The sequence below is a fragment of the Lactococcus sp. KTH0-1S genome (genome assembly GCF_052544945.1).
Window position 1 is genome coordinate 173,015 of the sequence record NZ_CP195165.1, and the last position, 57,671, is coordinate 230,685.

Below are 57,671 nucleotides of genomic sequence, written 5' to 3' on the forward strand. Positions count from 1 at the left end.
ATTAACCAGAGCGATTAAAGCAAAGACTGGACCACCGATATAAGGAAGGAATAACCAGCAAAGATTTCCTAAGTGGAAATTAAAGAAAACAATTAAAAAGACATATAGGGCGATTCCTAGAAGAAATAAAAGATAAATAGGTAATGCTTTATTTGCAATTTCTGCTCGACTGCCAGCACTAGTAGATATTTTTGAAAAAAGGAGTAGCGTTGGTAAAATCAAAATGCCATAAATCATTGAAACTAGGGCAAAAATTCTACGGAAAGTTGAACTTTGAGCAAGAGTAGGTAACTTACGTGCTGTAAGTTGTGGACTACGTTCTTGAATGGCGGCAATGAATTTTTCTCTTTGAGTCCAACCCGTGTAAAATAATGCGAAAGCGAGTGTACCAAAAATAAACCATTCGTAGAGAATTGTCAGAGGGTTGGTTTGTTGTGAAGATAAACTACCCGAACTGGCCATGATTGCCATGAAATCATTCATGGCATGTACCACAATCGCAAAAATCAAATTGCTTGTTTTCATGTAAACCACAGCTGCGAAAAGTCCAAAAGCCATAACTCCAAGAACTTGAATGATAGTATTTTCTAAAGGTTGATTACGAATATTGACCAAATGCATGAGTCCAAATAGTATACTTGAAATAAATAAAGGAACAATAATCTTATCCTTAGAATTTTTAACTAAAATACCAAAAATCAAACCTCTAAAAGAGAGTTCTTCAGCAAAACCAATTAATAAAGTGGCTCCAATGGCTAGAAAAATATACGAAGCAGGGGCATGTTTTCCTATTGCAAGAACTAAACCTGCCAAAAACATGACTAAAGGAAGAATGAGCATTCCTAATGCTTTTTTCCAGTTATATCCTTTAAATAGCAATTTTTGATGCCAGAAAAAATGATTGAGTAGCAGTAAGATGATGATAATTGGAATTTCTTGAATAATAATAGAGGTTAGTGAAGCAAAATGTCCGAGGCTGCGTAACCAATTGATAAGACCAAGAGCCTTGAGAATAGGATTGAGTGCCAGTAAGTAGGCAAGCCAGACCAAGAAAACACTAAAGACGCTGATGTATTTTTTCATAGAAGACCTTTCTTGAGTTCAAAAATAGTTGTCAGTGAGCCTTTGTGAAAAAACTTTGACAGATTTTGCATAATGTTTCAGTTATATTTTGATTATAGTTATAAATTTTCTTCTTGTCAATTATAAACAAAGGGTAATTGGCAGGTAAATCAAGATTATTAAGTGAAAAGTACTGACAAAATTATAGGTATTCTAAAACATTCAAAATAAGCTTAAAAAAAATACTGACAGACTTGCTATGGTAGTAAATTTAACCATAATAAGTCTGTCAGTAACTTTTTTAATTACAACAATCATGTTTAACATCTGTTTTTTTAGTTGAATGAGATTCAGCTGAAACAGGTAGAGCCGCCGCTCCCTTGACCGGACAAGTGTTAACGTTGCAGTCTTCGCAAGCCCCTTTGCTACGAACAGTTTTAAAAATGGCAAATCCAGTAATAATGAGGATGACAGCCAAAATGACAATACTAGCTAAGTTCATAAGTAAGACCTTTCCCTTTTCTGAAAATGAAATATAAACCAACCGACAATACAATTAATGCTAATAAACTAAAAACATCAAAGTTTTGTGAGCTAAACAAACTACCCAATTGATAAATAATGAAACTCATGCTATAAGCAACTAAAGTTTGAAAACCAACCGCTCGTAAAGTCCAACGAACATCGCCCATTTCCTTATAAATTGTTGAAATTGCAGCAACACATGGTGCGCAAAGCAGATTGAAAACAAGGAGAGAATAAGCGGAAAGAGGAGTATAGGTAGCTTGGACAGCGGACCAGAGTTGGTGACTGTCAGAAGAATTATGAGCAAAAAGGACACCCATTGTTCCGACGATCGTTTCTTTGGCAATTAGTCCAGTAATTGTAGCGACTGTTGCCCGCCATTCCCCAAAACCAAGAGGAGCAAAGATAATAGCAACAACTTTACCAACATCAGCAAGAATAGATTGACTCGCATCAACATGGGCCAAGGTCCAATTATAATTTGAAGTGAACCAAATCAGAACATTCATAGCGAAAATGATCGTACCAGCCCGCTTGACGAAAGAAAACGCACGGTCGAAAGCATATTTTAAAACAGTCATCGCATAAGGTAAATGATAGGCAGGAAGTTCCATGATGAAAGCCGAAGTATCACCAGAAAACATCCTTGTTTTTTTCAAAATAATACCAGAGAGAATAATCATGGACATTCCCAAAAAGTAAGCACTAGGAGCAACCCAAGAAGCATGAGGGAAAAAAGCACCAGAAACTAATGCGATAATAGGGAGTTTGGCAGAACAAGGCATAAAAGTTGTGACCATAATTGTAATTTTTCGGTCACGCTCTTGCTCAATCGTTCTCGTCGCCATAATTCCAGGTACGCCACAGCCAGAAGCAATAAGCATGGGGATAAAAGACTTGCCAGAAAGGCCAAATCGTCTAAAAATTCGGTCCATGACAAAGGCTACCCGAGCCATATATCCAGAATCTTCCAGAATTCCTAAAAGTAAAAAGAGAACAAAAATCTGTGGAACAAAACCTAAAATTGCTCCGATTCCAGCAACGACACCATTTAAAACTAAATCTTGAACCCAAGGGGTAACCGCTAAAGCATTCATTCCATTGGCAATTAAATCAGGAAGCCATTGACCAAAGAAGACATCATTGAGCCAATCGGTCGCTGCTGTTCCGACCGTTTGAATAGAAATAAAATAGACCAACCACATGATAAAAACAAAAATAGGAAGTCCCAACCATTTATGGGTAATAATCTGGTCGATTCGATCTGTCAGATTAATTTTACCAGTTTCAGTCTGAGTAACGCAAAGTTGAACAATATGACCAATTAAATCATAACGTTCATTAACGATAATTGATTCACGGTCATCTGCCATTAATTTTTCGGTGATAGAAACAATTTCCTCAATTTCAGCCAGCTGTTTTGCTGATAAGTCAGCTTGAGAATTGTCAGTATGAAGTTGCTGGTTTAGCGCTTTATCTGTTTCTCCAGCTAATAAAAGTTTGTCGCCTTCGAAAACTTTTATTTGTTCAAAACGATTGGTAAAACCAGTTACTTTACCAATTTCTGAGAGCGCCCCTTCAAGTCGATGGTCATAATCTAAAGGCTGACTTTCATGACTTTTTAGTGCTGCTTTAACAACCTCATCTAAACCTTTATTTTTAATGGCCGAGGTTGTAACAACAGGAATTCCAAGGCTATAAGAAAGTTTTTCAATGTCGATTTTTTTCCCTTGACCAGCCAAAAGGTCGCTCATATTAAGCGCTAAAACCATAGGGATTCCAAGTTCCATCAGCTGTAAAGTCAAATAAAGTGAACGCTCTAAATTCGTTGAATCCACAATATTAATGAGGGCATCCGGTGGTGTTTTTGTCAAAAAATCTCTGGCAACTTGCTCATCAAGTGAATAAGGAGAAAGAGAGTAAAGACCAGGTAAATCTTGGATACAAATACTTTTATCTTTTCGATAAAATCCAGATTTCTTTTCGACCGTAACACCTGGCCAATTACCAACTTGCTGATTTGAACCGGTTAGTTGATTAAAAATACTCGTTTTTCCACTATTGGGGTTTCCGAGTAGTGCAATTATTTTCATATTATTAAAATTTCTTCTTAAATTTCGTTAGACTTTGTTAAGTATTCTAGGACAATTTCTTTACAAAAATAACGATAAAAATAGGTCAACAATTTTGCTTACTATCGTTCAAGAACGACTTTAATTTTTTCAGCATCGGTCTTTCTCAAAGAGAGAGAATAGCCTCGAAGCCTAAGTTCAAGAGGGTCGCCAAGTGGGGCTAATTTTTGCAGATGAACACTTGTTCCTCGCGTAATGCCCATGTCCATCAAGCGGCGCCTGATATCAGACGTTGCGTCGATCATGCGAACGACACCAGTTTGGCCAACTTGCAAGTGAGCTAAACCAATGATATCCTCGCTAGAACGTTCTTCTTTTACAAAAATTTGCTCCAAAAATTCAGAACTTAAAGCAAGGCGAGTTTCATCAATTTTGACAATTGCATTCTCGCCGTCAGTAGAAATTAATGTTATTTTTTTATCGGAAATCATACCTAAATCACGCAGTTTAGCTTGATTCTTCCCAATAATTTTATGAATATAATAAATTTGCCCAATATGGGTATCGTTAAGAGTTTTCATTTTACCTCCCGAAATCAAATGATTACAGAAAATGTCAAGTACGTTTTACATTTATGATTATATCAAAATTTAAAGTACGATACAAGAATTTTCTGAAAAATAACAGTAACTTTTAATGTTTAAGAAATGGAGCTCCTAAAATCTTTAAGTGCTTTCAATGGAAATCAATAGGGATTTTTGATAGGATGAATCATATCAGATGAGGACTTGTTTTTGACAAAAAAAGCTTGTGGACAGCCTAATGTAAAGGGATCAAGCCCTTTGTCAACCAAGTTTACACTAGTGTCAAAAAGGTTGACAGTCAATGGACACATGTAGGAAAGGAAAATTGCTGATGGAAAAAGAAGAACTTAAGAAGAAATTAAGCCCACTTGCTTATCGTGTTACCCAAGAAAATGGGACAGAGGCCCCTTTTGCTAATGAGTTTGATGATTTCTTTGAAAAAGGATTGTATGTTGATGTTGTGAGTGGTGAAGCCCTATTTACAAGTTTAGATAAATATCAATCAGGCTGCGGTTGGCCAGCCTTTACACAACCGATTGATAAAGGAGTTGTCAAAGAAAAACGAGATAAATCTCTATTTATGGAACGTACAGAAGTTCGTTCTAGTAATGCTGACAGTCATTTGGGTCATGTTTTTACTGACGGCCCCTTAGATAAGGGAGGTTTGCGTTATTGTATTAATTCTGCCGCTTTGCGTTTCGTTCCTTTTGACCAATTAGAAGCAGAAGGTTATGGAGAGTACATCAAATACTTTTCATAATTCTATACACTCAATAAAAAAGTTACTGACAGAAATTTTAATCAATGAAAAATGCTTCTGTCAGTAACTTTTTATAAAGCAAAAGAAAAATTCTGATGTTTAACATCAGAATTTTTTTATTTCTATATTTTACTCAACTGAGAAGAGATATGGATAAACCGGTTGTTTTCCTTCGTGGATTTCAACTTCAATTTCAGGATATTTTTTCTCAAGTTCTTTAGCAATTTTGTCAGCGTTGGCTTTTTTTCCTTCTTCACCGATATAAATCGCTACAATCTCACTATCTTCATCAATCATTTGGTCAAAGACAGCAAAGATAGCATCATTCATTTTTCGTGTTGAAACAACAATTTTGTTATTCAACATTCCAAGTGTATCTTTTTTATGAATGTCGATACCATCGACATTTGTATCACGAATGGCCGTTGTTACTGAACCAGATTTAACGTCAAGAAGTGCATCAGTCATAGCGGCCTTATTTTCTTCAATTGAACGTGTAGGGTCAAAGCTCAAGAGTGCTGTAAATCCTTGAGGAACAGTGGCAGATTCAATCACTTCAACAGGAATTTCAGCTACTTCAGCAGCAGATTTTGCAGCCATAAAGATATTCTTGTTATTAGGTAAGATAATTACTTTTTCTGCGTTAACAGCTTCAATAGCAGTCAAAATATCTTCTGTCGAAGGATTCATTGTTTGCCCACCAGAAACAACATGATTAACACCCATTTCACGGAAAATATCAGCTAAACCTTCACCAGCAGCAATAGCAATTAAGCCCCAGTCTTTTTTAGAAGTAGAAGTTGAAACATTTGTTGATTTTGCTTCTTTTTCAGCCACACCTTCATTTTGCAAGCGCATATTGTCAACTTTAACTTTTACAAGACGTCCATATTTAAGTCCTTCTTGCATAACTAAACCAGGATCTTCTGTATGAACGTGGACTTTAACGACTTCCTCATCATCAACAACAAGAAGTGAATTCCCAATTCCTGCAAGATAAGCTTGGAAGTTATCGTGGTCGTAACTTTCACGAGAAGTTGGACCTTTACCAAGTTCAACCATGATTTCTGTACAATAACCAAATTTGATGTCCGCTGTTGAAGCATTGGCAACACTTTCGTGTTCAACATTAACCATACGGTCCATTGCGCCAAGTTCGGCCACAGGTGTTTCTGGTACGAATTCACCATTAAGCGCCATTAAAAAGCCTTCATAGATATAAACCAAACCTTGACCACCAGAGTCAACAACTCCAACTTCTTTAAGAACTGGGAGCATATCAGGAGTCATGGCAAGTGCTTTTTTAGCTCCTTCAAGTGCTGCTTCCATAATTTCAACAGCATCATCAGTTTCGTCAGTTTTGCGTTTTGCTAACTCAGCAGCACCACGAGAAACAGTTAAAATTGTTCCCTCAACAGGTTTCATAACTGCCTTATAGGCTACTTCGACCCCATTTTGAAGTGCAGCTGCAAGATGGATTCCATCAATTTCTTCGTAATCTTTAACATATTGAGCGAAACCACGGAAAAGTTGGCTTAAAATAACACCAGAATTTCCGCGAGCCCCCATAAGAAGACCTTTTGAAAGAATTTGAGCCACTTGACCAACAGTATCAGCTGGTTTAGAAGCAACATCTTTTGCCCCATTTGTAATGGTCATGCCCATGTTTGTTCCTGTATCTCCATCGGGAACAGGGAAAACATTAAGCGAGTTAACATATTCGGCTTGTTCGTTCAAACGGCTTGCCGCTGCTTGAACCATTTCTTGAAATTTACTTGCATTAATATTTGACACTAATCTTCAACCACCTTCACATTTTGTACATATACGTTTACGCTACTGGCTGTGATGCCAAGTTGATTTTCGAGATTGAAACGAACACGTTCTTGAATATTTTTTGCAACTTCGCTAATTTTTACACCATAAGAAATGACAACATAAACATCGATAGAAGTTTCGTTGTCAGCAGTTGTAACGACAACTCCTTTAGAATAGTTTTCTTGACGCAAAACACTGCGAACATTATCTTTAACAGCAGATTTACTGGTCATGCCGACTACGCCGAAAATTTCAGTTGTAGATGCACCCACAACCGTTGCAATGACTTCGGTAGCAATATCGACATTCCCGTGTTGGTTGTTGATAGTAACACTCATTTTCATAGCTGTACCGTCGTCAATAATTTACAAATTTTTGTAAATAAAGAAAAATTGACTGACAAACGGCACTTTCCTCCATATTATTTAAATATCATTACTCATTTTATCATACTTTTATAAAATAAAACAGCTCTTTTGAACTGCTTTTTGAAATTTACCGTCTGTCAGCACTAACAGAGCTGTCTGTAAATAAAAAAACCCCGTCAGATGACAGGATATTTTTGTGTTTTGCAAAAAACAAAAATTATACGCGTTCTACGCCTGCTGGCAATTTCTTCAAAGCTTTAGCTGAAGCCCATACAGTTTTGAGTTCACCGTTTTCAAGAATAGTAACTTTTTGAAGATTTGGTTTAACTACACGTTTAGTTTGATTCATCGCGTGTGAACGGTTGTTACTTGAAACAGTCTTACGACCAGTAAAATAACATTCTTTAGACATGATATTTACCTCCCATTAGATTTTTATGTGCTTAAAAACAACATACTTGTTGATTATAACATTTTTCAAATAAAAAAATCAAGCTTTTGACTATTTTTGGCTGTTTTTTTTCACGCTTTCTGATAAAATGAGATTATGGAAAATTTAATCGAAGAACTTACTGCTAAAAATAAAGAATACATTCATTCGGTAACGAAACAATTGATTTTAGTTGGGAAATCAGATGAAGAAGTTAAAGAAATATTGAATGACATTCTTCCGCAAATTATTGAAGGTCAAAAATCAGGAATTATTGCTCGTAAATTATTGGGAGCGCCAACTGAATTTGTTTCTCAATATCAACCAAAACTTGTTGACAGACCTGTCAGTGAAAAAAATGAAAATCCAGTTTTGATGTGGCTTGATAGTAGCCTGCTCTTTTTAGGATTTATTTCTCTTTTAAATGGAGTAACCGCGCTTATCACTTCTAAGGCCCCAGTTTATGGCTTGATTACAACAATCTTGTCAGCGGCAGTTGCTGGTTTGGTAATGTATATGATGTATCGTTACTTTTACCGTCCTAAAGCGGATAACAGTCGTAGAACTTGGAATTGGAAAGGTTTTGCAGCAACTACTCTGTCAGTTCTCCTTTGGATTGCGGTAACTATCTTCTCTGGCCTTTTGCCAACATCAGTTAATTTGCAACTTCCTGCAATTGCTTTAGTTATTGTTGGTCTTGTAGCCTTTGGAGTTCGTTGGCTCTTGAAACGTCAATTTAATATTCAATCTGCTTTGGTGGCTCAACCAAGAAGATAAAAAAGGAAGTCTCTAATTTTAGAGATTTTTTTACTTATATAGGTAGAATCTTTTCATTAGCATTTTAAAATAGTATCAGAAATGCCTATTTATCAACCTTTTATCCTCAAAATGACCACAGAGGGTTGTGTATTGATAAAAATTTTGTGTTATAATGTATATTGATTAATTATGATTATGGAGGTCCTTTGATGAAAGGGATTATTTTAGCAGGAGGGTCTGGAACACGACTTTACCCACTCACACGTGCTGCATCAAAACAATTGATGCCTATTTACGATAAACCAATGATTTATTACCCATTGTCAACTTTGATGTTGGCTGGGATTAAAGACATTTTGATTATCTCGACACCAACAGATACCCCACGTTTTAAAGAGTTACTTCAAGACGGTTCTGAGTTTGGGATTAATCTGCAATATGCGGTACAACCATCACCAGATGGATTGGCTCAAGCTTTTATTATTGGTGAAGAATTTATTGGTGATGATTCAGTTGCGCTTATTTTGGGTGACAACATTTATCACGGGCCTGGGATGTCTAAAATGCTTCAAAATGCAGCTGCAAAAGAAAAAGGAGCCACTGTTTTTGGTTATCATGTTCCTGATCCAGAACGATTTGGTGTCGTTGAATTTGATGAAAACATGAATGCTGTTTCTATTGAAGAAAAACCAGAAGAACCTAAATCAAATTATGCAGTAACTGGTTTATACTTCTACGATAATGATGTTATTGAAATTGCCAAAAACATTGAACCTTCACCTCGTGGAGAGCTTGAAATTACTGACGTAAATAAAGCTTATCTTGAACGTGGCGATTTGTCAGTTGAATTAATGGGCCGTGGCTTTGCTTGGTTAGATACAGGAACACATGAATCTCTCCTTGAAGCTGCACAATATATTGAAACAGTTCAACGGATGCAAAATATGCAAGTGGCAAACTTGGAAGAAATTGCTTACCGTATGGGTTATATTACAGCTGACGATGTTCTTAAATTGGCCCAACCACTTAAGAAAAATGAGTATGGTCAATACTTGCTTCGTTTGATTGGAAAAGACTAAAAAGTCATTATTAAAGTAAAGTTGTCAAAGTACAAGAAGGACAATCAATGCTAAAAAATATTTGGGAATGGTTTTTGTGGTTTACTGGTGTGACTGACGCAGGTTGGTCAGCGTGGTGGGGCGGATTTTTCAGCTGTTTGCCACTTTTTGGTGTCTTTGCTGTTGTTTGGCGAAGACTAAAATGTCATGCACCAGGTTGTCATCGAATTGGACTTCATCGCACAGCTGATGGACTTTATGTTCTTTGTCGAAAACATCATCCAGATGTACCTAATAACCTAACGCTCGAACACATTCAAAAATCACACGTCAATGCAAAAGCGAAAAAAGATAAGTGACTGAATGAAGTTAGCGTTGTTCTTGAATAAACTTTGAAAATAGTGATTAGAAAGAAAAATATGACTGATAATTTTTTTGAAAAAACATTGGCTGCACGAGAAATCAGCCAAATTCCTGGAATGTTAGAATTTGATATTCCAGTTCATGGTGATAATCGTGGCTGGTTTAAAGAAAATTTCCAAAAAGAAAAAATGATGCCACTTGGCTTTCCAGAAAGCTTTTTTGCCGAAGAAAAATTACAAAACAATGTAAGTTTTTCTCGTAAAAATGTTTTGCGTGGGCTTCATGCTGAACCTTGGGATAAGTATATTTCTGTCGCTGATGGCGGAAGTGTTTTAGGCGCATGGGTTGATTTACGTGAAGGAGAAAATTTCGGTCATGTTTATCAAACTGTGATTGATGCAAGTAAAGGAATTTTTGTTCCACGTGGTGTGGCTAATGGATTCCAAGTTTTGTCTGACACAGTTTCTTATAGCTATTTAGTTAATGATTACTGGGCACTTGAACTTAAACCTAAATACGCTTTTGTGAATTATGCTGACCCAACTTTGGGAATTAAGTGGGAAGATGTTGAAAATGCTGAAGTTTCTGAAGCTGATAAAAATCATCCATTATTAAAAGATGTAAAAGCTTTGAAGGCTGATGAACTCTAATGTTTGCTTTACATTTACGAACTAAAAAACGGTTAGAATTTTGGCAAGTTGAAAAAAATACTGACAGACCGAGCTGGTCCAATCAAGCATTTACTGACGGGGGCTTTTCTTGGAACGATAAATCGCTGTCAGTAAAAAATGTCGGTGGTTTACTCAAAATGACAGTTCCTATTGGCGATTATTTGGTCTTCAATGGAAAATATTTAAAAGCTGTGCCAAAGGCAAAATTTGTCAGAGAATATCGAGTAATAGAAGATTGAAACTTTATCGACGAGTTCGTCAGTAAAGCTGTGAGTGGCCAGATTATGTAATAGTCCTTGATTGTAAGTTTTTAGTTCAAAAATAAAGGATGATAACGGGTGGATATGAAATGGTTAAAATAAAGGAAGCTGTAAAAATTGCAACTTCGATGGCAACTATTGTTGGAACTGTAGTTACAGCAGCGCAACCAGCAAAAGAAGCTCTTGATGAACGAAACGAAAAACGCAAAGATTACGTTGAAATTCCTACTTTTTATGGTAAAGATTTTTCTGTAAGCTTAGATAAAGCGCAAGTAATGCTTGAAAAAATTGGCTTAGTCTCAGTTTCTGCTGAAATAACAAAACCAAGCATGAAGTATAAAGATGAAAAAAAATTAGTGGTCATAAAAACTATTCCCCACGCTAAAAAGAAAGTTGCTCCAGGTTCAACTGTGACAATCAGCTATCTAACCGAATCAGTTATCAAGGAGAGCCAAAAACTTTTTGATGAGCAAGAGAAACAAAAACATATAAAGGAACAGAATCGATTGGAAAAATCAGCTAAAAGTAAAGAAAAACGGGCTGAATCATTTTCAACTATTCATGAAAAATTTAGTAACACAACTAAAACTATTTCCAATAAAACCAAAGTTATCTCTTCAAAAATTCTCAAGAAGGATAAAATTACAAAGAATTAAAAAATTTTCTGCCAACTCTATCAGCAAGAATATAAATAATATTTTATAAAAAAGGAAAAAACATGACTGAATTTAAAAATATCGTTGTGACAGGTGGAGCAGGATTTATCGGCTCAAACTTTGTACACTATGTTTATAACAATCATCCAGACGTGCATATCACAGTTTTGGATAAATTAACTTATGCAGGAAATGTTAATAACATTAACATGTTATTTGACAGTGGACGTGTCGAACTTGTTGTTGGCGACATTGCAGACCCTGAAATTGTTGATCAAGTAGCTTCTAAAGCAGACGCAATTGTTCACTATGCAGCTGAAAGCCATAATGATAATTCATTGAAATCTCAAGATGAATTTATCCAAACAAACTTTATCGGAACTTATACCTTGATTCAAGCGGCTCGTAAATATGATTTACGTTTCCACCATGTTTCTACTGATGAAGTTTATGGTGATTTGCCTTATCGTGAAGATTTGCCAGGTCATGGCGAAGGTGAAGGTGAAAAATTTACTGACAAAACACCTTACAATCCATCAAGCCCTTACTCTTCAACTAAAGCGGCTTCTGATTTGATTGTTCGTGCTTGGGTACGTTCATTTGGGCTTAAAGCAACAATTTCAAACTGCTCAAATAACTACGGACCTTTCCAACACATCGAAAAATTTATTCCTCGTCAAATTACTAATATTCTTTCAGGAATCAAACCAAAACTTTACGGTGATGGTAAAAACGTTCGAGACTGGATTCATACAGAAGACCATTCATCAGGCGTTTGGACAATTTTGACTAAAGGTCGTATGGGTGAAACTTACCTTATCGGTGCAGACGGTGAAAAAAATAACAAAGAAGTTCTTGAAGATATTTTGACTCGTATGGGCAAAGATAAAGACGATTATGACCGTGTAACTGACCGTGCTGGCCATGACCTTCGGTACGCAATTGATAATAGTAAATTACGTACAGAACTTGGTTGGGCTCCAAAACATACTGACTTTGAATCTGGTTTGCAAGCGACCATCGACTGGTATCGTGAAAACGAAAACTGGTGGAAAGCTGAAAAAGAAGCTGTTGAAGCAAAATATGCTGAAACACAAAAAGTTTTGGAAAAATAAATTTTCTGTCGGTAAATAAGTGCGGGGAAGTGTGTAAATATGATTAATCATATTGGTGGTTTTGCTGTTAAAGACATTGAACGTTCAATTCGATTTTATGAAGCTGTGCTTGCTCCTTTGAGTTATAAACTTCATCATCGCTCCGAAAAATCAGCAAATTTTTCGGACAGCATTTCATCCGATCCCTTTGGTGATTTTGCAATTTATGAAGGACAACCTTTCTCTTTCCATTTGGCTTTCCAAGCCAAAAGTAATCAAGAAGTAGATGATTTTAACGAAGCAGCCATAAAGCTTGGAGCTAAAGGATATGGCAGACCTGGCTATCACAAACATTTTCACGAAAATTATTATGCGGCTTTTATTTATGACCCTGATGGTTATGCTATAGAAGCAGTTTGCCATAATAATCAACCGCACTAGGATTTAACATTTTTACTGACAAATCTGTCAGTAAAAAATTAAAGATTGGAGAACAAATGATTTTAATAACAGGTGGAAATGGGCAACTCGGAACAGAGTTGCGTCATTTACTTGATGAACGTGGCATGGCTTATACAGCAACAGATGCTAAAGAACTCGATATTACTGACAAAGCAGCTGTTGATAAATTCTTTGATGAAAATAAACCTGAACTTGTCTATCATTGTGCGGCTTATACAGCTGTTGATAAAGCTGAAGACGAAGGTCGTGAACTTGATGAAAAAATCAATGTTGATGGAACTAAAAATGTAGCCGAAGCGGCAGCACGTGTTGGGGCAACACTTGTTTATATTTCAACTGACTATGTTTTTGGCGGAACTTTGCCAATTGGCCAAGAGTGGCCGGTTGATGCACCAAAAGCTCCTGAATCTGAATATGGACGGACGAAACATCTTGGTGAAGAAGCAGTTGTGGCTTCGGGTGTAAAACATTACATCATCCGTACAGCTTGGGTTTTTGGTTCTTATGGACCAAACTTTGTCTTCACAATGCAAAACTTGGCGACACGTTTTCCAGAATTAACCGTTGTTAATGATCAACACGGCAGACCAACTTGGACACGTACACTTGCTGAATTTATGGTTTATTTGGTTAATGAAAAAGCTGATTTTGGTTTTTATCATCTAACAAACGATGCTGCGCCTGGTGAAGATGTGACTTGGTTTGATTTTGCCAAAGAAATCTTGAAAGACACAGATGTGCTTGTTAAACCTGTGGATTCAAGCAAATTCCCAGCAAAAGCAAAACGTCCATTTAATTCAACAATGAGTCTTGAAAAAGCAAAAGCGACAGGTTTTGTCATTCCAACATGGCAAGAAGCTTTAGCAAGTATGCTTGAAAAAGGCGATTTGCGTGAAAATAAAGATGGCGTAAAAGGCGAAATTAACAAAAAATAATGACTCTGTCATTAAAATAAACTAATTGAAAATTCTGTCAGCGACCTGCAAAAGCTCGTCAGTACTGACAGAATTCTCATTTTGAGAGGCTGAAATACTCACTAAATAAATTTTAGTGAGTAAAAGGAACAACATGAAAAAACACGTTTTTATCATTGGTAGCCGTGGCTTACCAGCGAAATATGGAGGGTTTGAAACATTTGTTGAAGAACTCGTCAAACATCAAAATAATAAAAATATAAAATATCATGTAGCTTGTCAAAGTGAGAATTCAGACATGGCACTACCTGGAGAACATTTTGAATATCTTGGAGCAGATTGTTTTGTAATTAAGTTACCCAAAATTGGTTCAGCACGTGTGATTGCTTATGATATTTTAGCCATTAATGCGGCACTTAAATATTGTAAAAAAGAAGAAATCAAAGCGCCTATTTTTTATATTCTTGGGAATACAGCAGGTGGATTTATTGGCCATTATGCTAATAAAATCCATAAACTTGGTGGAAAATTATTTGTCAATCCTGATGGATTGGAATGGAAAAGAACCAAGTGGGCAGCACCAATTCGTTCTTATTTGAAATTTGCTGAGAAAAAAATGGTGCGATATGCTGATTTGATTATTTCAGATAACGCAGGAATTAAAGAATATTTAACAAGTGAGTATGGACAAGTTGAATCAGAAGTGATTGCTTATGGAACAGAAAAGTTCAAGTCCGATTTGACAGAATCAGAAACTCTGGTAAAATATAAAGTTAATGATTATTATTTGATTGTAGGGCGTTTTGTGCCTGAAAACAATTATGAAACGCTAATTAGAGCCTTCATGAAAAGTTCAACAAAACGAGACCTTGTGATTATTACTAATCATGAAGGCAATGCTTACTTCAAAGAATTGCGCGAAAAAACGCAATTCGACAAGGATTCACGAATTAAATTTGTTGGAACAGTCTATAATCAAAACGAATTGAGATATATTCGTGAACATGCCTTTGCCTATTTACATGGTCATGAGGTTGGGGGGACAAATCCTGGATTGCTTGAGGCCATGTGGTCAACAGCGGTCAATGTTGTTTTAGGAGTCAATTTCAACCGGACGACAGCAGGCGATTCCGTCATTTATTTTGACAAGGAAAATTTACTGACAACTTTGTCAGAAGTTGAAAATTTGACCCCGGATGAAGGTCAAAGATTACACGAAAAAGCTCAGGCAATTATCGAAGAAAAATATACTTGGGAGCATATTTGTGCTCAATATGAGGGCCTTTTCGCTCCAAAGTTTACTGATGAGTCTGAGCCTTTAAGAAAAATGGAGAACCTAGCCAGAGGCGGAGATGAGAGTTAATATTTTAATGTCAACCTACAACGGCGAGAAATTCGTCGCTGATCAGATTGAGAGTATTCAAAAACAAACTTATACTGACTGGAATTTAATCATTCGTGACGATGGTTCAAGTGATAGAACCTGCGAAATTGTTGATGATTTTGTCAGTAAAGACAACAGAATTAAATTAATTCGAGCTGAAAATGTTGGGGTGATTAAATCCTTTCATGAGCTTGTGACAGATAATAACAATGCTGACTTCTATTTTTTTGCTGACCAAGATGACTATTGGTTGCCAGAAAAGCTGTCAGTAATGTTAGAAGAAACTAAAAAACATGATAATAGTAAACCGGTCATGTATTATACAGATTTGAAAGTTACTGACAGAAACCTTAATGTGACTTCGGAATCTATGATACGCAGTCAGTCTGAGCATGCAAATACAAAACTTGTTCAAGAATTGACCGAAAATACGGTCACAGGTGGAGCGAGTATGATTAATCATGAGCTTGCACAACTTTGGCAAAGCACAAATAATATTATTATGCATGATTGGTATTTGGCAATTGTAGCAGCTGCACTCGGTGAGTTGGTTTATATTGACCAACCTACTCATCTTTATCGTCAGCACGATTCTAATGTTTTGGGAGCAAGAACCCTCTCAAAACGGATAAAAAAATGGATACACCCAAACTTATGGTTTGAAAAATATTGGTGGCTCATTACAGCCAGTCAAAAACAAGCTCAAAAATTACTGACAGAAAATTTGTCACTAATGTCGGAAGCTGATAGAGCACTTGTCAGTGATTATGTCAATATTTTAAAACAACCCAAAGCAGAGCGTCGAAAAATTCTTGACCGATATAATTTGCGTAAAAACAAAAATTATCATACAAGTATTTTTCGCACACTTATCATCACAAAATTTGCATATAAAGGAAAAAAATAAATGAATTTCTTCAGCCGTAGAAATCAAATTCTACTTAAAGAGCTTGTTAAAACTGACTTTAAATTAAGGTATCAAGGATCTGTTATTGGATACTTATGGTCAGTTTTGAAACCTATTTTACTCTTTGTAATTATGTACTTAGTATTTGTACGTTTTATGAGATTTGGAGCGAGTACCCCTCACTTTGCTGTAGCACTTTTACTAGGGATTACGGTGTGGAATTTCTTTGGTGAAGCGACAAATGTTGGAATGTTATCCATTGTCAGTAGAGTGGATTTATTAAGAAAAGTCAATTTTTCGAAACCTGTTATTATCTTCTCGGTAGTTATAAATGCTTTGATTAATCTTATTATTTCTCTTATTGTTGTTTTGGGATTTGCAATTATCAATGGTGTTTCTTTTAGTTGGAATATCATTTTTGTTGTTCCTCTACTTATTGAATTGATTCTGTTTACTACTGGATTAGCTTTCATCCTATCAACTCTATTTGTATATTTTCGGGATTTAGGTCCAATTTGGGAAGTGATAATGCAAGCAGGTTTTTATGGGACACCAATTATTTATCCAATTACACAAATTTCTACCCACCATTTATTTGTTGCAAAAATTCTCATGCTCAATCCAATGGCTCAAATTATTCAGGATTTGCGTTATATCTTGACTTTTAGTAACAATACAAATCCAACACTTTGGCAACTTTGGGATCATTCTTGGGTTATTATACTTCCATATCTTATACCAATTTTTGTTTTTGTTTTTGGATATTGGTTTTTCATGAAGCATGCAAATAAGTTTGCTGAAATTATTTAATAAGGAGTTAAAAAATGTCTGAAATTGCAGTAAAAATAGATCATGTCAGTAAATATTTTCGACTCCCTACCGAAAGTTCAACAAGTCTTCGTACTACCTTAATCAATAGGCTCCGTGGAGTCAAGGGATATAAAGAACAACACGTATTAAAAGATATAAACTTTGAAGTAGAAAAAGGTGATTTTTTTGGTATCGTAGGTCGAAACGGTTCCGGAAAATCAACACTTTTAAAAATTATTTCACAAATATATACGCCAGAAAAAGGAAATGTGACTGTTAATGGGAAACTGGTCAGTTTTATTGAACTTGGTGTAGGATTTAATCCAGAACTTACTGGTCGTGAAAATGTATTTCTCAACGGAGCTATGCTAGGCTTTTCTCCAGAAGAAATTGGTGAAATGTACGATGAAATTGTTGAATTTGCTGAACTTAGTGAATTTATGAATCAAAAATTAAAAAATTATTCCAGTGGAATGCAAGTTCGACTGGCATTTTCTGTTGCCATAAAAGCAAAAGGAGATATTCTTGTTCTCGACGAGGTCTTGGCTGTTGGGGATGAAGCTTTTCAACGCAAATGTAATGAATTTTTTGTTGAAACCAAAAAAGATAAGTCGAAAACAGTTATTTTAGTGACGCATGATATGAGCGCTGTTCAACGTTATTGTAATAAAGCAGTTTATATTTCGGATGGCTTTGCAGCTGAAAATACAGATGTTCAACATGTAACAAATTTGTACTCCGCTGATAATTTGAAAGTAACTCAGCATGCTGAACATGATGCTCTAGCTGATAGAGTTTGGTTAACTACTGATTCTAAGACTTTATTAACAAAAACAAGCGATAAGCTATCTTTTACTGTACATTTTGAAGCAAACTCAGAGCAAACCAAAGCAGAAAAAAGACTTTATCTATCATATTTTCTTTATGATGCTACAAGAGGAGGGGCAGCTTATGAATCTCCAGCACAAGAAGTAAAAATTGGTGAGAGTATTTCTGCAGAAATTCCGATGGAAAATTTTCATAATACAGAATTTCAGTTAGGGGCGACGCTTCGTAAAGATCCATCCGATTGGGAAAATGATAACCCATTATCTCAAACTGAGGTTATAGCAGTGACTCAACCTGGTGAGGACATTCGATTTATCTATCGTAACCCTGAAGATAAAGAGGCAGCCAGTCTTCTGAGAACGCTCTGAAACAATAAAAGGAAAGGAGGTAGAAACAGTGCCAACAAATCTTGAACGAATGAAATATGTTCTAACTAAAAATCCGAAGCTATTAGTTAAAGCGCCAGGCAAAATCTTGCGAAAGACTCGGAAACATTTTCATCCATTGAAAAGTTTACAGCTGCAAATAAATAAAAATAAACGTAAAAAGACTCGTCGATTTAATAATTATGAAAATCCTAAACGAGTATTAATTTATGTAATTTATGAAAATCAACCTCAACTACAATCCTACAAGTTGTTTTTCTTAAAAGCTCTCGCAGACCTTTCTGATAAAGTTTTAATTGTTTTAAATAGCACTCTTGCTGACACTGATGTTAAAAAGTTAGAAAAGTTTGGTCAAGTAATCAGTAGAGAGAATACAGGCTATGATACAGCTGCCTTTCGCCATGGAATCTTACTTTTAAAAGATGAATTATCGAACTTTGATGAACTCCTTTTGGTTAATGATACCAATGTTGGCCCAATGACGGATCTATCAGCAGTTTTTCAAAAAATGTCTACTCAAAAATTAGATTTTTGGGGGATATCTTATGGTGAAAAGCAAGCAGATTTCACAGGTTTTAATCCTTATGGTGCCATCCATGAGCATCTGCAATCCTATTTTTTAGTTATTGAAAAGAATATGTTCCAAACTCCCGAATTTTTAAAGTATTGGGAAAATTTATCTGATACAAATTCTCGGAATAAAGCAATTGGAAAACACGAAACGGTCTTTACCAAATATTTTTCAGATTTAGGTTTTATTCATGGTGCCGTTGCTGGAAATAACGAAGATTCTGCTATGTATATTCATCCATTAACAATGCTCAAAAAATTTGATGTTCCGCTAGTTAAGTACACAGCGTTCTCAAATGATACAGATGATAAGTTTGCATGGCAAGGGTTAGAAAGAAAAACAGAAGTACCTGATTTAATTAATTATATTAAAAATGAAACAGAGTTTCCAAAAGAAATTCTTGATGAAGTAATTAACACCATTAAACATACTCCTCATCCTAAACATATTTTAATAATAGATGGAGTTGAAAATCAAATCCCGCAATGTACTAGGTATCGTGTCATTAATAAAGCAGAGCAGCTTCGAAGTTTCAGTCATGAGGTTTGGACTGTTAATGCAAGTGATTTTCAAATGGGCTACGCAGAATATGCGAGTCAGATTATCATTTATCGTACCCCTTATAGTGAACAATTTAAGCAATTGATTGAACTAGCTCATAAATATAACAAACCTGTTTTCTATGATATTGATGACTTGGTCTATGATACTAGTTATACAGATCAGCTAGACTACGTAAAAACATTAGGTAAACAAGAAAAAGAAGCCTACGACTCGGGTGTAAGAAGTTATGGTAAATTAATGGAGTTATGTGATGCTTTTATTACCTCAACAACTGATTTAAAAAATGAGTTATTAAAATTAGGAAAACCAGTTTATCTTAACCGTAATTTAGCAAGCGAAGAGCTTATATCGATCAGCGAACAAGTCATCGCTAAAACTATCAAAGATAAGAAAAAAATAAAAATTGGATATTTTTCAGGTTCAATTACACATAATGAAAACTTTGATTTAATTAGGTCTGCTATTCTAAAGATTCTAAAAGCGTTCCCTCAAACAGAACTACATTTAGTAGGCCATTTGACAATTCCTGATGAAATGAAAAATTACAAAAAACAGCTTATCGTTCATGATTTCCTAGATTGGACTCTTTTACCTTCTTTGGTTGCAGAGATGGATATTAATCTTGCACCACTAGTTGATAACGTGTTTAATCGCGCAAAATCTGAAATTAAATGGCTAGAAGCAGCTTTAGTAGGTGTTACCACAGTAGCAAGTGATATAGGAAGTTTTTCTGAAATCATAACTAATGAAACCACAGGAGTTCTAGTAGCTGATGGAATGTGGTATGAACAGTTGAAGGATTTAATTGATAATAAAACTAAATTGGAATTTTTAGGTAATAATGCTAAAAGAAAAGTGATTAGTACTTATAAAACAACGAAACATAAGGATGAATTTATAGAGGCAATTCATGGCTAAGTTAAAAAATATCAAAATTACTACTCTTTTTGTCAGTTTTTCATTATTTTTTGGTTTGATAGCAGCTATAATTATGCCGGTTGCTTCCGTACCTGATGAAACTTATCATTTTAATATAAGTTTTAATGAGTTTCTTAGCAATAAAGAGATGGAGAAAAATGTTGTAAATACCCCATCTAAGCAGCGACTTTTAGGGGCTGAAGACTTATTTGCTATTCGAGATACATCAGTCGCTGGTAGTGCAGATGATTTATTTAAACTTAGCTTTACACGTAAAGTGGAAGTTTTAGAACAGTCCCATTTTCGAATTAAATTTAATAAAGAGAGTCTACTACATCTTCCCCAAGCTTTGGGAGTTTTACTTGGATACCTGATCTACCCAAGTTATGGTTTAATGTTTTTTTTAGGAAGAGTATTTAACTTACTTTTTTATATAGGATTGATTTATATTGCAATTAAAAAAGCGGCTTTCGGGAAACTCCCTATAAGCGTAATTGCTCTCTTTCCGATTACTATTCAGCAAGCAGCCTCACTCTCTTATGATACAACACTTTTTGTAACTGTATTTCTTGTATTTTCATTAATGACAACAATTTGGTCAGGCCAACATAAAATTTCTTGGAAATGGGTAATCTACTTTCCTTTAATTTTATTAGGGCTTTATTTGACGAAAAAATCTGCATTAATTTTATTATCCCTACTGTTGACACTCCCCACAACATTCTTTAATAATAAAAAAATTCAGACATTGAGTCATCGTTTTTGGGATTTTTGGAATAAACACAAATGGTTAGTTCTACTTGTGTTAGTTCTTGGAAGTTTTGTAGTATTCCGTTTTCTCTTTCAATCTCACGGAGGTTTTGTGAGATGGGCGCACATTATGTTTAATACTTATTTTGCGACGTGGATAAACGGGAATTTAGACCCTATAATTGTCTCAGGTATGGTAGGAGCCTTTAGTGCGTTCAGTTATCGTTTACCAGAATGGCTCATTATCCTGACTTTTGTTATTTTGTCATGGCTGATGCTAAGTGATAAAAAAGTAAAAATAGATAATCGAGTAGTTTTCATCAGTAGTTGTATTTTTATTTTTAATATACTTATTACTGGAACTATGATGTATCTTGGCTGGACTGGCGGTAAAGGAAATGTGAGTATCGGTGAGCAAGGACGATATTACACGCCATTCTTAATTTATTTACTTCCGCTTTTCATGAAAATTTCTGAGAAAGTAAAAGTAGAAATAACTGGAACTTATCGAAAATTAATGGCTTTTGGATTATGTTTTGTAAATTTATCCCTATTCATTATATTGACGATTGTATTCTGGTTTTCAAAAGGTTAATTTATGAAAAACATTTTATTTGTTTCCCCAACAGGTACACTGGATAATGGGGCAGAAATTTCAATATTTGAGTTGCAAAAGCAGCTTAAATCAAAAGGTTTTAACGTTGTAAACGTGACTCAAGCCTCAGGAGATAAGCCCTATATCGAAGCTTTTGAGAAGGCTGGTATTAAAAATTATATGTTAAATGCGGTAAAGTGGTGGTGGGAAGATGCACCAGGTCCTATCCAAGGAACTGAAAGGGAACTTTATCACTATTATCGCGAACATCTTAATAAAATTCAAAAAATTGTTGATGATGAAAAAATTGATTTAATAGTGACAAATTCTGTAAACATGTTCCAAGGAGCTTTAGTCGCAGCAATAAAAAAAATTCCACATTTTTGGATTATTCACGAATTTCCAGAAGGTGAATTTTCGTATTATTTAGACAAACTGGATTTTATTAATGAATACTCAACAGAAATTTTTGCTGTTCAAGGACGACTTCAAGAAAAACTACAAAATTTAATCCCCAATCGTAAAATCTATGGTTTTTATCCTTATACCCAAACCACAAATGAAAATTTACGAAAAGGAAATAAAACTCGTCTTGTATCGGTAGGGAGATTAACAGAACGTAAAAATCAACTGGAATTAATTGAAGCTTTTCATAGATTAGATGATCCAGAAGTTGAATTAGTACTGATTGGAAACTTTGATAAAGATTATAAAGAAAAAGTTGTCAATTTTATTAAAGAAAATAGAATTAAAAATATAACTCTTGCTGGACCTAAAGCTCAACCATGGTCAATGGTAACAGACAAAGATATTTTCATTGGCCCATCAAAGATGGAAACCTTTGGATTAGTTTATGTAGAGGCTTTACTACATGGAGTTCCCAGCATTGTTTCAAGCAACCCAGGTCATCTGTCAGCATATGATATTTTTGGGTTCGGACAATTCTATGATAGTGGCGACGTGACTCAACTAACAAAATTAATCTCAAATACTTTGAATGATTTTGATTTAGAAAAACAAAAGTCTTTATCAGTTTTGAAGGATATTAAAGCTATTTATTCAGTAGAAAATGCTTATCAAGAAGTTATAAAACTTTTAGAAGTTAATTACGATTTAAATAATCAGAGTATTAGACATTTGGAAAAAATATTAACTACTAATGATAATAACTCTGAAAGTTTTATAGCGAAAGTTAAATATATGATTAAAAATGCGCTCATTAAGATGAGGATATTACGATGAAGTTGACAATCTGTCTAGTTGCATATAGTACAAAATTTACTGAAACTGTTAGTTACAAGCAACTAAATAATATGAAAAGTTCTATTAAAGAATCTCTAAATGTTATTATTTTTGATAATGGCTCAATTGATTTTTCAAGTGAAAAAAAGCCAAGTGACTTTTCGTCTATTGTATATTATTATAATCGAGATAATGAAGAACGTGGGACACGAATAGCCTACCAATATGCTTTACGAGAAACAAAAGATGAGTGGTTTATGCTGTTAGACGATGATACAAGGATAACGGAAACCTATATATGCAAAGTATTTGAAGAGTTAGGTCACTTATCAGTTAGTGCTATTTGTCCACAAATTTTTGATAAAGAAATCCAAATATCTCCTACATCTAGTGAAACAATAATGAATTTGAAGTATCCTAAAAAAGCTGGCAATTATGATGAAGATATTACTGGTATTTCTAGTGGGCTTGTCTTATCAAAATTATTCATGAAAAAAATAGGAGGATTTACTAACGAATTTCCTCTTGACTATCTAGACCATTGGATTTTTTGGCAATTAAGAAAACATCATCAAATTATTAAAGTGATTGATGAAAAGATTTATCATCAACTTTCAGTACAACGTTTAGAAGAATTATCAAAATCAAGATTTGTAAAAATTTTTACAGCAGAATACTACTACTATAAAAACTATCAGCCCGAGCATCTCTACTCAATTAGAAAGAAATATGTTAGAATGATAGTTAAAGGTTGGCTTAAGGGGGATATTTTCCCTGCAAAAGCACTCATAAAAATAATACTAGGAAAGAAATAAAATGGTAGAACCAAAAATATTATTAATTATACCAGCTTATAATGAATCCGAGGGAATTACGCAAGTTGTTCAGAAGGTTGAACAATATCGCATAAAATCAAAATATATGATTGATTATATTGTTATCAATGATGGTTCTACGGACAATGAAGAAGAGATACTTAGAAAAAATGAAATTAATCATGTTGAATTGATTCAAAATCTAGGTATTGGAGGAGCAGTTCAGACAGGATACAAGTATGCATTGGAAAAGGGCTATGACATTGCTATCCAGTATGATGGAGATGGACAACATGATATTGAAAGCCTTCCCTGTCTGATTGAACCATTGTTGAGCGGAGTAGCAGATTTCACAGTGGGTTCACGTTTCCTAGAAGATAGTAATTCAGAATTTCAGTCCTCAACTACAAGACAGGTAGGAATTAGAATATTATCTGCTTTAATATTCATGACTTCAAAAATAAGAATAAAAGACGTTACAAGTGGATATAGAGCAGCAAATAAGAAAGTCATTTCACAGTTTGTGGGTCGCTATCCGAGTCAATATCCTGAACCTGAGAGTTATATGCATTTATTTGCAAAAAACATTCGTGTAAAAGAGGTGGGAGTGCGTATGTTTGAAAGAGAAACCGGGACATCTAGCATTAATTTATTTAAAGGAATGAGCTATATGATAAGTGTATCTCTTGCTATACTTTTTTCTGCAATTATGGGAGGTAAGAGATCATGATGCCATTACCATTAAGGATTTTAGCCATTATATTGGCCGTTCTTTTTTTCATCTATACCATCCGACTTATTCGCAAAAATCTTGCTGAAGTTCGTCACATGTTGAAATGGTTTATTCTTGCACTGGTTATATTATTTGGTGCAATTTTTTCAGAATTTGCAGCAAAAATCGCTTACACACTAGGAGTGAAAACTTTAACTTCTTTTGCACTGTTCGTACTAGTTGGTATGCTTCTTGTTATTTCAATACGTTACCAAATCTCTCTGATTGCGGCTGAGAAACAGATTAAAACGTTGATACAAGAGGTTTCATTATTACGTAAAGAGGTGAAAGATACCGATTTAGATAATAGAGAAAGCCAAGAGTCAAAATTAAATCATACAACTAAAAATTTGGAGTAAAATAATCAAGTGAGTAAAATTTTAACAGTAACAATCCCTTCGTATAATACAGAAAAATATATCGATGAATGTTTGCCATATCTTATTGATGAACGAATCATCTCAGACATTGAAATTTTGATCGTTAGTGATGGATCAAAAGATAATACTGTATCCGTCGCACAAAAATGGGCAGATAAATATCCTGACTCAATTCGTGTAATTGATAAAGAAAACGGAGGACACGGTTCAACTATAAATCGTGGGATCTTAGAAGCAACTGGTAAATATTTTAAAGTAGTAGACGGAGACGATTGGGTTGTAACAGAAAATTTTGTCAAGCTGGTTGAATTCCTTAAAAAATCTGATGTAGATCTTATTAATAATCCCTATTTTGAACATGATGAGGTAACAGCAGAAAAAAAACTTATGATGGAATTAAAAATTCCGGCAAATCATATTATGGATCATGAGGAGATTATCGGAGAAATCAAAATTCCGCCCATGCATACAATTACATATAGAACTTCAATTTTGAAAGATAATGATATAAAAATTGATGAAAAAATGTTTTATGTTGACGTTGAGTATATTTGTTATCCATTACCTTTTGTAAAGAAATCAGTTTATTTGGATTATCCAGTTTATGTCTACCGTACAAACTCAGGGACACAATCCATGGCAATTGGTAACATGGTAAAAAATAGAACTATGCATTTAAAAATGACAAAACATATTTGGAATTTCATAAAAAATCTTCCTGAAAATATTTCTGAATCAGTGAAAAAAGTTTTGATTCAACGATTCTCAGAGCTAATCATTGCACAATACGTTATTAATTTATCCATTACACAAAAAATGGATAGAAAACAAGAAACAGAAAAATTTACGAAGTATTTAATATCAGAACAAATTTTAGATGTTCCAGAGGTTTTAAAACTGTCTAAGAGCTTGATTCAGTCTAATGGAAAGAATATTGTTTTAGCGGTAAAGATAAGAAATATTTTGCAAAACAATAAACTTTGGAGAAAAGTAGAACGTCATTTATTAAATAGTATTAAGAAAATGAGGAAATAGATGGTTGTTATAAATATTTTACTCTCTACCTACAACGGAGAAAGATATTTGTCAGAGCAAATTGATAGCATCATTAATCAGACTTATCCAAATTGGAAGTTATTAATCAGAGATGATGGCTCGACGGATAAAACGATAACTATAATTAATGAATATGTGGGTAAAGATAACCGAATAGAGTATATCAACCCACTTCAAGTTGAGAATGTAGGTGTTCACAAATCTTTTAAACGTTTAGCAGCATATAAGAAAGCAGACTATTACTTTTTTTGTGACCAGGATGACTTTTGGATGCCACAAAAAATAGAAAAGATGTTAGAAAACGTTGGTGAGTTTGATTCTAATATTCCTCAGCTATGGTATTCAGATTTTTCTTCCACAGATGAAAATTTGAATGTAATTCAACAAAATCTCAGAAATCCTAATGGTAAATTTGTGAACCCTCCACTTAAAGATGTTTTGGTTTGTAATGTCGTAACTGGATGTACAGCAATGATTAATAATGTTTTAAAAGAATTATGGCTTACTAACAAAGAGATTGTGGGTTATCATGATACTTTTTGTGGGCTGCTCGCGGTTACATTTGGTAAAGTACACTTTTTGGATGAAGTTCTAATTCTTTATCGACAACATAGTAATAATGCAGCTGGAATAGTTTCAAAAAAGGTTAAAGGAGTTCTGACTAAATTTTGGGATTTAAATCATACCAGTACGCAACGAGCAACAACCATTTTGAAAGAATATAATCAATTATTAACAGATTCCCAAAGAAAAACCTTGAATGACTTTGTGGGGCTCTCTAAAAATAATATATTTTATAGATTAAAAACAGTAGTAAATTATCGGTATTTATATTCTTTAGGAGACTGGAAATATACATTATTAATGAGAATATTACTGATAATTCGAATAGGGGAGTAAAATCAAAGTGAACATAAGTATCGTTATGACAACTTATAATGGTCAAGAGCACATAATTGAACAGATGGAATCAATTAAAAATCAAACACGTATCCCTGATGAAGTAATAATTTTGGATGATCAATCTTCTGATGATACTGTAAATATTATACAGAACTATATTGAGAAAAACAGTCTAGAAAATTGGGGTATAAAAATTAACTCAGTTAACAAAGGTTGGGCTCAAAACTTTTTTGACGGAATGCGTGAAGCAACTGGGGATATTATTTTCTTATCTGATCAAGATGATATATGGACAGCGAACAAAATTAATGATATGTCAAAGGTGATGGAAGATTTCCCACAAATAGATGTATTGTCAGGTAATTGGTCTTCAAAATTAGAAGGAAATGTAGGGTTTTTATCTAAGTTATATTATTTTGTTGAAAAAATTAAAATAACAAATAATGGAAAGCTCGTTAAGCAACAATTTCGGGATGATGAAGCATATGATAGGCCAGGTTGGACCTATTGTTATAGAAATACCTTCTTTCATGATATAGAAAAATACTATGATGGGTCTTCGCATGATGGTTTTTTATGTAGATATTCAGTTTTTAAAGGATCATTCTATAAGTTAAATGTTTTAACGGGTTATTTTAGACGCCATGTGAAATCAACAACTAGTTATGATGCTCAAATTAAAATGGATAATGTACAGAAAGAAATAAGCTTAAGTGATTCAAAAATAAAAATTATTCAATCCCTTATTAACTATCTTGAAAAATCAGGAGGGAATCAAGCTATAGTTGATAGTTTAAAAATAAGAATGATTTATTTTGAAAAAAGAAAAGACTATATCCGAAAGAAAAGTATATATTTATTTATGAAGGTTTCGTATAAATATTGGCGTTATTCAAATTTGGTGTTTAAAATAAAGGATTTCATGTATTTAATTAGGAAGTAATGAGTGTTATGAAAGAAATAGTAATAGAAGAAATGCGTCAAATACAACTTGCTATACTACAATTTATAGATAAAACTTGTAGAGAAAATAATATAGAATACTCTCTGGGAGGTGGGTCGTTGTTAGGCGCAATCAGACACAAGGGTTTCATTCCGTGGGATGATGATATAGATGTGATGTTGCGCAGGGATGAATATGAAAGATTAATTGATATTTTAAGGGAGAGCAATAATGACTCACAATATAAATTATGGCATTATTCTAATCGTCCTACCTATCAGCCATATGCTAAACTGTATGACAATCGAACTATTTTAGGGAAAAGCCTAGATCATATGTGGACAGGAATAGGTGTTCATGTTGATATTTTCCCAATGGATATTCTCCCTTCAGACAAACTAGAGCGAATAAATTTTATGAAAAAAATGCAAAGTAAAGCTGAAGATTTGGTTTCAACAGGTTTCCCGGCATTTGTGAGTGGATCAAAATGGCAATATGCTTTTGCTCGCTTTTTTCTGCGAGCCCCTCGTTTTTTGAAATATCATGGTAAAAACAAGGAAGTTGCTTCAGATTATGATAATATGAGTAAAAAATACTATCATAGCAATGCAAAAGAAATAGGTTTTCTAGCAAGTAGATATTCTGATAAAGAACATTTTCCTAAAATATTGTTTGATGAATTTGAAGATACCGTTTTTGAAAATTTAAATCCTAGAAAAATAAAAAATCATTCTCGTTATTTAGAACAAATATTTGGAGATTTTATGCAGCTCCCTCCTAAAAATAAAAGGGTAGCACACGATTTTTATACGTGGTATTGGAAAGAAGATTAAAAATGAATATTGGTTTAATATTTGCAGGTGGTACAGGCTCACGAATGAACTCCAAAGATAAACCTAAGCAGTTTTTGGAAGTTCACGGAAAACCAATTATTGTACATACCATAGACTTATTTGAAGAAACAGAGGAAGTGGATGCAGTAGTTGTTGTAATATTGTCTGATTATTTAGGTTATATGGCTGAATTAGTTAAGAAATTCAACTTAAAAAAAGTTAAAGCAATTGTACCAGGTGGTGAAACTGGACAACTATCAATATTTAACGGTCTTGAAGCGGCAGAAAAAATAGCAGAAGGCAAAGAATCTGTTGTTTTGATACATGATGGGGTGCGCCCGTTAATTAACAGTAAAGTTATTCGTGATAATATTGAATGTGTTAAGAAAAATGGTTCAGCTATAACAACAGCACCTGCAAAAGAGACAATTGTACTTGTTAATGGCTCTCAGGAGGTTTCAGAAGTTGTGGATAGAACACGTTCTTTTACTGCTAAAGCTCCTCAAAGTTTTAATCTTTCAGATATTTTAAAAGTTGAGCGTGATGCAATTTCGAAAGGTATTACTGATGCAATTGATTCAAGCACACTTATGGGGATGTATAATAAAACCTTACATATTGTAGAAGGACCATATGAAAATATAAAAATTACAACACCAGATGATTTTTATATGTTTAAGGCACTGTGTGATGCACGCGAAATAGGTCAGATTTATGGAGTATAATCAATGATTACATTTGAAAACAAAATTGTTCAAGAAGATTTAAAACAAATTGTAAGTTCATCTTATATTAATTTTGAAAAACTAAGAGGAAAAACTGTACTAATTACAGGTGTTTCTGGAATGCTAGCTACTTATTTAGCTTATGTTATTTATTATTTAGATGTTCACAAAAATTTTCAAACAAAAATTATTGGTACTGCTCGAAACATGGAAAAAGCAAATGCTAAATTTCAAAGCTTATCAAAAGAATATTTTGAACTTGTTCAGCATGATGTTACTCAACCCTTTGATTATGAAAAAGATATAGATTATATTATACATGCGGCAAGTAACGCTAGTCCGAAATTTATTTCAACAGATCCTGTAGGAATTATCAAAGCTAATACTTTGGGAACAATGAATTTATTGGAGTTGGCAAGAACAAAAAGAATTCAAAATTTTCTTTTCTTATCAACACGCGAAATTTATGGAAAATCAATTAAAAATCTATTAACAGAACAAGATTATGGGGGATTTGATATCCTTTCTCCAAGAGCCTGTTATCCCGAAAGTAAACGAATGGCAGAAACGTTATTGGAAAGCTATTCTGTACAATATGAGATTCCATATACTGTAGCTCGAATTGCTCACTCTTATGGTCCAGGTATGGAAATAAACAATGATGGACGTATCATGAGTGATTTGATTTCAAATGTTGTTAATCATGAAGATATCATTCTAAAATCTGAGGGGACTGCTGAAAGAGCCTTTTGTTATATTTCAGATGCAACTACAGCACTTTTAACTGTTTTGCTAAACGGTGATTCTGGACAAGCATATAATGTCGCAAATGAAGACGAACCTATTCAAATACGAGATTTGGCACAAAAATTAGTATCACTTTTACCTAATGAAAAATTAAAAGTTACGTTTGATATTCCTACTTCTCAAAGTACAGCTTATAGTACAGACGGTAGAACAGTGATGGATATGGCTAAAATAGAAAACTTGGGTTGGAACAGATTAGTTGGTCTCGACTTGGGCTTGAAAAAGACAATAGAAAGTTTTGAATAATGAAAACAGCTGTACTGATGGCAACATATAACGGAGAGAAATTTATTGAAAAGCAATTAGATTCTATAAAAAATCAAGTGCTTGCTCCTGATTATGTTATCATACGTGATGATGGTTCAACGGATGGAACGGTTGAATTTGTTAAAGATTACATAGCAACTAATGACTTAGTTGGATGGAATATCATTAAAAATCAAAGGAACCTAGGATGGCGCTTGAATTTTCGTCAACTGTTGATTGATTCGCAAAATACCGATGCAGATGTTATTTTTTTATCAGACCAAGATGATGTTTGGAATTTGGGGAAAAATAAACGACAATTAGAGATACTAGCTGAGCATCAAGAAATTGAGGTGCTGAGTGCTGATACTGAATTTAATGTGAGTGCTAGTGAAGCAACAGTTCCAACTAATTATATCTTTAAGGATAACGATCAAGAACTTTCAAAATTTCCTATCGAACATTTTTATAAGGCTGGTTTTCGGCAAGGTATGACTTTGGCGATAAAAAAAGAATTTATCAGTAGATTTTTAAAATATTGGAAAGAGGACTATAATTTACTTCCTCATGATGCGCTTATTGAATGTTTAGCTGGATTATTAGAAGTTGGTTATAATTTGAACGAGTGTGTTGCAGTTCATAATCGCCATGAGTCAAATGCAAGCGGCAAAGCAGTCGTAACGCTTAAATCACCAAAAAAGCTTCATATCCAGGAACTTTATGCAAAATATCAAGGATATTATGATGTTATTTATAAGGTTCTTCAGGATAATAATTCGCCGTTAGAACAAGAAGAAAAAGTATACTATGAATTTACAAAAAGACGTATAAGGAGTGCTCAATCTGGTAGTTTTTTTAAAACAATCGGACAGGTGTTAAAAGATTGGAAAAAGTATGAACATTTTTCAAGCCGGATTAGAGATATTTTATTTTCTTTTAAAAAGTAGGACAATAATTAGATGAAAATTTTAGCGGGGATAGTAACTTATAACCCAGATATTGAAAGATTAAGTGAAAATATAGCAGCTGTATATCCTCAAGTTGATAAAGTGCTTATTGTTGATAACCATTCAACTAACTTAGAAGAATTTAAAGAATTTGATAATATTGAAATAATTACTTTAGATAAAAATAAAGGAATTGCTTCTGCATTGAATGAGATAGGAAATTATGCGATAAGAAATGAGTATGATTGGTTTTTAACTCTTGACCAAGATTCAGTTGCCTCTAACAACCTTATTCAAGAATACTTACCTTATTGCAATCTCCCAAAGGCTAGTATACTCACTTGTCATTTTCAAGATGTCAATGATGCTGTTAAAAACGAAACATATAAAGAACCATATAAAGAGGTACAGCTATGTATCACTTCAGGAGCCTTGATGAATACTCTATGTTTTGAAAAGTCATTAAAATACGATGAACGTATGTTTATTGATTTAGTTGATTACGAAATTAATCTTCAATACAGTAAACTTTCCTATAAAATGTATCAAATTAGTTTTATAGGCTTTAAACATGAAATTGGCGAACGGATACATAAAAAATTTTTAGGAAGAGAAATTTATATCAACAATCATTCGGCTATACGACGTTATTATTTTTCAAGAAATACAATTTATTTAATTCGAAAATATGGTTGGAGTAATATAACCAAGGGATTGTTTATAGCTAATAATGGTCATGCTATAAAGGCTATTTTATTTGAAAAACAAAAGTGTAAGAAAACCTGGTTATATATCAAAGGCTTTTTAGATGGTATATTCATGAGTTTACAATAGGTTGGAATTTATACGAAGCAGAAAGGGATGAAAAGTGCAAATCAATGTATTAATGTCCACTTATAATGGAGAAAAGTATCTATCACAACAAATTGAAAGTATAATTGCTCAAACAGAAACGAATTGGCGTTTGATTATTCGTGATGATGGTTCAAAAGATAGTACCCTATCTATCATTGAAAAATTTATAAATGTAGATAAGAGAATTGAACTGGTTAAAGGAGAAAATATAGGCGTTATCAATTCTTTTTTTCAGTTAGTAAAACATTCGAAAGGTGATTTTTACTTCTTTTGTGATCAGGATGACGTCTGGTTACCAAATAAATTAGAAATTATGCTGAATGAAGCTAAGAATTACGACGAGAAAATTCCTTTGTTAGTTTATTCAGATCTGAAAGTTGTAGATAGTAACTTAAAAGTGATGTATGATAGCATGATATCAGAAATCACGGGACCGGCTTGTACAAACCTAAAGGAGGAAATGCGACGTAACTGTGTAACAGGATGTGCAAGTATGATAAATAATGCTTTGGCAGAAGTCTGGGAAGAAACAGAAGACATAATAATGCATGACTGGTATTTAGCACAGGTTGCAGCAGCTCACAATAGTTTAGTATATATAAATAAACCAACCGTTTTGTATAGACAGCACGAAAATAATGTTCTTGGTGGAAAAAAAGGAGATATGACAAGTAAGCTAAATGATATAAAAGCTGATGGTTATACAAATTTAGCGTGGAAAGAGATTTTAAGAGAACAGCGACAACTTTCTCATGTGATGGAGACTCTTTCAGAAAATAATGAAAATAAAAAAGATATAAAAAGATACTTAGATCTTATGAATGATGTATGGTTGAAACGTATTTTTGTAATGTTACATTATCAAAAAGGCAATACTCATAAAATTTATCTGATTTTAAGAACATTATTGTTAGTGACGAAAATAGGTTATAGAAAATTTATGTCTCAAAAAGATATTTGAGGGAAATTTTATTAAAGTTATAAAATGTCGGAGGCCAATTTGAAACTTATAAAAAATATGATATATAGTACATCATACCAGCTTCTGGCTCTCATATTGCCATTAGTTACTGCTCCATATGTATCCCGTATTTTGGAACCTGAAGGAATAGGAATTTTTTCTGTAACGTCAGCCTATGCAACGTATTTCGTTTTGCTAGGGGGGATGGGAATAACTCTTTATGGTAATAGAGAAATTGCTTATGCGATTTCCGATATAAAGAAGAGAAGTAAGTTATTCTTCGAAATCAATGCATTACGAGGGGGAAGTGTTTTGGTTTCATCTATTATTTTTATTATAAGTATTTGGTTCCAACCTCAATACCAAAATTTATATCTGTTACAAGGAATATTGATAATAGCTACAGCACTGGATATATCTTGGTTTTTTATGGGAATGGAAAATTTTAAGGTAGTCGTTGTTCGAAATACAATTATTAGAATAATAACAGTTATTTTAACTTTTATTTTAGTAAGAACTGTAAATGATTTATGGATATATATCCTTCTGGTTGTTATTTCTCAATTATTCTCAAATTTGAGTTTATGGCCATTTTTAAGAAAAAATATTATTTATATCCCCCCAAGAGAATGGAAAGTATTGAGACATCTAAAGCCTACTTTGTGGTTATTCCTTCCACAGATAGCAACACAAATATATCTTTCATTGAATAAAAATATGTTAGGCGTATTAGATGGCATGACTGCAGCAGGATATTTTAATCAGTCAGATACGATTATAAGAGTATCTTTTACCGTTGTGTCTAGCTTTGGAGCTGCATTTCTGCCGAGACTATCTTCCATGTATGCACAGGGACAAACAGAAGATGTGCAAAAGTTAACGCTAAAATCATTAGACTTAAGTTATGCTATATCTTTTTTGATAATGGCTGGAATTATGGGAGTATCTCATACTTTTGCCACATTTTTCTTTGGTAAACAATATGATCAAGTATCAGGTCTTATGTTAGTTCAAGCAACTATGATTATTTTTGTTGCATTAGCGAGTGTTCTTGGTAACCAATACTTACTTTCTTCAGGGCGAACTAAAGAGTTTGCGATTTCTTCTCTTTGGGGGTTAGTTGTTAATATAGCGCTGAATTTGATGCTTATTCCTAAAATTGGAGCAATGGGAGCAGTTATTTCAACGGTTTTCACAGAAGTAGCTACAACGTCATATCAGCTTTGGGTGTTAAGGGATACTTTTACACTAAAAGAAATTTTCCATGGTGTATGGAAATATATGATCGGAGGTGTAGTTGTATTCATAGTCTTGTTTACTCTTAATAATAATATGACTGTCAGTGCATTAAATTATTTAATTCAAACGATTATATCTATATTGATTTATTTGGTTATATTATATGTATTGCGTGCCCCAGTGAATTCATTGGTCTCACCCTATATCAAAAAATTATTAAAAAAATAAAATAGTTCAAATAGTGAAAGTAATTATGAAAAAAATAAATAAAAAATTATTGATTTTAATACTTAGTCTAGTTCTGCTGTTATTAGGAATGGGAAATAAAATCAGTGCTGATGCTTTGCCTACGAACCAGACAAGTGTTGAAATAAGGATTACTAATAACGGGGTTCCTATAATTCACACTTCTTACAGTGCAATGAATATTGAACACGCTTATGAGCAAATAAAATCTGGGGAAATTAGTGAAAAGGTAAGAAATTCTGCAGCATGGTTATTAGCAAGCCAAAATACAAACAGTAATGACGCCAATGAAATCGTGTTAAGTAATGGACAAAAAATTGGAAAAGGTATTACTCACACAGATGATGAGATGAATTCAATAATTTCTGGTCTTATGAATGTTGATAAGTTATCACTAATTAGCGAAATTAATCAATCAAATGTAAGGGTTCCTTTTTTGAATCCAGAACATGTTGTATATAAATTTACAAATAGTGATGGTAGTGCAAAGGCGAATATTGAGCAGGGTTATACACTTATACTTGATAATAGCAATAATCTTGTTAAACTAGTAAGAATACAGGATGCTTCTCAAAAAGTGGGGATAGATCTTGCAAATATGGATAGTAAGATTAAATTTACTGCCGATAGCAAGCTAAACGATTTGGCTACAAATTTTGGTCAATATGTTGTAGGGACGAACCAAAAATTTAGTTTTAATCTATCGATAGATAAAGAGACATGGAAACAGGCCGGAAATATTAATCTAGTTCTACCACCAAAATCAAATCTTTCCTTTGACTCTATTAAAGTTTTAACTAATAGCGATGCGGTATCAATGGTAACCAATCCAGCATTAAGTGATGCTATGGTATTCAATTCTTCTTCTCCTGTAGTGGCAGCTAATATTATATTGAATCCCACCCAAAGTGACATATTACTAAGTGTTACTGTACATGTAAATCTTGAGGGAAACAATATAGGTACAAGTAATCCTATGCATACCTCTATGCAAGCTGTTACTGTGAATAAAGATGGAAGTTCAAGTATAGCATCAACTCCTAATTTAGTTATGGCTGGAGCAAATTTTGCAATGACAAGAGAAAATGTTACTCAATTTGCTCAAGGAGGGGAATTTGTACTGGCTAGAACATTAGAAAATTCTTATCAAGTTTATGGCATTAATGGGAAATGGAATAAAGTTGATAATTTAGAAGAACTTCAAAATTCAGATTCTTTGATTTTAAAAGGAGGAAATCGTTACGTATTAGGTAGTGAAAAATCTCAAAAAATTCCTTTAGATGTTTCGAAATTTAACTTCAGTGAAAAAAATAGTAGAAAAATCAATAAAAGTTTAATTCAAATTTTGGGCTTGGCACAGGGGGAAGATTATTTTCTTTACAGAGTTGATAATAATAGTCCATCAAATTCTGATAGAATTTTTAAATTCTCTATTTTTAGTAGAAATTATTTTTCACCAAATAACTCTTTAATGACTAACAACTCTCTAAACAACCCTACTAAACCTCTAGTTGGTATTGTAGGACAAATTCCTGATTATGTTGCAGGAGCAAATGAGTATAATAATATATCTTTAGATAGTAGCAAGGATAATATAAATAAGAATAAGCTTTCTATCTTTGGGGGAATTGGGATTGTTGGAGTCTTGGTCCTATTGGTCTCTATTTTGATTGTAAAGCAAAGATGGCTGTGAGAATTAAAAAATGAAGAAAAGAACGGAAAAAAAAATAATCTCTCCTTCAATCTATGAGAGAAAAAATAACTTGCATAAAATTTATCTTATTGTTAGTGTTGTACTCGGAATGATTCTTGCAATTGGAATGCCTTTATTTAATGAACCGGACGGTCAATATCACTATGTAGTTAGTTCATACATGTCTGGCTTATCAAACGATATATCCATATATAATGAAAAAGAAATTGGTACGGGAATAGATCAGCAGGTTGTTTCATATCAGCAGGGAAATTACTTTAATAATTATTATCTAACCAAGATTGAAAAAATACCAATGAGTAAGCAACCGCGTGCGGGCATCATCCCAAGTATAAAATCTTATAATTTCTGGGGGCATGTCATTCCAGCACTAGGAATATGGATTGGGAATAAGATTTATCCTTCTATTGGTGTTATGGTAGTTACGGCGAGGATTATTTCAGTATTTATTAACTCGCTATTAATGTTTCTAATTATAAAATTTTCAGAAAAAGGGAAATTGGTCTTTGCTACTCTTGCTTTATCACCAGTCGTGCTAAATTCATTTGCAAGTTTGTCTTATGATTCCCTTAGTTTTATATTGGTAGCATGGTTTATGGCTATAGTGATTAATAGTTTAGTTGAAAATCGGATTAAGTGGTGGCGTTGGGGAGAGTTAATACTTGCATCAGGGGCCATTTATTTTGGAGCTAAAACTAATTTTAAAGTTTTACTACTACTAGTTCCTTTTTTAGCAGGAATGTATATTTTCCCAAAATCTTCCAAGATAATTTTCTTAGAATTTAATAAAATTTGGAAAGATAAAAATCGGAGATTATTTGTATCAGCAGGATTAGTAGTTATGATTGCAAGTATAACGGCTTATTTATTGATTTCGCATGGTGGACTTCTTTATAGTGTATACAGATTTATAATTAATTATGCTGTGAATTTGAGGGACTATTTGTCGGTGAGCTCGGTATTCTATAACCTATTAGGTTCACCGTATCCTAATATCAATTATACACCTGCTTGGGTAAGTATGATTTGGTTTATAGTATTGTTTGTTGCCTTGCTTAGTGAGGATAAATTTATCAGAGGTAAGCTTATCCCTTTGATAAGTGGGATAGTATTTTTATTAGGGATAGTAGCAGTTTATTATTCTTTCATGACATACACTCCGACAGGGGCACCAGTCAGTAATGCTACGGCGGTAGGGCAGATGCAAGGATTGCAAGGAAGATATTTTACTCCTACTTTGTTTTTATTATTGTTTATTACTTGTCATGAAAAATTTAAAATTAAAATTAATGGACAAAAAGGTGTATTAATGTTTATAATGAGTATTGCAATCGTTACAAACATTTTATTACTATTTTCTACATTGTTTGGTATTTATTATTTATAATAAAAATATCAGATATCAAATTTTGATAAAACATTTAATGAAATATAGATATCAGGAGAAAAAATGAAATTTAATAAAAAAAATTATGATTATCTTATTGTTGGAGCAGGACCTTATGGTTCGATATTTGCCCATGAAGCTGCAAAGCATGGTAAAAAATCTTTAATTATTGAACGTCGCTCTCATATTGGTGGGAATATGTATACTCATAAAGAACATGGAATCAATGTCCATGATTATGGAGCTCACATTTTCCACACCGATAATAAAATGGTTTGGGATTACGTCAATCAATTTACAGAGTTTAATAATTATATTAATCAAGTTGTTGCGAATTATAAAGGGGAACTTTATAACCTTCCTTTTAACATGAACACTTTTTATCAAATGTGGGGGGTAAAGACTCCAGAAGAAGCGGCTGCTAAGATTGAGGAACAGAAGGAAAAAGCAGGAATTTCAGGAATCCCTAAAAATCTAGAAGAACAAGCAATTAGTTTGATTGGTACTGATATCTATCATAAACTTATTAAAGGTTACACTGAGAAACAGTGGGGACGTAAAGCTACTGATCTGCCCTCATTCATCATCCGCCGTCTTCCGGTTCGCTATACGTTTGATAATAATTACTTCAATCATCGTTATCAAGGGGTTCCAGTTGATGGTTATACTGCAATCTTTGATAAAATGCTTGATTCTGACCTTATCGATGTTCAAACAGGTGTAGATTTTTTCAGTGATAAAGAAGTATTTTTAGAAGAATTTCCAAAAATTGTTTATACGGGAATGATCGATCAGTTTTTTGATTATTCTTTTGGAGAACTGGAATATCGCTCTGTACGCTTCGAAACAGAAACTGTAAAATCTGACAATATTCAAGGAAATGCGGTCATCAATTATACCGATGCAGAAACACCCTATACTCGTGTGATGGAGTGGAGACATTTTGATAAAAAAGCTGACGAGGGATATACGATTTTAACGAAAGAGTTTCCTCAAAATTGGGATCGTACAAAAGAAGCCTATTATCCAGTTAATGATGAAAAAAATTCTAAGCTTTTTAGAAAATATAAAGAAGAGACTAAAAAATATCCAAATGTTATTTTTGGAGGGCGCTTAGGTAATTATCAATACTATGACATGGATCAGGTCTTTGGAGTGGCTTTAAAGGCGGTTGAGAAAGAATTTAAAGATTTAGATAAAAATTGAAGCTCAATAATGAAAAAATTCGGTAAAATATTTTACCGAATTTTTTTCATTATTTGAGATTTTTCTATTTTGGAATTACTTTCATTTCAATGGCTTCCATACGAAGGAATTTTCCAACGGTACCAGATATCTCACCGTTTGCCACCCAATTTTGCCACCCAATTCCCTGAACATGTGCACGATAACTAACGTTAAAGTATGTTGCAATGTCTCCACTTAGTTTCAATCTAATTGCTTCATCACGCAAGTTCTGATTTGTTGTACCAGATATTTCGAAATTAAATACCCAGTTTTGCCACCCGATGCCTTGGACCTGGCTTTGATAAGTTATTCCACCCGTAACCCCAGAAGAGATATTTTTAATCTCAGCTTTAATGGCTTCTATTCTTAGAAATTTTCCAGTTGTACCAGACATTGTACCATTTGTTACAGGGGCTTGCCAACCAATATTTTGTATGTGGGTAACATATTCAATTGTTGGGGTTGTTAGATAAGGAAAAGACGTAGAACCTGAAGAGGATGGAGCAGAGCTCCCTTTTTTTACAAGTTGAATCTGTATTGCTTCTATTCGATAGCTCATCGCTGTTGTTCCAGAAACTTGCCAGTTTTTAGTCCAAGCCATCCATCCAATATTTTGGACGTGTGCTCGATAGTATATATCATATTCTTGTGCAATTGGTCCAGTTAATTGTAAACGAATAGCTTCCATTCGTTTAGATTGTCCCACAGTTCCAGCTATCTCACCATCAGATGCAGTCACATTTTGCCAACCTATTCCTTCGATAAACACTTGATATTGTATGTGACTTCCGGCCATACTTTGAGGAAGATTTATCAGAGAGGCTTTTAATGATTCTGATCTAAGATTTTTTCCTGTTGTTCCAGATGTTTCACCATTATATGATGGTCCTTGCCAGCCAATTCCTTGAATCTGTGTTTGATATGAAATCGATGGACTAGAGTTTGGAATCCATTTTGCATAAAGTGTCATATTTGAGTTAACGATACTTGAAAAATTGTATGATTGAGTAAGGGCTGAGTCACTATACCAACCTGAGAAGTTATACCCTGTTTTAGTTGGATTAACGGGTTGTGTAATCTTATTTCCAGCGACTATATTTTGACTGACAATGTTATTTCCACCATTTGTATTAAAAATTACAGTATATGTTAGAGGCTTAGAATTGTCTGTAAAGAAATTACTATAATCAATTGAAGTATCAACAGCATTGGCTTTTAAGTTAGGGGTTCCTTGATAATACATCTGACTTGTATATTGCCAAGCACCATATTGCGTATTCTGAAGATTACTAGAAGATGGTTTGCCGTATAGATATTGAGCAGCCCAAAGATTTTTGGGACCACCTAATGTATTATAGTTCATTTGACAAGTTGCTGTATTTGTTCCAATCCACGAAGCAGAGGTATAAAACTTTGTGTTGCTATAACCATTTGTTTTGAGCGTATTAGCAAATTGCACACCTGCTGTTGCCCAATCAACCGTTATGGGATTGGGGCCGATAATATTTCCAGAGCCATCTCTATAAGGTTGCTCGCAGTCCATAATCATTACAATGTTGCTAGACAATCCAAAAGATTTAGCTATCTTTGCAAAGTATGCAGCTTCCTGTATGGCTAATGAATTTGCAGCACTTTGTGAATTGGCTCCTGTTAAGCGTGCGTAGTGATAAACTGCAACATTTAAGCCGGCATTCTGTGCCATTTTAATTTGATTTGCAGCATATGGGTTCGTATAATTAGTTCCTTCGGTTAGTTTAACAACGATTGACTTGACACCAGATGCCTTAAGAGAATTAAAGTCTGCTTGTGTCATCCATGATTGATAGCTAGCAATATCTACAGCATCTTTTCTTGGCAGTGTATTATCATCTGACTTGAGATCAGAGGGAACATTGGCAGCTGGAGCTGCAGCAAACAAACGTGCTCTGATATTAGGAGTTGTCGCTGATGTATCACTACTACTGTCCTTGGAAGTTTCTTGAGTTTGAATTTGCTCAATGTAGTGCCCCATCGGGGTGTTATCTGAACTAATAGTGTCTTCAGCTAATACTGGTTTTGTAAATAGTAATCCAGAAAAGAGTATTAGTGAAATAATGTGAGTTTTTTTCAGTTTCATTTCTAAAATTATTGCTTTCTTTTGATTGGTTGTGAGGTAAATGAGAGTTATTATTATATTTTACAATGATAATAAAAAAGGAATGTTGCTTTTTAGTAAAAACAAATTAATTATTTAATTATTTTGTTTTTAATTTGACTTAAAGTGTAATTTAAGCTCGCTTTTTTTAACTTGCATAATATATGTTACCATATTTAAGGCGAGTTTATGAAATAATAAGGTAATTATGAGTTTAAATTATGCATATTTTTTATTTAATCTGTTTCCTACTGTTGAAATGCTTAGGGAATAGTGGTAGAATAGTAAAAATAAAAAATTGGCGAATGCCATAGAAATATAGCTATATTGCGTATATATAGCACGATAATGGAGGAATATTTTCGATGTCAAACTGGGAAACTAAGTTTTTGAAAAAGGGATTTACTTTTGATGATGTATTGCTGATTCCAGCAGAGTCTCATGTTTTACCAAATGAGGTGAGTATGAAGACAAAGTTGGCTAAAAATTTGACTTTGAATATTCCAATTATCTCTGCTGCCATGGATACTGTAACTGACTCAAAAATGGCTATTTCAATGGCGCGTCAAGGTGGACTTGGTGTAGTTCATAAAAATATGTCTGTTGAGGAACAAGCTGAAGAAATTCATAAAGTGAAACGTTCAGAATCTGGTGTTATTACAGATCCATTTTTCTTGACTCCAAATCATAAAATTGAAGAAGCTGAAAACTTGATGGCAACTTACCGAATTTCTGGCGTACCAATCGTCGATACGCTTGAAAATCGTAAATTGGTAGGGATTATTACTAACCGTGATTTGCGTTTTATTACGGATTATAATCAACAAATCAAAAACATGATGACTTCTGAAAATCTGATTACTGCTCCGGTTGGAACAACTTTAGATACAGCTGCTCGTATTTTGCAAGAGCATAAAATTGAGAAATTACCTTTGGTTGATGAAGCTGGTAAATTGGCTGGTTTGATTACAATTAAAGATATTGAACGTGTGATTGAATTCCCAAATGCTGCTAAAGATGAGCAAGGTCGTTTGCTTGTTGCTGGAGCAGTTGGTGTATCTTCTGATACTTTTGAGCGTGCGGAAGCTTTGTTCGCTGCTGGAGCTGATGCGATTGTTATTGATACGGCTCATGGACATTCAGCTGGTGTTTTACGTAAAATCCGTGAAATCCGTAATCATTTCCCAGACCGTACTTTGATTGCTGGTAATATTGCTACTGGTGAGGGTGCTCGTGCTTTGTTTGAAGCTGGTGTTGATGTGGTTAAAGTTGGGATTGGACCTGGTTCTATCTGTACGACTCGTGTTGTTGCTGGTGTAGGTGTTCCGCAAATTACAGCCATTTATGATGCGGCAAATGTGGCGCGTGAATTTGGTAAAACAATCATCGCTGATGGTGGGATTAAATATTCTGGTGATATTGTTAAGGCGCTTGCTGCTGGTGGAGACGCTGTTATGCTCGGTTCAATGCTTGCAGGTACTGACGAATCTCCTGGGGAATTTGAAATCTTCCAAGGTCGTAAGTTTAAAACTTACCGTGGAATGGGAAGCCTAGCAGCCATGAAAAAAGGTTCTAAAGACCGTTATTTCCAAGGGGCTGTTAATGAAGCTAACAAACTTGTTCCAGAGGGAATTGAAGGACGTGTGGCTTATAAAGGAACAGCGACAGATATCGTTTTCCAAATGCTTGGTGGTTTGAAAGCAGGAATGGGATATACTGGTGCGGCTGATATTACTGCTTTGCATGATTCAGCACAATTTATCGAAATGTCTGGTGCTGGTTTGAAAGAATCACATCCGCATGATGTACAAATTACTAAAGAAGCACCTAACTATTCTGTACAATAAAAATTACTGACAAGAATTCTGTCAGTAAAAAAAGGGAATTGACAAGTTGTCGTTCTCTTTTTTATTTTGAAATTTACTGACAGAAAAATTTGTCAGTAAAAAGATGATAAAAATAGGTCTTTTATTATAGGAAAAAAGGCTAAAAATGCTGTTGAAATGTGGTATAATAAGCAATATGATTGAAAATGAAAATACAATGGAAGATTTGTACTGTATTGGTTGTGGTGCAAAAATTCAAACTGAGGATAAAAATGCACTTGGCTTTTTGCCTGCGGGTGCTTTGAAGAAAAAAATAGCTGAACGCGACCAAATGGAAGCTGTTCAGGCTGGAGATGAGGGAAGCGAAGCTTCTATCAAAACTGAGGATTTATACTGTCAGCGTTGTTTCCGCTTGCGCCATTATAATGAGATTGCACCGACAAGTTTGACGGATGCAGATTTTTTGCGTTTACTTAAAGAAATTGGTCAACATGATGCTTTGATTGTCAATGTGGTTGATATTTTTGACTTTAATGGCTCTTTGATTCCTAACCTTCATAAATTGACTGGTGGAAATGATTTACTCATGGTTGCCAATAAACGTGATGTTTTGCCAAAATCACTAAAAGTTGGGAAATTAACTGCTTGGTTGAGAGAACAAGCGGCTTCACGTTCGCTTAAACCTAAAGATATTTTAGTGACTTCAGCTCAAAATAAAGATGATGTGGCTGAATTGATGGAAGCTATTGAATACTACCGCCGTGGGCGTGATGTCTATGTGGTTGGGGTAACGAATGTTGGTAAATCAACTTTGATTAATGCAATTATTAAATCAGCTTCAGGTTCTGAGGATGTGATTACAACTTCACGTTTCCCTGGGACAACTCTTGATAAGATTGAAATTCCGCTTGATGAAGATTCGGCATTGATTGACACACCGGGAATTATTCACCGTGGGCAAATGGCTCATTATTTGGAACCAGAAGATTTGAAATACGTGTCACCGCGTAAAGAAATTAAGCCGAAAACTTATCAGCTCAATCCTGAACAAACATTGTTCTTTGGTGGTTTGGCACGTTTTGATTTTATAAGTGGCGAACGTCAAGGAATGACGGCTTATTTTGACAATGAAATCAATGTTCACCGGACGAAACTTGAAGGTGCGACTGAATTTTATGAAAAGCATAAAGGAGAACTCTTGGCTCCTGCTTTAGTTGGTGCCAAATTGGTTCGTCGTGAGTTTAAAATTACTGACAAATCGGATATTGTCTTTTCTGGTCTCGGCTGGGTTCGTGTCCCACAAAAAGCAGTTGTGGCAGCTTGGGTGCCAGAAGGTGTGGATGTAGTTGTTCGTAAGGCTTTGATTGGGTAAAAAAATTCACAGTTTGTCTTGTAAAATTACTGACAGAATTTCTGTCAGTAAAATCTTGGAGAATTAAAATGGAAGAGACTAGTCAGGATATTGGTTTTACGCGTAATAATCAATGGTTTCGATATCGGGCAGCTGGAATTATTATTAAAGATGATGCTGTTTTAATGGTTGGCAATGACCACAATGATTATTATTATTCGGTTGGTGGTGCCGTGCAACTGGGTGAAACGGCCGAGGAGGCTTGTCTGCGTGAGCTTTATGAGGAAACTGGTTTACAACTTGAAATTGAAAGATTAGCTTTTATCCATGAAAATTTTTTTACAGGTCAGGAAAGTGATTTTTTAAATAAGGTCAATTGTCATGAATTGAGTTTTTATTTTCTGATGAAACCACTGACAGAAAATCTGTCAGTAAAATCGGAGAGTTTTGGGACTGATGGTAGCAAAGAATTTTTGAAATGGATTCCAATTGCTGAGTATAAAAATTACAAAGCTTTCCCGACATTCTTTGCTGACGAGCTGAAAAATCTGTCAGTAAATTCTCAAATCAAAAGAATTGTGACAACTGAATAAATAAATGAGCAGAGTTTGACTCCATAACAATTTTAGTCTAAACTCAGCTGACAAAAATAAAAAAGGAAAATTTTACTAAAAATTTGATAGATTTAGAAGAAAAACAAGAAAGAGTTCTCCTTGCAGGAGTGGAAACAGCTGAAAATTTTCAGGCTTTTGAGTCATCAATGATTGAACTTGCTGAACTGACAAAAACAGCTGGCGGCTTGGTTATTGACCAATTCACTCAAAAAAGAGAACGTCCAGATAGTCGGACAATGATTGGTTCTGGAAAATTAGAACAAATGCGTTGGGCGATTGAAGTGGGTGAAATTGATACGGTTATTTTCAATGATCGCTTATCACCAAGGCAAAATGTCAATTTAGAAGAAGCTTTGGGTGTCAAAGTCATCGATAGAATGCAATTGATTTTGGATATTTTTGCTATGCGTGCACGCTCGCATGAAGGAATGCTCCAAGTTGAAGAAGCCCAGCTCAATTATCTTTTGCCTCGTTTGGTGGGACAAGGGATTATGCTCAGCCGTCAAGGTGGGGGAATTGGTTCTAAAGGGCCGGGTGAAACCAAGCTTGAAACAGATCGACGTTATATTCGCACTCGAATTGAAAACATTGATAAAGCCCTCAAAAAAGTTGAAAAAACAAGGGAAAATATTCGCCAAAAACGCTCAAAATCAGGAATTTTTCGGATTGGTTTAATTGGTTACACCAATGCCGGAAAATCTAGTATTATGAATGCTTTAGTTGGTCTTGATAAAGAACAATATGAGCAAAATGAACTTTTTGCGACTTTGGATGCCACAACAAAAGCAGTTAAATTGGTTGAAGATTTTACGGTGTCACTGACCGATACTGTCGGTTTTATCCAAAACCTGCCAACAGAGCTGATTAAAGCATTCAAATCAACACTAGAAGAATCAGCTAATGTTGATTTACTGATTCATGTTGTGGATGCTAGCAACCCTCACCATGAAATTCATGAACAAACAGTTTTAAAAATCATGGAAGATTTGAAATTGACAAATATTCCTGTGCTGAATGTTTATAATAAAATGGATATAGCACCAAGTGATTTCTTGCCAACTTTATCGCCAAGTTTGCAACTCTCAATTAAATCTGAAAGTGGCGTGCAATGGCTGAAAACAGCAATTTTGGAAAAATTACATGAACTTTTTGATGCTTTTGAGTTAGAGTTACCTTATGAAAAAGCCTATCAGCTGCCTGAATTACGAAAAAGTGCCTTGGTGCAATCAGTGGTTGAGGGTGAAAAAGGATATCTGATTAAAGGATTGATTGCGCCTGAATTGAGGTGGAAATTACCCAATAATTAAAGGTTGCTCGGAAATTTTAAAAATAGAAATAGGAAAAATGAAATCATGGAAATGAATGGAAAACAAAAACGCTACTTGCGTAGCTTGGCAGTTAATATTAAACCAATTGTTCAAATTGGCAAAAGTGGTTTGTCTAATGAAATTTTGACAAGCATTCGTAATGCTGCTGATGCACGTGAACTAATCAAAGTTAATATTTTACAAAACTCAGATGAAGTGGCAACAGATGTGGCAGAAGCAATTGAAGAAATGGGACTTGATGTGGTTCAAATCATTGGTCGAAATCTCATTGTGTTTAAAGTTTCTGACCGCAAAGAAAATCGCAAAATTTCGGTTGAAGTTAAAAATATTGTGAAATAAAGTGTTCTAAAAAATAATCAAAGACTAAGATATAATGGGTGAACAAATGGCAATAGATTTATTGACTCCTTTTACAAAGGTAGAATTAAAAGCTAAAGAAGACGAGAAACGACGGGCAATCGGACTTTTTTGGGGTAATTTTAATCCTGTTCATGTTGGCCATTTGACAATTGCTGACCAAGTGCGCCAAGAACTTAATTTGGAAAAAGTTGTCTTTTTACCAGAACATAATACTGACGGGCATGTTGCAGCTATGCTGACCGCAGCTATTGAAGATTGTCCTGGTTTAGAAGTAGACGCTTGTCGCCTAAAAGCTAAAGATGGCGCTGATATTTATCAAACGGTGCTTGAGCTTCATGAAGAAAATCCAGATTGTGATTTTTATTTTATTATCGGTGGAGACATGATTTCTGGTTTAGCTCATTGGGGACATATTGATGAGTTATTAGAATTAGTTCAATTCGTTGGGATTCGTCGGCCTCGTTATCGGGCAGGGACTTCTTATCCGATTATGTGGGTGGATGTTCCAATGATGGACATTTCTGGAAATTTGATTCGGGAACAATTGCACCGTGGAATTAAACCACATTTTCTTTTGGCACCGAAGGTTTTAGATTACATTTTGAAAGAAGGCTTATATGTTTGACTTTTATCCAGAAGTGAATTTATCAAGAGAAGATTTGTTAGCTAAAATTGCTAGCATGGTCAAAAAATCACGTTTTGAACATATGCTCGGTGTGGAAAAAGCAGCGATTGCGTTAGCGCAAAAATATGGAGTTGACCCGCATAAAGCAAGTTTAGCTGGACTTTTACATGACTATTGTAAAGAAGTGGATGATGAAACTTTTCTTTCTTTGATTGATAAATATGGCTTAGATGCTGATTTGAAAAATTGGGATAATAATATTTGGCATGGAAAAGTCGGAATTTATAAAATGCGTGAAGATTTCGGACTTGAAGATGAAGAAATTTTAAGGGCGATTGATATTCATACGGTCGGAGATAAAGAAATGTCTGGTTTGGCTAAGGTATTGTATGTAGCAGATTACATTGAGGAAGGTCGAACATTTCCTGGGGTCATTGAAGCCCGTGCCGTTGCTAATCAAGATTTAAATCAAGCAGTTGCTTTTGAAACCATGCGTTTGGTTGAGTATTTGGCAGAACGTCGTTTGACCATTTACCCTCAAACTTTTGAAGCCTATAATGCTTTTATTGGTTATTTGTCTTGAAATATCGTTAGAGATAAACTGCTTATTATGAACAGAGGAAAATGAATGATTAGAAAAGCTGAAATGAAAGATTATCTTGACATTGCTCGCCTTTCTGGAGTACTTGGTTATCCAATTTCTGAAGCGGCTGTGAGGAAAAATCTTGCACGTATTTTAAAAGATGCTGACCATGAATTTCTTGTTTTTGAATTGGGAGAAAGAGTGACAGCTTTCATCGAAGCAGAAATTTATGCTCCGGTTTATGCTGAACAAGTGATGCTAAATGTCTTAGGTTTAGTTGTGGATGAAAAAAATCAAGGACAGGGAATTGGGGCTCAATTACTTAATGCCTTAGAAGAAAAGGCTAAAGCGAGAGAGATTAAAGTTATTAGACTGAACTCCGGAGTGCAAAGGCATGAGGCGCATCAATTTTATGAACATCAAGGTTATACCAGTAATCATTCACAGAAGCGTTTTTTAAAATTTCTCTAAAAATAATGAATATAACAGGCAACTTTTGGTTGCTGTAACTTTTTATGTTAAAATAAGTGGGTCTAGTTTTTACATTTGATTGTAAAGGAGCTAGAGAAAATGAATAATAAATCTTAAAAAGATTTTTAATGAATAAAAAGAGGCAAAAAGTCTCGGAGGAAAGAATTGGATTCAAAAAAATTACTTGAAGTGGTTGTAAAAGCAGCCGATGATAAAAAAGCACTTGATATTGTGGCCTTAGATATGTCTGAAGTGACATTTGTTGCAGATTATTTTGTGATCATGGAAGCAATGAATAGCCGTCAGTTAGATGCAATTGCTGATAATATTGCTGAAGCGGCCGAACTTGCTGGAGCAAAAGCAGCAGGTCATATTGAAGGCGATGCAAAAACAGGTTGGGTTTTGATTGACCTTGGTGATATCGTAGTCAGTGTCTTTGGACATGATGAACGTGGACACTTTAATTTAGAAAAACTTTGGTCTGATGCACCAATGGTAGATATTTCTGGATTTATGGCTGAATAATTAATAGCTTTGTCGGTTTTACTGACAGAGCTCTTATTTATTTTAAAATTTACTGACAGCCCTATTAAAAGAGCTGTCAGTAATTCTAGAAAGGGCTGAAATGGCATTTTACGAAGATTTTTCAAGAGTCTATGATCAGGTCATGGACCAAGAACTTTATGAGCAATGGCTTGATTTTACAAAAAGACATTTACCAAAAGAAACAAAATCAGTTTTTGAGTTAGCTTGTGGCTCTGGTGCTTTATCAGTTCGTTTGGCCCAAGAAGGCTACAAAGTGACCGGACTTGATATTTCTGAAGAAATGTTAACTTTGGCAAGTAAAAAAGCTCGACAAGCCGGTTATCAACTTGATTTTACTGCTGGAGATATGCGCGAACTTTCTGGACTTGGAAAATTTGATGCGGTAACTTGCTATTCTGACTCACTTTGCTATTTGGAAAATTTGGATGAATTACAAGCTACGTTTGATGGTGTTTTTGAAATACTAAATGAAGGAGGAACTTTTATTTTTGATGTGCATTCAACTTATCAAGTAGATGAAGTTTTCCCTAATTACTCTTACCATGAAAATGCGGAAGATTTTGCTTTTTTATGGGACTCATTTGAAGGAGAAGTTCCACATTCTATTGTCCATGAATTAAGTTTTTTCATTCAGGGTTCTGATGGGAAATTTACACGAAAAGACGAAGTTCATGAAGAACGGACTTATCCAATCGACGATTATCTCGCACGCTTGGCAACTGCCGGCTTTAAAGAAGCGATGGTCTGTGCAGATTTTACTGACGAGGCGCCTGGCGAAGAAAGTGCGCGTTGGTTCTTTGTCTGTAAAAAATAATTGAAAAAATATCTCTGTCAGTTACTGACAGATTTTTTTAGAGGTAGAAAATGAATAAGATTACAGGAATTATTGCCGAATTTAATCCATTTCATAAGGGACATGAATATCTTTTGAACCAGATTGAGGGCATAAAAATAGTAGTCATGTCAGGGAATTGGATGCAGCGAGGTGAGCCTGCTATTTTTGATAAATGGACGAGAGCTCAAATGGCTTTAGCTTGTGGTGCTGATTTAGTGGTTGAATTACCTGTCACTGTTTCGGTACAGGCGGCCGATTTTTTTGCAAGTGGTGCTGTGGCTATTTTAAAAAATCTTGGAATTACTGACCTGGCTTTTGGTTCAGAATCAGCAATTGATTATAATGAAATTGCTGATATTTATGAAAAAAGAGGGGAGGAAATGGAAAGTTACATTCAATCATTAGCTGACCAGCTTTCCTACCCTGAAAAAACTCAAAAAATGTGGCAGCATTTTACGGGAATTGAATTTGACGGGAACACACCAAATCACGTCTTAGCTCTTGCCTATGCTAAAGCAGCGGCAGGTAAACAAATTAATTTACAAGCGATTAAACGCGTCGGAAAATTTCATTCACTAGAGCTGACAGAAGGATTTGCTAGTGCAACTGCACTCCGTCAGGAGTTATTTTCACTGACAGAAAGGCAAAATTTACTGACAGAGCAAACTAATCAATCTGTCAGTAATAAATCAGTGCTGACAGACTTGTCAGCAATAAAAAATCATGTTCCGTCAGCCATTTTAGCGGCTTATGCAAGTCCAAAAACTAATTGGGCAGCTTATTTTCCACTTCTGCAATATAAAATTCGAGTTGATGAGCACTTGGAAAATATTTTTCAAGTCAATCAAGAACTTTCTGTCCGCTTAAAAAAGGCGGTCAAATTTGCTAAAAATTTTGATGAATTGGTCGAACAAGTTTATACCAAACGTTATACGAAAGCGCGTGTTCGTAGGCTTTTAACTTATATTTTGTTAAATATTCCAAAGCAGTTTGATTTACCAGAACAAATTCATGTGCTAGGCTTTTCAAAAACTGGTCAGGAAATTTTAGCTCAAAATCGGGGAAAAATTATCAGTAAAATTGGGCAAAATCCATGGGACAACTTGACCCAAAAAGCTGATGAAATTTATCAATTAGGAAATGTTCAATTTGAAGAACAAAATTTTGGTCGAAAACCAATTCGTTCATCAATCAGATAGACATTTACGATAAATATTTGTAAATAACGTAAAAAATATGTTATGATAAAAAGAAAAGGAATTTTTATTATGACTGAAAAAAGTATGAAGAATCTTGTCAAAGTGACGGGGATTCTTAACATCATTGGTGGTGCCTTGGTTGTACTTTCAACCATCGTTTCAATGGCTTCACTATCGCAAGCACTCAATTCAACTGGTTCAAACAGCTTTGAAGCCGGATTTAATGCAGCAAATTCTGGCCCTGCTATGTTTATCAAAATTATTATTGGGTTTGTGGGAATAGCGACATTTGTCCTTGCGATTATTTTACTTCGCCAAAATAGAAGATTCAATTTGAGCAATGCAGCAGCAATTTTAACACTGATTGCAGGAATCTTTGCTTGGGTTATTATATTTGTTTCGCTTGTTTTATGGATTATTGCTGCCGTGTTCTTATTAAGAATGAAAATAAAAGAAGTTGAAGAAAACTCTAATGAAATTTCCTCACAAGAATAATCCCTGATGGAATTAAAGTAAAATCCCGTAAAATCGGGATTTTTTTGATTTCTCATAGACGAGCCTTTACAAATTGTGATATAATATGATAGAAAAAATCATGCAGATTAATCCTCTGCCAATAATTTAAATAAAATTTCAAGGAGATTATTCCAATGGGACGTAAATGGGCCAATATTGTTGCTAAAAAAACCGCTAAAGACGGTGCAACTTCTAAAGTATATGCAAAATTCGGTGTTGAAATCTATGCCGCTGCTAAACAAGGTGAACCAGATCCAGAATCAAATTCATCATTAAAATTCGTTATTGAACGTGCCAAACAAGCGCAAGTTCCAAAACACGTTATTGATAAAGCAATCGATAAAGCTAAAGGTGGCGGAGATGAAACTTTCGTTCAAGGACGTTATGAAGGATTTGGACCAAATGGTTCAATGGTTATTGCCGAAACTTTGACTTCAAATGTTAACCGTACAATCGCTAATGTCCGTACTACTTTCCACAAAAATGGCGGGAATATCGGAGCAGCCGGTGCTGTCAGCTATATGTTTGACAATACAGGGGTGATTGTTTTTGAAGGAACTGACCCTGACCATATCTTTGAAATTTTGCTTGATGCTGAAGTTGATGTTCGTGATGTGACCGAAGAAGAAGGAAATATTGTTGTTTATACAGAACCAACAGACCTTCATAAAGGAATTGCAGCACTTAAAGAAGCTGGAATTACTGAGTTCTCAACAACAGAATTAGAAATGATTCCTCAATCAGAAGTTGAACTTTCACCTGAAGATTTAGAAATCTTTGAAGGACTCATTGATGCTCTTGAAGATGACGATGACGTCCAAAAAGTTTATCATAACGTTGCAAATCTCTAATTTAAAAATGAAAAATCTGTCATTAAGGCAGGTTTTTTTATTTAGAAATTTGATATAATAAAAGCATGTCTAGCCCGAAAATTGATTATAAAAAATCTGATAAAAATTATTATTTACCAAAAGGAATTTCTTTAATTGAGCTGCCTGCCCTTAATTATCTAATGATAGATGGTAAAGGAGCACCAACAAGTCCAGCTTTTCAAGAAGCCATTCAATATTTGTATGCGACTGCCTATATGATTTCAATGTCCTATCGAAACCCAGACTTTACAATTGAAAATTTCCAACCTTTTGTGGTTCCACCTCTTGAAGGTTTATGGACCAGTAAAAATGAACCTAGAGCTGGTAAACTAGATAAAAATGACTTTATTTGGCGATTGATGATTAGAATGCCCGATTTTGTGGATTCTGAAATAGTTGAAAAAGCTAAGAAGTTAGTTGAAAGTAAAAAAGGATTTGATTTATCAAAAGTTAAATTTGAAGCTATTCAAGACGGATTATGTCTGCAAACCATTCATTTAGGTTCTTTTGATGACGAAGGGGAAAGCTTTGAGAAACTCTTTGAGTATGCTAAAGAACATGATTTAAAAGCTGTTCACAAAGAATTTCATCATCGAGAAATTTATATCAGTGATTTCAGAAAGACAGCAACAGAAAAATTGAAAACAACCCTCCGAATTTTTGTGGAGAGAGGACAAGAAAAATGAAGAAAACAGATTGGTCACAACCCTTACGCAACCGATTAGCAGAAGATTATTTTCCTAAAATGATTGAATTTATCAATCAGACTTATCAAGAAGGTAAAGTATATCCACCAGAAAATCAAATTTTTCGGGCGATTGAATTGACTCCTTTGGCGCAAACAAAGGTTATCATTGTTGGGCAAGACCCTTACCCTCAGCCCGGGAAAGCTCAAGGCTTGGCTTTTTCTTATCCTGCTACTTTCAAAGTGAATCGTCCAGACTCGATTGTTAATATCCAAAAAGAATTGCGTGAGGAAGGTTTTTCAAAAGAAGACAGTGATTTGACGGCTTGGGCCGAACAAGGCGTTTTACTTCTAAACGCAGTTCTGACTGTACCTGAGTTTACTTCAAATGCCCATGCTGGTAAAATTTGGGAACCGTTGACAGACGAAATTATCAAGATTGCCTCAGATGATGACCGACCAAAAGTTTTCATTCTTTGGGGGGGTTTTGCTAGAAAGAAAGCCAAACTAATTGATGGAAGTAAGCATCTTATACTAGAAGCGGCGCATCCGTCACCTTTGTCAGCAAGTCGTGGATTTTTTGGCTCTCATCCTTTCTCAAAAACCAATGAATTTCTGGTTGAATCTGGTCAAAGTCCGATTGATTGGAGTAAATAAAAACAGTCTGATTTGACTGTTTTTTTATTTATTTAAAAATAAAGAACAATTTTTCCGTGTGCATGACGATTCATCTGTAAGTTGATTGCTTCTAAATAGTCATCGATAGAGTACTTAGCTGCAATTGGAACCGTCAGTTGGTGATTAGAGATGGCATTTAAAATCATTTCCATATCAGAAGGAAGAGCTTCGCCACCTGTAGCCGTTGGAATCCCAGCTGGAGGCTCTGGATACATGATGACAGTCGACATCTTATCAGCTTTGACTCCTAATTCGAGAGCAGCCTTAAGCGTTTCATGGCTGAATAGATCAATAGCCGCCGTGATTTCTTTATTTTTCAAGCGGTCAGCCAGACCTGGACCATAACTTATTTGTTCGGCACCTAAATCTTGTAGGAAGTCAGCGGTAGAGTCAGAAGCAGTACCGATTACTTTAGCGCCTAACATTTGAGCAAGTTGAACCGTAAAAATTCCTACGCCACCGGCTGCACCACCAACTAAAAGAGTATCCCCTGCTGTTACGTGAGCTTTTCGCAGAGCAACTGCCGCAGTATGGCCAGCAACGGCAAGAGTAGAGGCGACGGCATCTTCTACAAAATCGGGTCTATGAAAAAGTCCACGTTCTTTCGTTGAAAAAATGAGTTGTTCGGTTGCTGCACCTCTCATTGTTGTTCCAAAAACATGGTCGCCAACTTTAAAGTCGGTCACTTCTGGACCAATTTCATCGATTATTCCAGCAAAATCATAGGCAAAAGTTTGGGGAAGTTTGACACCAAAATTTGGAGCCACTTCGGGATTTCCCATAATAGCCCAATCCATTGGATTGAGTCCAACATGACTGACTTTGATAGAAACTTCGTCAGCTTTTGGATGGACGAGAGGAAGGTCCACGAGTTGAAGAACATCGGGTTTACCAAATGTTTTGTATTGTAGTGCTTTAACCATTTATTTTCTCCTTAATGTGCATTATCAACTTTTCTTGACAGTTTTAAAAGCATTTTATATAATGTCAGTAACTGACATTTGAGAATAGTATAATCCTTTAGGGGAGGCTTGTCAAGAAAAATGTCATAAACTGACATTCGGGGGAAGAGATGAAAAAAACAAGTCAAGAAAAATTATATGAAGCAGCCTTGGAATTGATTACAGCGCAAGGTTATGAGAATACAACTGTTCTACAAATTGCCACCAAAGCTGGTTTAACAGAGCGCACATTTTTTCGTAAATTTAAAAATAAAGCAGATATTTTCTTTGCTGGCGGGGAGCAATACAGCCAAATGTTACTGACGAAAATGAAAGAATCAGAAGCGAATAATCCTTTGGCTATTGTTCTTGAAAGTTATTTTTACGCTGCAGACTTCTTTGATGAACATCGAGAAAGAACAGTCAAAAGACAAAAAATAATTGCCAGTCACCCAGATTTGGAAGAACGTGAACTTTTAAAACAAAGTAAAATCGAAGAACTCTTAGTTGAATATTTACTGACAACTTATGGTGAAAGAAATGCAAGATTAGCTGTTCGCCTAGCTCGAGCAGTTTATAGTGTGGCTTGGGAAGAATGGTTAGAAAATGATGCTGACAGTTTACATCATTTATTAGAAAAAGCAATTGCAGACTTTAATGAACTCAAAAATTACTGACGGAAATACTAGCATATCTGTAAATGCGCTAAAGCGCAAACGGCTATCCTATGACAGAAGTTTTGTCAGCAAAATAAAAACTACTGACGAGCCTGTCAGCAGTTTTTTTGTTCTATTCTAAGCCTTTTTTCCAAGGGTCGAGCCAATTGACAAAAAGAGCGATGAAAAGAAGGAATCCTGAGATAAGAGCAAGCAAGTGCATGCCGTTAAATAAGGTGTGACGCAAAGGGGCAATAAGATTTACTGGAATATTTTTTAAAGCTTTTGCATCAGAAATTTGATTAAGAAGTGTTGTTGTAAGTTTTGGATTATGTGCTGTTGCCTCAGTAAATGTACGATTAAGGGCAATGGACAGTCCAGATAAAACAAGCGTTGTTCCCATTGTTCTTAGTAGTGCATTAACCGCGGTCGCTGCACCAATCAAATGCTTAGCAACACTTTCTTGAACCGCAACTTGCAAGGTGATATTGACAATTCCAAAGGCAGTTCCAAGAATTGCTGTTGCCAGAAAGAGCATCACAATTGAGGCATGTTCAGGCAAACTAAATAAGAAAATTGCCCCTAAAACCATAATGGAAAATCCAATATAGATTGTTTTCTTTTCTCCCACTTTTTGAATGAGATGATTGACATTTCTAGTGCCTATAACCAGCATGATTGCTGATGGAATCAAAACCATTCCGCCGACTAAAGCTGTTGCGCCCATGACTCCTTGTCCCCAAGTAGGCAGATAATTTGTGTAAAAACCAAAGAAGCCATATTGCATGAAAAACATGATATTTTTAGCGATAAATGAAGGATTTTTGAAAAGTTCAAGTGGAACAATTGGGTCAACTGCCCGTTTTTCAGCAAAATAAAATCCGATGAAAAAGAGAAAACTTACAACTAATAAAGTAAGGAGGAGAGGAAGATTAATGACTGCATTTCCCATCATTTGGAAAAGCAACATTACTGCAATGACAGCGATGGATAAAGAAGCAGAGCCAGCAAAATCAATTGATTTTTTAGTATGGTCTGTTTTCAAGTCGAAATTTTTCCAAACAATAAAAGCCATATAAATCCCAATTGGAATATTGATGAAAAAGACCCAACGCCAGTCAAGTAAAGTGACAATCAGCCCCCCGACAATTGGTCCTGCAATAGTTGAAAATGAATAAGCAGCGACAGTATTTCCAATCACTCGTCTTCGTTCATCGGCCTGATACATCATTCCATAGATGACAAAAGGAAGTTGAATCATCACACCAGCACCAAGTCCCATGAGCGCGCGTGCGACAATAACCATTAGCATATTAATGGCTAATCCTTCGCCGAGAGAACCTATTGTAAATAAGAGTGTGCCAAGCACAAACATTTGTTTATAACCAAAGCGTTCGGCTAATTTGGTCCAAATGGGAGAAGAAACCGCCATGAGGAGCATATAAATGGTTACAACCCAACTCATTAATTTAATTCCATGTAATTCCGCCATCATTGCAGGTAGAGCGGTCGCTACGATTGACCCTTCTAAACCTGCCATCACATTGGAGAGCATAAAGGCTCTTATGGAACGTTTTTCTTGTATTTTATTCAATTCTTACTCTTTTCTATTTTAAAATAAGATTCAAAATGCGGTGGTTGACACTTTGAAATCAACATGCTATATTATAGCAAGTTAGAGTTACTCTAAGTCAAGAGAAAAAATTGACTTTTTATTAATTAATAAAATAAAAAAGTAAAATTGCCATAAAAAAGTGATTTTTATAAGTTCAAAGGAGAAAAAATGGTCACGATTGCGACAGTTGCAGGGAGAACAGGAATTTCAGCCTACAATCTACGATTCTATGAAAAAGAAGGATTAATCTCAGTTCCACGCACTAAAGCTGGAATTCGTGATTTTGATGAAGCAACAGAATCAAGAATTAATGCTATTCGCCATTATCGCTGTGCCGGATTGAGTCTAGCACAAATTAAAGAAGTTTTTGCCAATACAGATAAGCATGAAATGATAATTGGAGTTTTAAAAGCTCGTAAAAAGGAAATGGAAAAAGAATTAGCCGAACTTGAAATATCAATGGCTTATTTGGATAAAAAAATTAATATTCATCAAGAACGCTTAAATGAGGAGGCGACAAAGCTAGTCTAGTTTGACAAGGTCTTTTCCATTTGATATAATAGGAAAGTCGTGTGAAAGACCACGAACTCTCGAGCTGGAAATGGGGTGAAAATCTATGTCAAAAACACTTGTACGCAAAAATGAATCACTTGACGACGCACTCCGTCGCTTCAAACGTTCAGTAACAAAAGCTGGAACTCTTCAAGAGCTCCGCAAACGTGAACACTACGAAAAACCTTCTGTAAAACGTAAACGTAAATCAGAAGCAGCACGTAAACGTAAAAAATACTAATTAGAATTTTTAATCACTGACTTCTGTCAGTGATTTTTTTAGTTTTAAAATAGCAGACTACCACTTTTGGTGGGCTTTTTTGTATTCTAAAAGTCTTGTTTTTAAATTAAGTTAAAATGATTACTTTATTTTTACCAAAGTCTCTAATTAAGCGTATAATGTTAAATAATCAGAAA

At 34.6% G+C, this 57,671-nt stretch carries 61 protein-coding genes (1 of these 61 cut by a window edge); 51 read left to right on the forward strand and 10 right to left on the reverse strand.

The features are described from left to right. The 4 genes from ACRYLU_RS00875 to ACRYLU_RS00890 form a co-directional block, all read right to left on the reverse strand. Positions 1-1,083, reverse strand: the 5' portion of a protein-coding gene (locus ACRYLU_RS00875) for a CPBP family intramembrane glutamic endopeptidase (RefSeq protein ID WP_038598692.1). The gene continues 66 nt to the left of window position 1, outside the view; only the first 1,083 of its 1,149 coding nucleotides appear in the window; the start codon lies at positions 1,081-1,083; the stop codon falls past the left edge of the window. Between the two features lie 280 nt (positions 1,084-1,363). Continuing rightward, positions 1,364-1,564 carry a hypothetical protein gene (locus tag ACRYLU_RS00880; protein WP_003129760.1) on the reverse strand — a complete coding sequence of 67 codons (201 nt, stop codon included), beginning with the start codon at positions 1,562-1,564 and terminating at the stop codon, positions 1,364-1,366. Further along, positions 1,551-3,680: a ferrous iron transport protein B gene (gene feoB, locus ACRYLU_RS00885; RefSeq protein ID WP_058205538.1), complete on the reverse strand. Its 2,130-nt coding sequence runs from the start codon at positions 3,678-3,680 to the stop codon at positions 1,551-1,553. The genes ACRYLU_RS00880 and feoB overlap by 14 nt, the downstream gene beginning before the upstream one ends. A 101-nt stretch (positions 3,681-3,781) precedes the next feature. Continuing rightward, positions 3,782-4,240 carry a ferrous iron transport protein A gene (locus ACRYLU_RS00890; RefSeq protein WP_038598698.1) on the reverse strand — a complete coding sequence of 153 codons (459 nt, stop codon included), beginning with the start codon at positions 4,238-4,240 and terminating at the stop codon, positions 3,782-3,784. A gap of 334 nt (positions 4,241-4,574) precedes the next feature. Here ACRYLU_RS00890 and msrB point away from each other — a divergent pair, with 334 nt between their 5' ends. Next, on the forward strand, positions 4,575-5,003 hold the full coding sequence (msrB, locus tag ACRYLU_RS00895; protein WP_058202898.1) for a peptide-methionine (R)-S-oxide reductase MsrB: 429 nt from the start codon (positions 4,575-4,577) through the stop codon (positions 5,001-5,003). 129 nt (positions 5,004-5,132) lie between these two features. Here msrB and ACRYLU_RS00900 read toward each other — a convergent pair whose 3' ends face one another. The 3 genes from ACRYLU_RS00900 to rpmB form a co-directional block, all read right to left on the reverse strand. Continuing rightward, positions 5,133-6,797, reverse strand: coding sequence for a DAK2 domain-containing protein (locus tag ACRYLU_RS00900; protein ID WP_445081075.1), 1,665 nt, complete (start codon positions 6,795-6,797; stop codon positions 5,133-5,135). Then, positions 6,797-7,159, reverse strand: coding sequence for an Asp23/Gls24 family envelope stress response protein (locus ACRYLU_RS00905; RefSeq protein ID WP_025016601.1), 363 nt, complete (start codon positions 7,157-7,159; stop codon positions 6,797-6,799). The genes ACRYLU_RS00900 and ACRYLU_RS00905 overlap by 1 nt, the downstream gene beginning before the upstream one ends. 247 nt (positions 7,160-7,406) lie before the next feature. After that, the gene (rpmB, locus tag ACRYLU_RS00910) at positions 7,407-7,601 is read right to left on the reverse strand and encodes a 50S ribosomal protein L28 (protein ID WP_003129776.1); all 195 of its coding nucleotides are present in this window, start codon (positions 7,599-7,601) and stop codon (positions 7,407-7,409) included. Between the two features lie 135 nt (positions 7,602-7,736). Here rpmB and ACRYLU_RS00915 point away from each other — a divergent pair, with 135 nt between their 5' ends. The 32 genes from ACRYLU_RS00915 to glf all read left to right on the forward strand — a co-directional run bounded on the left by ACRYLU_RS00915 (position 7,737) and on the right by glf (position 38,846). After that, entirely contained in the window at positions 7,737-8,396 is a 660-nt protein-coding gene (locus ACRYLU_RS00915) for a DUF1129 domain-containing protein (protein ID WP_038598708.1), read from the forward strand. 191 nt (positions 8,397-8,587) lie between these two features. Then, positions 8,588-9,457, forward strand: coding sequence for a glucose-1-phosphate thymidylyltransferase RfbA (gene rfbA / locus ACRYLU_RS00920; protein ID WP_010905191.1), 870 nt, complete (start codon positions 8,588-8,590; stop codon positions 9,455-9,457). Positions 9,458-9,504: 47 nt separating this feature from the next. Further along, positions 9,505-9,795, forward strand: coding sequence for a hypothetical protein (locus ACRYLU_RS00925; RefSeq protein WP_003129779.1), 291 nt, complete (start codon positions 9,505-9,507; stop codon positions 9,793-9,795). A 60-nt stretch (positions 9,796-9,855) separates the two neighbouring features. After that, complete coding sequence (locus ACRYLU_RS00930; RefSeq protein ID WP_010905193.1) at positions 9,856-10,449, forward strand: dTDP-4-dehydrorhamnose 3,5-epimerase family protein; 594 nt, start codon at positions 9,856-9,858, stop codon at positions 10,447-10,449. Further along, positions 10,449-10,709 (forward strand): hypothetical protein, encoded by a 261-nt coding sequence (locus tag ACRYLU_RS00935; RefSeq protein ID WP_445081076.1) that lies wholly within the window; start codon positions 10,449-10,451, stop codon positions 10,707-10,709. Before ACRYLU_RS00930 ends, ACRYLU_RS00935 begins: the two co-directional genes overlap by 1 nt. A gap of 110 nt (positions 10,710-10,819) precedes the next feature. Then, positions 10,820-11,386 carry a PASTA domain-containing protein gene (locus tag ACRYLU_RS00940; protein WP_038598717.1) on the forward strand — a complete coding sequence of 189 codons (567 nt, stop codon included), beginning with the start codon at positions 10,820-10,822 and terminating at the stop codon, positions 11,384-11,386. A gap of 62 nt (positions 11,387-11,448) precedes the next feature. After that, positions 11,449-12,501 (forward strand): dTDP-glucose 4,6-dehydratase, encoded by a 1,053-nt coding sequence (rfbB, locus tag ACRYLU_RS00945; protein WP_015425693.1) that lies wholly within the window; start codon positions 11,449-11,451, stop codon positions 12,499-12,501. Positions 12,502-12,540: 39 nt separating this feature from the next. After that, entirely contained in the window at positions 12,541-12,921 is a 381-nt protein-coding gene (locus ACRYLU_RS00950; RefSeq protein WP_038598720.1) for a VOC family protein, read from the forward strand. A gap of 56 nt (positions 12,922-12,977) precedes the next feature. Next, a complete protein-coding gene (rfbD, locus tag ACRYLU_RS00955) occupies positions 12,978-13,877 on the forward strand; it encodes a dTDP-4-dehydrorhamnose reductase (protein ID WP_038598725.1) in 900 nt (299 codons plus the stop codon). Between the two features lie 133 nt (positions 13,878-14,010). Continuing rightward, positions 14,011-15,219 carry a beta 1-4 rhamnosyltransferase Cps2T gene (cps2T, locus tag ACRYLU_RS00960; RefSeq protein ID WP_058205533.1) on the forward strand — a complete coding sequence of 403 codons (1,209 nt, stop codon included), beginning with the start codon at positions 14,011-14,013 and terminating at the stop codon, positions 15,217-15,219. Continuing rightward, on the forward strand, positions 15,209-16,147 hold the full coding sequence (locus tag ACRYLU_RS00965) for a glycosyltransferase family 2 protein (RefSeq protein ID WP_445081077.1): 939 nt from the start codon (positions 15,209-15,211) through the stop codon (positions 16,145-16,147). The genes cps2T and ACRYLU_RS00965 overlap by 11 nt, the downstream gene beginning before the upstream one ends. Then, positions 16,148-16,957 (forward strand): ABC transporter permease, encoded by an 810-nt coding sequence (locus ACRYLU_RS00970; protein WP_038598736.1) that lies wholly within the window; start codon positions 16,148-16,150, stop codon positions 16,955-16,957. It begins immediately after the preceding gene. Between the two features lie 14 nt (positions 16,958-16,971). After that, positions 16,972-18,153 carry an ABC transporter ATP-binding protein gene (locus ACRYLU_RS00975; RefSeq protein WP_445081078.1) on the forward strand — a complete coding sequence of 394 codons (1,182 nt, stop codon included), beginning with the start codon at positions 16,972-16,974 and terminating at the stop codon, positions 18,151-18,153. Between the two features lie 28 nt (positions 18,154-18,181). Next, on the forward strand, positions 18,182-20,224 hold the full coding sequence (locus ACRYLU_RS00980; protein ID WP_445081079.1) for a rhamnan synthesis F family protein: 2,043 nt from the start codon (positions 18,182-18,184) through the stop codon (positions 20,222-20,224). Continuing rightward, positions 20,217-21,569 carry a DUF2142 domain-containing protein gene (locus tag ACRYLU_RS00985; protein WP_445081080.1) on the forward strand — a complete coding sequence of 451 codons (1,353 nt, stop codon included), beginning with the start codon at positions 20,217-20,219 and terminating at the stop codon, positions 21,567-21,569. Before ACRYLU_RS00980 ends, ACRYLU_RS00985 begins: the two co-directional genes overlap by 8 nt. Positions 21,570-21,572: 3 nt before the next feature. Beyond that, positions 21,573-22,811: a glycosyltransferase family 4 protein gene (locus tag ACRYLU_RS00990; RefSeq protein WP_104142799.1), complete on the forward strand. Its 1,239-nt coding sequence runs from the start codon at positions 21,573-21,575 to the stop codon at positions 22,809-22,811. Positions 22,812-22,882: 71 nt separating this feature from the next. Next, a complete protein-coding gene (locus ACRYLU_RS00995) occupies positions 22,883-23,626 on the forward strand; it encodes a glycosyltransferase (protein ID WP_445081081.1) in 744 nt (247 codons plus the stop codon). A gap of 1 nt (position 23,627) precedes the next feature. Then, positions 23,628-24,356, forward strand: coding sequence for a glycosyltransferase family 2 protein (locus ACRYLU_RS01000; protein ID WP_143457963.1), 729 nt, complete (start codon positions 23,628-23,630; stop codon positions 24,354-24,356). Beyond that, positions 24,356-24,757, forward strand: a complete 402-nt coding sequence (locus ACRYLU_RS01005) for a DUF2304 domain-containing protein (protein WP_445081361.1) — start codon at positions 24,356-24,358, stop codon at positions 24,755-24,757. Before ACRYLU_RS01000 ends, ACRYLU_RS01005 begins: the two co-directional genes overlap by 1 nt. Before the next feature lie 9 nt (positions 24,758-24,766). Next, positions 24,767-25,813: a glycosyltransferase family 2 protein gene (locus tag ACRYLU_RS01010; protein ID WP_445081082.1), complete on the forward strand. Its 1,047-nt coding sequence runs from the start codon at positions 24,767-24,769 to the stop codon at positions 25,811-25,813. Further along, positions 25,814-26,734 (forward strand): glycosyltransferase family 2 protein, encoded by a 921-nt coding sequence (locus ACRYLU_RS01015; protein WP_098393093.1) that lies wholly within the window; start codon positions 25,814-25,816, stop codon positions 26,732-26,734. 7 nt (positions 26,735-26,741) lie between these two features. Then, a complete protein-coding gene (locus ACRYLU_RS01020; RefSeq protein WP_144242766.1) occupies positions 26,742-27,680 on the forward strand; it encodes a glycosyltransferase in 939 nt (312 codons plus the stop codon). A gap of 8 nt (positions 27,681-27,688) precedes the next feature. Next, a complete protein-coding gene (locus tag ACRYLU_RS01025) occupies positions 27,689-28,513 on the forward strand; it encodes a LicD family protein (protein WP_038602639.1) in 825 nt (274 codons plus the stop codon). 2 nt (positions 28,514-28,515) lie between these two features. Then, positions 28,516-29,238, forward strand: a complete 723-nt coding sequence (locus ACRYLU_RS01030; protein ID WP_038598761.1) for an IspD/TarI family cytidylyltransferase — start codon at positions 28,516-28,518, stop codon at positions 29,236-29,238. A gap of 3 nt (positions 29,239-29,241) precedes the next feature. Continuing rightward, positions 29,242-30,291 (forward strand): NAD-dependent epimerase/dehydratase family protein, encoded by a 1,050-nt coding sequence (locus tag ACRYLU_RS01035; protein ID WP_118263596.1) that lies wholly within the window; start codon positions 29,242-29,244, stop codon positions 30,289-30,291. Continuing rightward, positions 30,291-31,238: a glycosyltransferase gene (locus tag ACRYLU_RS01040; protein WP_270220383.1), complete on the forward strand. Its 948-nt coding sequence runs from the start codon at positions 30,291-30,293 to the stop codon at positions 31,236-31,238. Before ACRYLU_RS01035 ends, ACRYLU_RS01040 begins: the two co-directional genes overlap by 1 nt. Positions 31,239-31,250: 12 nt before the next feature. Continuing rightward, entirely contained in the window at positions 31,251-32,072 is an 822-nt protein-coding gene (locus ACRYLU_RS01045) for a glycosyltransferase family 2 protein (RefSeq protein WP_038598768.1), read from the forward strand. 34 nt (positions 32,073-32,106) lie between these two features. Then, positions 32,107-33,054, forward strand: coding sequence for a glycosyltransferase family 2 protein (locus ACRYLU_RS01050; RefSeq protein WP_052053821.1), 948 nt, complete (start codon positions 32,107-32,109; stop codon positions 33,052-33,054). Between the two features lie 39 nt (positions 33,055-33,093). Next, complete coding sequence (locus ACRYLU_RS01055; protein ID WP_038598771.1) at positions 33,094-34,521, forward strand: flippase; 1,428 nt, start codon at positions 33,094-33,096, stop codon at positions 34,519-34,521. A gap of 25 nt (positions 34,522-34,546) precedes the next feature. Next, positions 34,547-36,232, forward strand: coding sequence for a hypothetical protein (locus ACRYLU_RS01060; protein ID WP_412005755.1), 1,686 nt, complete (start codon positions 34,547-34,549; stop codon positions 36,230-36,232). 10 nt (positions 36,233-36,242) lie between these two features. Next, positions 36,243-37,640 (forward strand): DUF2142 domain-containing protein, encoded by a 1,398-nt coding sequence (locus ACRYLU_RS01065; protein WP_052053822.1) that lies wholly within the window; start codon positions 36,243-36,245, stop codon positions 37,638-37,640. A gap of 63 nt (positions 37,641-37,703) precedes the next feature. Beyond that, positions 37,704-38,846, forward strand: a complete 1,143-nt coding sequence (gene glf / locus ACRYLU_RS01070; protein WP_038598777.1) for a UDP-galactopyranose mutase — start codon at positions 37,704-37,706, stop codon at positions 38,844-38,846. A gap of 64 nt (positions 38,847-38,910) precedes the next feature. On the opposite strand, the gene ACRYLU_RS01075 is transcribed toward glf, so the two are convergent. Next, positions 38,911-40,983 carry a GH25 family lysozyme gene (locus tag ACRYLU_RS01075; RefSeq protein WP_098393098.1) on the reverse strand — a complete coding sequence of 691 codons (2,073 nt, stop codon included), beginning with the start codon at positions 40,981-40,983 and terminating at the stop codon, positions 38,911-38,913. Positions 40,984-41,366: 383 nt separating this feature from the next. On the opposite strand from ACRYLU_RS01075, the gene guaB reads away from it, so the two are divergent. From guaB to ACRYLU_RS01150, 15 genes are all read left to right on the forward strand, one after another. Then, complete coding sequence (gene guaB / locus ACRYLU_RS01080; RefSeq protein ID WP_003129822.1) at positions 41,367-42,848, forward strand: IMP dehydrogenase; 1,482 nt, start codon at positions 41,367-41,369, stop codon at positions 42,846-42,848. Between the two features lie 175 nt (positions 42,849-43,023). Further along, the gene (gene yqeH, locus ACRYLU_RS01085; protein ID WP_014571938.1) at positions 43,024-44,199 is read left to right on the forward strand and encodes a ribosome biogenesis GTPase YqeH; all 1,176 of its coding nucleotides are present in this window, start codon (positions 43,024-43,026) and stop codon (positions 44,197-44,199) included. 68 nt (positions 44,200-44,267) lie between these two features. Beyond that, positions 44,268-44,771: an NUDIX hydrolase gene (locus tag ACRYLU_RS01090; protein WP_003129825.1), complete on the forward strand. Its 504-nt coding sequence runs from the start codon at positions 44,268-44,270 to the stop codon at positions 44,769-44,771. An 83-nt stretch (positions 44,772-44,854) separates the two neighbouring features. Continuing rightward, positions 44,855-46,099 (forward strand): GTPase HflX, encoded by a 1,245-nt coding sequence (gene hflX, locus ACRYLU_RS01095; RefSeq protein WP_038598784.1) that lies wholly within the window; start codon positions 44,855-44,857, stop codon positions 46,097-46,099. 45 nt (positions 46,100-46,144) lie between these two features. Next, on the forward strand, positions 46,145-46,459 hold the full coding sequence (gene yhbY, locus ACRYLU_RS01100; RefSeq protein WP_003129828.1) for a ribosome assembly RNA-binding protein YhbY: 315 nt from the start codon (positions 46,145-46,147) through the stop codon (positions 46,457-46,459). Positions 46,460-46,505: 46 nt separating this feature from the next. Beyond that, the gene (locus ACRYLU_RS01105) at positions 46,506-47,105 is read left to right on the forward strand and encodes a nicotinate-nucleotide adenylyltransferase (RefSeq protein ID WP_038602651.1); all 600 of its coding nucleotides are present in this window, start codon (positions 46,506-46,508) and stop codon (positions 47,103-47,105) included. Next, positions 47,098-47,688 (forward strand): bis(5'-nucleosyl)-tetraphosphatase (symmetrical) YqeK, encoded by a 591-nt coding sequence (yqeK, locus tag ACRYLU_RS01110; RefSeq protein WP_445081083.1) that lies wholly within the window; start codon positions 47,098-47,100, stop codon positions 47,686-47,688. The genes ACRYLU_RS01105 and yqeK overlap by 8 nt, the downstream gene beginning before the upstream one ends. Positions 47,689-47,733: 45 nt before the next feature. Continuing rightward, complete coding sequence (locus ACRYLU_RS01115; RefSeq protein ID WP_038598792.1) at positions 47,734-48,159, forward strand: GNAT family N-acetyltransferase; 426 nt, start codon at positions 47,734-47,736, stop codon at positions 48,157-48,159. Positions 48,160-48,324: 165 nt separating this feature from the next. Further along, a complete protein-coding gene (gene rsfS / locus ACRYLU_RS01120; protein WP_003129832.1) occupies positions 48,325-48,684 on the forward strand; it encodes a ribosome silencing factor in 360 nt (119 codons plus the stop codon). Between the two features lie 100 nt (positions 48,685-48,784). Beyond that, positions 48,785-49,519, forward strand: a complete 735-nt coding sequence (locus tag ACRYLU_RS01125) for a class I SAM-dependent DNA methyltransferase (protein ID WP_038598795.1) — start codon at positions 48,785-48,787, stop codon at positions 49,517-49,519. 50 nt (positions 49,520-49,569) lie between these two features. Beyond that, complete coding sequence (locus ACRYLU_RS01130) at positions 49,570-50,739, forward strand: nucleotidyltransferase (protein WP_445081084.1); 1,170 nt, start codon at positions 49,570-49,572, stop codon at positions 50,737-50,739. Between the two features lie 69 nt (positions 50,740-50,808). After that, the gene (locus ACRYLU_RS01135) at positions 50,809-51,234 is read left to right on the forward strand and encodes a hypothetical protein (RefSeq protein WP_445081085.1); all 426 of its coding nucleotides are present in this window, start codon (positions 50,809-50,811) and stop codon (positions 51,232-51,234) included. A gap of 155 nt (positions 51,235-51,389) precedes the next feature. Then, complete coding sequence (locus ACRYLU_RS01140) at positions 51,390-52,106, forward strand: YebC/PmpR family DNA-binding transcriptional regulator (RefSeq protein WP_010905223.1); 717 nt, start codon at positions 51,390-51,392, stop codon at positions 52,104-52,106. 65 nt (positions 52,107-52,171) lie between these two features. After that, positions 52,172-52,813 (forward strand): GyrI-like domain-containing protein, encoded by a 642-nt coding sequence (locus ACRYLU_RS01145; RefSeq protein WP_029344749.1) that lies wholly within the window; start codon positions 52,172-52,174, stop codon positions 52,811-52,813. Then, positions 52,810-53,469 carry a uracil-DNA glycosylase gene (locus ACRYLU_RS01150; RefSeq protein WP_038598804.1) on the forward strand — a complete coding sequence of 220 codons (660 nt, stop codon included), beginning with the start codon at positions 52,810-52,812 and terminating at the stop codon, positions 53,467-53,469. The genes ACRYLU_RS01145 and ACRYLU_RS01150 overlap by 4 nt, the downstream gene beginning before the upstream one ends. A 32-nt stretch (positions 53,470-53,501) precedes the next feature. Here ACRYLU_RS01150 and ACRYLU_RS01155 read toward each other — a convergent pair whose 3' ends face one another. Beyond that, complete coding sequence (locus ACRYLU_RS01155) at positions 53,502-54,413, reverse strand: NADP-dependent oxidoreductase (RefSeq protein WP_146978347.1); 912 nt, start codon at positions 54,411-54,413, stop codon at positions 53,502-53,504. A gap of 149 nt (positions 54,414-54,562) precedes the next feature. Between ACRYLU_RS01155 and ACRYLU_RS01160 the strand changes: the two genes are divergently transcribed. Further along, entirely contained in the window at positions 54,563-55,108 is a 546-nt protein-coding gene (locus ACRYLU_RS01160; protein WP_098393103.1) for a TetR/AcrR family transcriptional regulator, read from the forward strand. 112 nt (positions 55,109-55,220) lie between these two features. On the opposite strand, the gene ACRYLU_RS01165 is transcribed toward ACRYLU_RS01160, so the two are convergent. Next, entirely contained in the window at positions 55,221-56,642 is a 1,422-nt protein-coding gene (locus ACRYLU_RS01165; RefSeq protein ID WP_058205517.1) for an MDR family MFS transporter, read from the reverse strand. A 228-nt stretch (positions 56,643-56,870) separates the two neighbouring features. On the opposite strand from ACRYLU_RS01165, the gene ACRYLU_RS01170 reads away from it, so the two are divergent. Both ACRYLU_RS01170 and rpsU read left to right on the forward strand, forming a co-directional pair. Further along, positions 56,871-57,233: a MerR family transcriptional regulator gene (locus tag ACRYLU_RS01170; protein WP_445081086.1), complete on the forward strand. Its 363-nt coding sequence runs from the start codon at positions 56,871-56,873 to the stop codon at positions 57,231-57,233. Positions 57,234-57,318: 85 nt separating this feature from the next. Then, positions 57,319-57,495 carry a 30S ribosomal protein S21 gene (rpsU, locus tag ACRYLU_RS01175; RefSeq protein WP_003129844.1) on the forward strand — a complete coding sequence of 59 codons (177 nt, stop codon included), beginning with the start codon at positions 57,319-57,321 and terminating at the stop codon, positions 57,493-57,495. The last annotated feature ends 176 nt before the right edge of the window (positions 57,496-57,671 follow it).

Excerpts from the sequence above, each read along its gene's own strand:
- ACRYLU_RS00880 (WP_003129760.1), bottom strand. The coding sequence starts at position 1,564 with ATGAACTTAGCTAGTATTGTCATTTTGGCTGTCATCCTCATTATTACT.
- feoB (WP_058205538.1), bottom strand. The coding sequence starts at position 3,680 with ATGAAAATAATTGCACTACTCGGAAACCCCAATAGTGGAAAAACGAGT.
- ACRYLU_RS00890 (WP_038598698.1), bottom strand. The coding sequence starts at position 4,240 with ATGAAAACTCTTAACGATACCCATATTGGGCAAATTTATTATATTCAT.
- msrB (WP_058202898.1), top strand. The coding sequence starts at position 4,575 with ATGGAAAAAGAAGAACTTAAGAAGAAATTAAGCCCACTTGCTTATCGT.
- ACRYLU_RS00905 (WP_025016601.1), bottom strand. The coding sequence starts at position 7,159 with ATGAGTGTTACTATCAACAACCAACACGGGAATGTCGATATTGCTACC.
- rpmB (WP_003129776.1), bottom strand. The coding sequence starts at position 7,601 with ATGTCTAAAGAATGTTATTTTACTGGTCGTAAGACTGTTTCAAGTAAC.
- ACRYLU_RS00915 (WP_038598708.1), top strand. The coding sequence starts at position 7,737 with ATGGAAAATTTAATCGAAGAACTTACTGCTAAAAATAAAGAATACATT.
- rfbA (WP_010905191.1), top strand. The coding sequence starts at position 8,588 with ATGAAAGGGATTATTTTAGCAGGAGGGTCTGGAACACGACTTTACCCA.
- ACRYLU_RS00925 (WP_003129779.1), top strand. The coding sequence starts at position 9,505 with ATGCTAAAAAATATTTGGGAATGGTTTTTGTGGTTTACTGGTGTGACT.
- ACRYLU_RS00930 (WP_010905193.1), top strand. The coding sequence starts at position 9,856 with ATGACTGATAATTTTTTTGAAAAAACATTGGCTGCACGAGAAATCAGC.
- ACRYLU_RS00935 (WP_445081076.1), top strand. The coding sequence starts at position 10,449 with ATGTTTGCTTTACATTTACGAACTAAAAAACGGTTAGAATTTTGGCAA.
- ACRYLU_RS00940 (WP_038598717.1), top strand. The coding sequence starts at position 10,820 with ATGGTTAAAATAAAGGAAGCTGTAAAAATTGCAACTTCGATGGCAACT.
- rfbB (WP_015425693.1), top strand. The coding sequence starts at position 11,449 with ATGACTGAATTTAAAAATATCGTTGTGACAGGTGGAGCAGGATTTATC.
- ACRYLU_RS00950 (WP_038598720.1), top strand. The coding sequence starts at position 12,541 with ATGATTAATCATATTGGTGGTTTTGCTGTTAAAGACATTGAACGTTCA.
- rfbD (WP_038598725.1), top strand. The coding sequence starts at position 12,978 with ATGATTTTAATAACAGGTGGAAATGGGCAACTCGGAACAGAGTTGCGT.
- cps2T (WP_058205533.1), top strand. The coding sequence starts at position 14,011 with ATGAAAAAACACGTTTTTATCATTGGTAGCCGTGGCTTACCAGCGAAA.
- ACRYLU_RS00965 (WP_445081077.1), top strand. The coding sequence starts at position 15,209 with ATGAGAGTTAATATTTTAATGTCAACCTACAACGGCGAGAAATTCGTC.
- ACRYLU_RS00970 (WP_038598736.1), top strand. The coding sequence starts at position 16,148 with ATGAATTTCTTCAGCCGTAGAAATCAAATTCTACTTAAAGAGCTTGTT.
- ACRYLU_RS00975 (WP_445081078.1), top strand. The coding sequence starts at position 16,972 with ATGTCTGAAATTGCAGTAAAAATAGATCATGTCAGTAAATATTTTCGA.
- ACRYLU_RS00985 (WP_445081080.1), top strand. The coding sequence starts at position 20,217 with ATGGCTAAGTTAAAAAATATCAAAATTACTACTCTTTTTGTCAGTTTT.
- ACRYLU_RS00990 (WP_104142799.1), top strand. The coding sequence starts at position 21,573 with ATGAAAAACATTTTATTTGTTTCCCCAACAGGTACACTGGATAATGGG.
- ACRYLU_RS00995 (WP_445081081.1), top strand. The coding sequence starts at position 22,883 with ATGAAAAGTTCTATTAAAGAATCTCTAAATGTTATTATTTTTGATAAT.
- ACRYLU_RS01000 (WP_143457963.1), top strand. The coding sequence starts at position 23,628 with ATGGTAGAACCAAAAATATTATTAATTATACCAGCTTATAATGAATCC.
- ACRYLU_RS01005 (WP_445081361.1), top strand. The coding sequence starts at position 24,356 with ATGCCATTACCATTAAGGATTTTAGCCATTATATTGGCCGTTCTTTTT.
- ACRYLU_RS01015 (WP_098393093.1), top strand. The coding sequence starts at position 25,814 with ATGGTTGTTATAAATATTTTACTCTCTACCTACAACGGAGAAAGATAT.
- ACRYLU_RS01025 (WP_038602639.1), top strand. The coding sequence starts at position 27,689 with ATGAAAGAAATAGTAATAGAAGAAATGCGTCAAATACAACTTGCTATA.
- ACRYLU_RS01030 (WP_038598761.1), top strand. The coding sequence starts at position 28,516 with ATGAATATTGGTTTAATATTTGCAGGTGGTACAGGCTCACGAATGAAC.
- ACRYLU_RS01035 (WP_118263596.1), top strand. The coding sequence starts at position 29,242 with ATGATTACATTTGAAAACAAAATTGTTCAAGAAGATTTAAAACAAATT.
- ACRYLU_RS01040 (WP_270220383.1), top strand. The coding sequence starts at position 30,291 with ATGAAAACAGCTGTACTGATGGCAACATATAACGGAGAGAAATTTATT.
- ACRYLU_RS01045 (WP_038598768.1), top strand. The coding sequence starts at position 31,251 with ATGAAAATTTTAGCGGGGATAGTAACTTATAACCCAGATATTGAAAGA.
- ACRYLU_RS01060 (WP_412005755.1), top strand. The coding sequence starts at position 34,547 with ATGAAAAAAATAAATAAAAAATTATTGATTTTAATACTTAGTCTAGTT.
- ACRYLU_RS01065 (WP_052053822.1), top strand. The coding sequence starts at position 36,243 with ATGAAGAAAAGAACGGAAAAAAAAATAATCTCTCCTTCAATCTATGAG.
- glf (WP_038598777.1), top strand. The coding sequence starts at position 37,704 with ATGAAATTTAATAAAAAAAATTATGATTATCTTATTGTTGGAGCAGGA.
- ACRYLU_RS01075 (WP_098393098.1), bottom strand. The coding sequence starts at position 40,983 with ATGAAACTGAAAAAAACTCACATTATTTCACTAATACTCTTTTCTGGA.
- guaB (WP_003129822.1), top strand. The coding sequence starts at position 41,367 with ATGTCAAACTGGGAAACTAAGTTTTTGAAAAAGGGATTTACTTTTGAT.
- yqeH (WP_014571938.1), top strand. The coding sequence starts at position 43,024 with ATGATTGAAAATGAAAATACAATGGAAGATTTGTACTGTATTGGTTGT.
- ACRYLU_RS01090 (WP_003129825.1), top strand. The coding sequence starts at position 44,268 with ATGGAAGAGACTAGTCAGGATATTGGTTTTACGCGTAATAATCAATGG.
- yhbY (WP_003129828.1), top strand. The coding sequence starts at position 46,145 with ATGGAAATGAATGGAAAACAAAAACGCTACTTGCGTAGCTTGGCAGTT.
- ACRYLU_RS01105 (WP_038602651.1), top strand. The coding sequence starts at position 46,506 with ATGGCAATAGATTTATTGACTCCTTTTACAAAGGTAGAATTAAAAGCT.
- yqeK (WP_445081083.1), top strand. The coding sequence starts at position 47,098 with ATGTTTGACTTTTATCCAGAAGTGAATTTATCAAGAGAAGATTTGTTA.
- ACRYLU_RS01115 (WP_038598792.1), top strand. The coding sequence starts at position 47,734 with ATGATTAGAAAAGCTGAAATGAAAGATTATCTTGACATTGCTCGCCTT.
- ACRYLU_RS01125 (WP_038598795.1), top strand. The coding sequence starts at position 48,785 with ATGGCATTTTACGAAGATTTTTCAAGAGTCTATGATCAGGTCATGGAC.
- ACRYLU_RS01130 (WP_445081084.1), top strand. The coding sequence starts at position 49,570 with ATGAATAAGATTACAGGAATTATTGCCGAATTTAATCCATTTCATAAG.
- ACRYLU_RS01135 (WP_445081085.1), top strand. The coding sequence starts at position 50,809 with ATGACTGAAAAAAGTATGAAGAATCTTGTCAAAGTGACGGGGATTCTT.
- ACRYLU_RS01140 (WP_010905223.1), top strand. The coding sequence starts at position 51,390 with ATGGGACGTAAATGGGCCAATATTGTTGCTAAAAAAACCGCTAAAGAC.
- ACRYLU_RS01145 (WP_029344749.1), top strand. The coding sequence starts at position 52,172 with ATGTCTAGCCCGAAAATTGATTATAAAAAATCTGATAAAAATTATTAT.
- ACRYLU_RS01150 (WP_038598804.1), top strand. The coding sequence starts at position 52,810 with ATGAAGAAAACAGATTGGTCACAACCCTTACGCAACCGATTAGCAGAA.
- ACRYLU_RS01155 (WP_146978347.1), bottom strand. The coding sequence starts at position 54,413 with ATGGTTAAAGCACTACAATACAAAACATTTGGTAAACCCGATGTTCTT.
- ACRYLU_RS01160 (WP_098393103.1), top strand. The coding sequence starts at position 54,563 with ATGAAAAAAACAAGTCAAGAAAAATTATATGAAGCAGCCTTGGAATTG.
- ACRYLU_RS01165 (WP_058205517.1), bottom strand. The coding sequence starts at position 56,642 with ATGCTCTCCAATGTGATGGCAGGTTTAGAAGGGTCAATCGTAGCGACC.
- ACRYLU_RS01170 (WP_445081086.1), top strand. The coding sequence starts at position 56,871 with ATGGTCACGATTGCGACAGTTGCAGGGAGAACAGGAATTTCAGCCTAC.
- rpsU (WP_003129844.1), top strand. The coding sequence starts at position 57,319 with ATGTCAAAAACACTTGTACGCAAAAATGAATCACTTGACGACGCACTC.